This window comes from Methylobacterium sp. J-076 (genome assembly GCF_022829405.1).
Lineage (GTDB): Bacteria > Pseudomonadota > Alphaproteobacteria > Rhizobiales > Beijerinckiaceae > Methylobacterium.
Map to the genome: position 1 here is coordinate 111,999 of NZ_JAKSXW010000115.1, position 47,837 is coordinate 159,835.

Below are 47,837 nucleotides of genomic sequence, written 5' to 3' on the forward strand. Positions count from 1 at the left end.
CTTCCCGCCGGAAGGGGGGGGCTTTCGCCCGTCACGTCCTCACCGCTGCACCAGCGCCACCATCCCGCTGCCCTGCCGCTCGATCCGCCCGTCGAGTTCGAGCTCCAGCAGGATCGTCTGTACCGTCCGCACGGCGCACTCGGCGGCGCGGGCCAGCTCGTCCGTCGCCACCGGGCCCGGGCCGAGGAGGGCCAGGATGCGCGAGCGTTCATCGAGCGCCGGGGGCTCCGGCGCGGGGGGCGCGGTCACAGCCGGGTCGGCATCCCCGTCGAGGTCGAGCTCCTCCCAGAAATCGGCCCGTTCGGACAGGTCGGGCCGCGGGCGCGCCGGGGCCGCCTCAGGCACATCGCCGCGCTCGATGATCGGCCCGATCACGTCGAGGACGTGGGCCGCCTCCGCCACCAGAGTCGCCCCCTGGCGGATCAGGTCGTTGGTCCCCTCCGCCCGCGGGTCGAGGGGCGAGCCCGGCACGGCGAACACCTCCCGGTTCTGCTCCAGGGCGAAGCGGGCGGTGATGAGCGAGCCCGAGCGCCGCGCCGCCTCCACGATCACGCTGCCGTAGCTGAGGCCGGAGATGATCCGATTGCGGCGGGGGAAGTCCTGGCTGCGGGCCTGCCAGCCCATCGGCATTTCGGCGAGCACCGCCCCGCCCGCATCGAGGATCGCCGCCACGAGGGCGGCGTGGTTCGCGGGGTAGATCCGGTCCTGTCCGCCCGCCATCACCGCCACCGTCCCGGTGGCGAGGCTCGCCTTGTGGGCGCGGGCGTCGATGCCCCGGGCGAGGCCGGAGACGATGACGAGCCCCGCCTCCCCGAGGTCCCGGGCGAGGCGTTCCGTGAAGGCGCCGCCGGCTGCCGAGCTGTTGCGCGAACCGACGATCGCCACCGCCGGCCGGGAGAGGATCGCCGCGTCGCCGCGCAGGGCGACCAGGGGGGGCGCCGCCTCCGTGGCGCGCAGCAGCGCCGGGTAGGCGGCATCGCCCCAGCTCAGGAACCGGCCGCCGAGGCGGGCGAGGGCCGCGATCTCGTCCTCCGCCGCGGTGCGGCTCGAGGGGATCGCGGTGCGCCCCCGTCGCCGGGCGAGGTCCGGCAGGGCCTCTAGGGCCGCCGCCGCGCCGCCGAAGCGGTTGATCAGTTGCCGGAAGGTGCGGGGGCCCACGCCTTCGGTGCGGATCAGCCGGAGCCAGTCGAGGCGCTGGGCGTCGGAAAGGTCCATCGCCGCCTCACCCCTTCTGGCCGATGCGTCCTTCGGTGCCTGCCGCAAGGCGCTTGATGTTGGGGCTGTGCTTCCACCACAGGAGCGCGCCGAGGAGGACGAAGAGCAGCGCCACCGCCGGCAGGCCGAGCGCCCACAGGACGATGGGCGCCACCGCCGAGGCCGCCAGGGCCGACAGGGACGAGAACCGGAACGCGAAGGCGAGGCCGAGCCACACCACGGCGAAGGCGAGCAGCGCGAGGGGGCTGAAGGCGAGCAGCACGCCGATGAGCGTCGCGACGCCCTTGCCCCCCTTGAAGCCGAGCCAGACCGGGAACAGGTGCCCGAGGAACGCCCCGAGCCCCGCCGCCAGGGCCGGCCCTTCGCCGAGCTGCGCCGCGATCAGCACCGCAGCGGTGCCCTTCAGCGCATCCCCGAGCAGGGTCGCGAAGGCGAGCCCCTTGCGGCCGGTGCGCAGAACGTTGGTCGCGCCGATATTGCCCGAGCCGATCGCCCGCACGTCGCCGAGGCCGGCGATGCGGGTGAAGATCAGGCCGAAGGGAATCGCGCCGAGGGCGTAGCCGATGCCGAGCCCGGCGAGGGAGGGCAGCGTGGCGAGGTCGGCGGGGCTCATGCGGCGGCGGCCCAGGCATCGACCGCATGGACGATCCGGCCGCCGACCAACGTCAGCACCGCCGCGCCCTGAAGGCGCGCCTCGTCGAAGGGCGAGTTCTTGGAGCGGGACTTCAGCCGCCGCTTGTCGAGGAGGTAGGGCAAGTCCGGATCGATCAGCACGAGGTCGGCCGGGGCGCCGATCGACAGCCGGCCCGAGGGCTTGCCGAGGAGGGCGGCCGGTTTGACGGTGAGCGCCGCGAGGAGGCGCGCGAGGGTGATGTCGCCGGTGTGGACGAGGCGCATGGAGGCGCCGAGCAGCGTCTCGATGCCCAGAGCCCCGTCCGCCGCCTCGGCGAAGGGCAGGCGCTTGGTGTCGGCATCCTGCGGGTTGTGATCGGAGACGACCACGTCGATCACCCCCGCCGCCAGGGCCGCCACCACGGCCTGCCGGTCGGCCTCGTCGCGCAGCGGCGGCGAGAGGCGGCAGAAGGTGCGGTAATGGCCGATGTCGTTCTCGTTGAGCACGAGGTTGTTCACCGAGACGCCGCAGGTGACGGGAAGCCCGTCCTCCTTCGCCCGCCGGACGATCTCCACCGAATCGGCACAGGAGATCATCGCCGCGTGGTAGCGGGCGCCGGTCAGCCGCACGAGGCGGATGTCGCGCTCCAGCATCACCGTCTCGGCCTCCCGGGGCACGCCCATCAGGCCGAGGCGCGAGGCGAGCTCGCCCTCGTTCATCACCCCCTCGGCGGCGAGGCTCGGCTCCTCCACGTGCTGCATGATGAGGGCGCCGAAATCGCGGGCGTAGGTCAGGGCCCGGCGCATCACCTGCGCGTCGGCCACCGCCCGCAGGCCATCGGTGAAGGCCACCGCGCCGGCCTCCTGCAGCAGGCCGAACTCGGTCATCTCCCGGCCGCCGAGGCCCTTGGTGATCGCGGCGGCGGGCAGGACGTTGACGCAGGCCGTATCCCGCGCCCGGCGCAGGACGAAGTCCACGATGGCCGGGCCGTCCATGATCGGGTTGGTGTCCGGCATGCACACCAGGGTGGTCACCCCCCCGGCGGCGGCGGCGGCGCTGGCCGAGGCCAGGGTTTCCCGGTGCTCGGCGCCCGGCTCGCCCACGAAGGCGCGCAGGTCGATGAGCCCCGGCGCCAGCACATGCCCGGCACAGTCGATCCGCGTCGCCCCCGCAGGGGCGCCGGGCGCCGCGCCCTCGGCGATGCCGGCGATCAGGCCATCGCGCACCAGGATCGCGCCGGGCCGTTCCGCGCCGCTCGACGGGTCGAGCAACGTCGCGTTGGCGAGGAGGAGGTCGGTCACAGGCGCGGCTCCGCGGGGGCATCGAGGCGCATGGCGAGGCCGGCGGCGGCCATATGCGCCTTGGCCTCGCCGATGGTGGCTTGGCCGAAATGGAAGATCGAGGCGGCGAGCACGGCGCTCGCCCCGCCCTCGGCGACACCCGCCACGAGATCATCGAGCCCGCCGACGCCGCCGGAGGCGATCACCGGCACGCCCACCGCGTCCGAGATCGCCCGCGTCAGCGCGAGGTCGTAGCCGGAGCGGGTGCCGTCCCGGTCCATCGAGGTCACGAGCAGCTCTCCCGCGCCCTTCTCCGCCACGAGACGGGCGAAGGCGATGGCGTCGATCCCGGTCGGATCCCGCCCGCCATGGGTGAAGATCTCCCACCGGGCCGCCTCGCCGGGCGCCGACACCCGCTTCGCATCGATGGCGACCACGATGCACTGCGCGCCGAACTTCTCCGCCGCGCGGGCCACGAGGTCCGGGTCCTTCACGGCGGCGGTGTTGATCGCGACCTTGTCCGCCCCCGCGAGGAGGAGCGCCCGCACGTCCTCGACGGCGCGCACCCCGCCGCCGACGGTGAGCGGCATGAAGCAGGCCTCCGCGGTGCGGCTCACCACATCCAGCAGCGTGCCCCGGGCCTCCCGGCTCGCGGTGATGTCGAGGAAGCAGAGTTCGTCCGCGCCGGCCGCGTCGTAGGCCTTGGCCGCCTCCACCGGGTCCCCGGCATCGCGCAGGCCCTCGAAGCGCACGCCCTTCACGACGCGCCCGTCCTTCACGTCGAGGCAGGGGATGATGCGGGTCTTGAGCACGGCGTGGTCCGATCGTCGTTCAGGCGTCGGCGTCGATCGCGAACGGGCGGTTCATGATCTCATCCAGGGAGTAGGGGCAGGTTTCCGGAAAGACATGGAGTGGGAGCCCCGTCTCACCATAGGCCTCCAGTCGAGCTCGGCGGTAAGCCTTCGTGAGCGCCTCGTCCAGGCGCCCCTTCAGGCCCGGGCTCTCCTCCCACTCGTCCGTGACATGCTCGCGATGTGTCGCGATGGAGACGACCCAGCTTCGGCTGCGCAGTGCCGGCTGGTGATCGAACTTCAGCATGTGCAGCAGCACGACCCGCAACGCGCTCACCAGACTGGCGAACTGGCTTCTGCCCAAGCTCTCGATCTCCTCGGCCAGATTCCCCAGGTCGAGGCCGTCGAGCTTGCCCGCCCGCAGGCGCGCGCCCTGCTCCTGGGTCCAGGTGTAGAAATCCTCGTCGTACCCGGCCGCCTTGGCCTGCGGCCGGGCCGCCGCCTTCCCTGCGCTCATCGCAACCTCCCGGAGCGATCCCTGCGCGGACAACCTATCACGACGCCGCGGGTCGCGCCGCCGCGATCGCCGCCAGCGCCGCGATCGGGTCGATCCGCCCGTCGTACAGGGCACGGCCGGTGATGGCCCCGGCGATCAGGGCGCAATCGGGTTCGAGCAGGCGGTGGACGTCGTCGATGGAGGCGAGGCCGCCCGAGGCGATCACCGGCACGGCGACGGCCTCGGCGAGCGCCAGGGTCATCTCGACGTTGAGGCCCTTGAGGATGCCGTCGCGGGCGATGTCCGTGTAGACGATGGCCGCCACCCCGGCATCCTCGAACCGGCGCCCGAGCTCCTCGGCGGTCATGCTCGAGGTCTGCGCCCAGCCCTCGACGGCGACCCGGCCGTCTTTGGCGTCGATGCCCACGGCGACCTTGCCGGGATGGAGACGGGCCGCCTCCCGCACGAATTCCGGATCGCGCACCGCGGCCGTGCCGATGATGACCCGGGCGACGCCCTTGGCGAGCCAGCCCTCCAGGGTCTTCATGTCCCGGATGCCGCCGCCGAGCTGGAGCGGCACGTCCACCGTGGCGAGGATCGAATCCACCGCCGCGGCGTTGCGCGGCGCGCCGGCGAACGCGCCGTCGAGGTCGACCACGTGCAGCCAGGAGAAGCCCTGGCCGGCGAAGATCGCCGCCTGGGCCGCGGGGTCGTCGCCGAAGACGGTCGCCCGGTCCATGTCCCCCTGGACGAGGCGGACGCAGCGCCCGCCCTTCAGGTCGATTGCGGGATACAGGATCACCCGGTTGTCTTTCTGCTGTGTCCTTCGGCGCCGCTCAGGGGCGCCAGCGGAGGAAGTTGGCGATGAGGGCGAGGCCGAGCTGCTGGCTCTTCTCGGGGTGGAACTGCGTGCCGGCGACGTTGTCGCGCGCCACCGCCGCCGTGACCGGCCCGCCATACTCGGCGCGCATCACGGTGTCCCCGGGCCGCTCCGGCACCAGGGCGAAGCTGTGCACGAAATAGGCGTGCAGGCCGCCCTCCCCGGTCGGGATGCCCTCGAACAGGGCATGGGGGCGGGCGGCGCGCAGGGTGTTCCAGCCCATATGCGGCACCTTCAGCGCCGGATCGGACGGGCGGATCGGCTCGACATCGCCGGGGATCCAGCCGAGCCCCGGCGTCTCGGCATATTCGAGCCCGCGGCTCGCCAGGAGCTGCATGCCGACGCAGATCCCGAGGAACGGCCTGCCGTCGCGCTTCACCGCGCCGATCATCGCCTCCACCATGCCGGGGACGGCATCGAGCCCGGCCCGGCAATCCGCGTAGGCGCCGACGCCGGGCAGGACGATCCGGTCCGCCGCGGCGACGGTGTCCGGATCGGCGGTGAGGGTGATGCGGGTGCCGTCGAGCCCGGCCTCGCGGGCCGCCCGCTCGAAGGCCTTGACCGCCGAATGCAGGTTGCCCGAACCGTAATCGATGATGGCGACGCTCTGTCCGGTCATGCCCGATCCCACGCCGTCACCGGCCGCCCCCCTGGGCCGGGAACAGCCCGATCACCGGTTCGCCCCGCCGCACGGCCCCGCCCGGGAAGGGCGGCCGCGGCGGCGGCGGAAGGGTCGAGGTGTCCAGCCACCGGGCCAGCGCCTTCGCCTCGGCCTCGGCGGCGTCGCGGGCCACCACCGCGTCGCGGGCCGGCCAGCCCCGTCGGGTGAGGGTCCAGCGCTGCAGGCTCCCGGCCTCGAGGCCCACCAGCACGCAGGCCAGCAGGGCGATGGCCGCCCCCGCCGCCCGCGGCAGGCCGAGGGCGTAGCCGGAGAACGCCACCAGCAGGAGGCCGGCGAGCACGATCAGCGCCGCGGCCCAGAGCCGGTGGAACAGGAACCACAGGACGCTGAAGGCGAAGGCCGGCCAGGAGAAGCCGTCCGGAACGAGCTTGGCCCGGTCCAGGGCATCGGCCTCGCCGGGGCGGGCCTCCGGCGGCAGGTGGAGGGTGTAGCTGCGCAGGCGCATGGGGCTTCCCTTACAGCGTGCCCTTCGTGGACGGCACCCGGCCGTCCTCCCGGGGATCGACCGCGACGGCATTCCGCAAGGCGCGGGCCAGCCCCTTGAAGCAGCTCTCGGCGATGTGGTGGGCGTTCTCGCCGTAGAGGGTCTCGACGTGCAGGGTCAGCCCGGCATTCATGGCGAAGGCCTGGAACCACTCCCGCACCAGCTCGGTGTCGAACTGGCCGATCTTCTCGACGCGGAACTGCGTGCGGAACACGAGGAACGGCCGGCCGGAAATATCGACGCAGACCCGCGTCAGGGCCTCGTCCATCGGCAGGTGGATGTCGGCGTAGCGCGTCACCCCGCGCTTGTCGCCGAGCGCCCTGGCGAAGGCCTGCCCCAGGGCGATGCCGCAATCCTCGGCGGAATGGTGCTGATCGACGTGTAGGTCGCCCGCCACCTTGACCTCGATATCGAACAGGGCGTGCCGGGCGAGGAGCTCCAGCATGTGGTCGAGGAAGCCGATGCCGGTGGCGATGCTGGCCCGGCCGGTGCCGTCGAGGGCGACGCTCACCGAGACGTCGGTCTCCGCGGTCTTCCGGCTGATGCTCGCGCTGCGCATGTCTTCTGGGTTTTCGTGTTGTCGGCGGAACGGCCGCCGGTGGCTTCTAGAGCACGATGCGCGAAAGGGGAACGAGCGGCCTCAACCGGCCAGCACCCGCCCGGCCACGGCGTCGAGCTTGGCGAGGAGGGACGGGTCCCGGACGGCGGGCGCCGTCATGATCGCCCCGTCGAGGGCCCGGTGCGAGCCCACCGGACATTCCTCCCGCTCCGCCGGGAAGTCGCGGGCGAGCCGTGAGACCAGCCGGGCGGCCTTGTCCGCGTTGGCCCGGGCCACCGCGATCACCGCCGCGACATCCACCGCGTCGTGGCCGGGGTGCCAGCAATCGTAGTCGGTTACCATGGCGATGGTGGCGTAGGTGATCTCCGCCTCCCGGGCGAGCTTGGCCTCGGGCATGTTGGTCATGCCGATCACGTCGAAGCCCTGGGCCTTGTAGGCGCGGGATTCCGCCAGCGACGAGAATTGCGGCCCTTCCATGCAGACGTAGGTGCCGCCCCGGTGGACGTGGATCTCCTCGGCCTTGGCCGCCGCGGCGATGCGCGCCTGCAGGTTCGGGCCGACCGGGTGGGCCAGGGAGACATGGGCGACGCAGCCGTCGCCGAAGAAGGACGAGGCGCGCCCGTGGGTCCGGTCCACGAATTGGTCGACGAGGGCGAACAGGCCGGGGTGAAGCTCATCGCGGAACGAGCCGCAGGCCGAGAGCGACACGATGTCGGTGACGCCGAGGCGCTTCATCGCGTCGATATTCGCGCGGTAGTTGATGCCGGAGGGCGAGAAGCGATGGCCGCGCCCGTGACGGGCGAGGAACACCACCTTGGTGGTGCCGATCCGCCCGACCCGGAGGGCGTCGGAGGGCTCGCCCCAGGGGGAGGCGACGCGCTCCTCGCGCACATCCTCCAGGCCCGGCAGGTCGTAGACCCCGGATCCGCCCATCACCCCGAGTACCGCTGCGGTCATGCCGGATGCCCTGTCCCCTCGACAGTGCTGCGGTAGCACGCCCCTGCCGGCCAAAAAAGACGGGCCTCCCCGAGGGGAGGCCCGCTGCGCTGTGCATCGTCCCGGCGGCGTCGCACGCGCGACGCGGACGGCTCACCAGGTCTTGTGCAGTTCCGGCTGGAGGCCGTGGACCTCGCCGCCGACATCGGCCCAGATCTTCTTCTTCACATAGTAGAGCAGGCCGGACAGGATGATGAGGAACAGGATCACCCGGAAACCCAGGGCCTTGCGGTCCATCATGTGCGGCTCGGCGGCCCACATCAGGAAGGCCGAGACGTCCTTGCCGTACTGGTCCACCGTCTCCGGTGCCACCGGCTGGCCCTTGTCGTCCTTCGCGTAGGTCACCTGCCCGTCCGAGAGGGGCGGCGGCATCGCGATGATGTGGCCAGGATAGTACAGGTTGTAATATCCCCCCTCAGGCATCTGGAAGTCCTTGGGCGCATCCCTGTAGCCGTTCAGGAGGCCGTGGATGTAGTCGGGCCCCTGCTCCGAGTAGCCGACGAAGGGCAGCCAATCGTAGAGGAAGGTCAGGTTGCCGCGGGAGAAGGTCCGCGCCTTGGCGATCACCGAGAAGTCCGGCGGGGCCTTGCCGCCGTTGGCCGCCGCCGCGGCCTGGTCGTTCGGGAAGGGCGCGGGGAAGGCGTCCGCCGGGCGGCCGGGCCGCTCAAACATGTCGCCCGAATCGTTGGGGCCGTCCTTGACCTGATAGGTGGCAGCCAGGGCCTTCACCTGTGAGGCGGAGAAGTCCGGCCCCCCCTCCTGCGCGAGGTTGCGGAAGGAGACGAGCTTCATCGAATGGCAGTTGGAGCAGACTTCCTTGTAGACTTGGAAGCCGCGCTGGAGCTGCGCCGTGTCGAACCGGCCGAACATGCCGGCGAAGCTCCAGTGGACCCGCGGCGGGATCGGCCCGCCATGGGCATCCTCGGCCCGCGCGGGCGCGCCGAGGAGAAGGGCCGCGACCGCGGCGGCGAGGGTGGTGGAGAGAACGCGCGTCATGGCCATCTGAGTCAGTCGTCCCTCAGCCCTTGACCTGCGGGGCGGCGGCGACGCCGGCCGGCATGCCCGCCCCGGAGACCTGCTTGCCCGGCCCGGTCACGCTCTCGAGGATCGATCCGGGAAGGGGCTTGGGAGTCTCGAACAGGCCGCAGAGCGGCATCACGATCAGGAAGTGCGCGAAGTAGTAGGCGGTGCAGACCTGCGCGGCCAGGACGTAGCCTCCCTCGGGGGGCTGCGAGCCGAGCCAGCCGAGGACGAGGGCCACGCCCAGGAACACCCACATGAACTGCCGGTAGATCGGCCGGTAGTTGCAGGAGCGGATCCGCGACGTGTCGAGCCAGGGCGCGAAGGCCAGGATGATCACCGCCGAGAACATCAGGATGACGCCGCCGAGCTTGCTCGGGACCGCCCGGAGGATCGCGTAGAACGGCAGGAAATACCATTCCGGAACGATGTGGGCGGGCGTCACCGCCGGGTTCGCCTGGATGTAGTTGTCCGCATGGCCGAGGTAGTTCGGCATGAAGAACAGGAACCAGGAGAACAGGATCATGAACACGATCGTCGCGAACGCGTCCTTCACCGTGGCGTAGGGGGTGAAGGGCACCGCGTCCTTGCCCGACTTGATCGGGATGCCGGCCGGGTTGTTCTGCCCCGTGACGTGCAGCGCCCAGACGTGCAGGACGACGACGCCCGCGATCATCCAGGGCAGGAGGTAGTGCAGGGAGAAGAACCGGTTCACGGTGGGGTTGCCCACCGAGTAGCCGCCCCAGAGCAGGCTCTGGATCGTGTCGCCCACCACCGGGATCGCCGCCAGGATGTTGGTGATGACGGTGGCGCCCCAGAAGCTCATCTGGCCCCACGGCAGCGTGTAGCCGAGGAAGGCGGTGGCCATCATCAGCAGGTAGATCACCACGCCGAGGATGTAGAGCACCTCACGCGGCGCCTTGTACGACCCGTAATACAGCGCCCGGAACATGTGGACGTAGACCGCCACGAAGAACATCGAGGCGCCGTTGGCGTGCGCGTAGCGCAGGAGCCACCCGTAGTTCACGTCGCGCATGATCTTCTCGACGGAGGTGAAGGCCCCCGTCGCGGACGGCTCGTAATGCATCGCCAGCCAGACGCCGGTGATGATCTGGATGCCGAGGAAGGCGGCGAGGATCGCGCCGAAGGTCCAGAAGTAGTTCAGGTTCCGGGGAACCGGATACGCGATGAACGACGAATGGACGAGGCCGACGATCGGCAGCCGCGATTCGAACCACTTCGCGACGCGGCTCTTCGGGACGTAGGTGCTGGCGGTTCCGCTCATCTCTGGCTCTTCCCTCAGGCCTCGCCCTTGCCGCCGGCCGGTTCGCCGATGCGGATCTTCGTGTCCGACTGAAAGGCGTAGGGCGGGATCGGCAGGTTGATCGGCGCGGGCCCATGGCGGACACGGCCGACGGCATCGAACTGGGACCCGTGACACGGGCAGGCCCAGCCCTCGAAATTGCCCTGGTGGCCGATCGGCACGCAGCCCAGATGGGTGCAGTTGCCGTAGACCACGAGCCACTGGTCGTGGCCGTCCTTCACCCGCGTGCCGAAGGCGGCGGGATCGATCATCTCCGGAAGAGGCACCGCGCGCATGTCGCCGACCTCCTTCGCGGTCAGCTTGCGCACGAAGATCAGCTTGCCGCGCCAGAAGACGTTGACGATCTGTCCGTCCTGGATCGGCGAGAGATCGACCTCGATCGGTGCGCCCGCGGCGATCACCTCCGCGTCGGGGGCCATCGAGGAGACGAACGGCCACGCCACGGCGCCCACGCCGACCGCGAGGCCGGCCCCGGTGGCCAGGAACAGGAAGTCACGACGGTTGCCGTCGTGGGACGCGTCGGCGGGAGCGGCGGTCGAGTTCGCCAAGGGCTCAGCACTCCGAGGGCGCGGGTCGCGGGGACGGGTCCGCCAGGGGGCGGCCGCCGCGACCACAGCATTATGGTTCTAAACTGAGCAATGCGACCGGCCGTCGCTTCGAGTCAAGCCGGTCGGACGAATGGCCAAGCTGTTCCCGTGAGAGAGTGAGCGATCTGTGACAGCGCCGCCCGGCGGAACCCCTGCAAAGCTGGCTATCCGCTCATGAATGAAGACATATCGCCCTTGATGGCCGAAGCGGGGAAACGGAAGACAAATGTTAGTCGGACGTTAAGCGCAACACTCGCATGATAATTCAAAATCCGGGCAAGCGAAGCTGAGGTGTCTGCGTGTCGATCTTTGGGAACAGCCTTCGGTCCATCGGCGCGAAATTAACTATAGCCATGCTGGGCATCTCGCTGGGATCGGCGGCGGTGGTGGGCGCGGTGAGTTACCGCGCCCAGACGTCGGCGAGCGACGCCGCGATCGGCGAGAGCCTTCTCACGCGCTACAACGTGGTCTCGGAGGCCATGGCCGAGCAGGGCCAGCGCGCGATGGCGACCGCCATCGCCATCGCCAACGACGACCGGGTGGCCGAGGCCTTCGGGCGGGGCGACCGGGCGGAACTGCTCGCGCGGATGGCCCCGATCGTCCCGGCTCTGAAGAAGCTCGATCTCGGCCTCATCAGCTTCCAGGGCGCCGACGGGCGCAACGTCGCCCGGTCCCACACCCCGACAAGTTCGGCGACGACGTACTGGGCCGCCGGGCGATGATTCGCGAGGTGATCCAGACGCGCGCCCCGCTGGTGGGCATCGAGCCCGGCCGGGCGAGCATCAGCATCTTCGCGGCCGTGCCGACCATGGTGGAGGGCCGCTTCGTGGGCGTGACCGATGTGGGCGCCGCGCTGGGGGAGGAGTTCCTCGCCGCGCTCAAACACCGGACGGGGGTGGACATCGCCATGCACCTCGTCGGCGACGCGGGGCTGGAGACCCTCGGCGCCACCTTCACGCAGCGGACCCTGCTGTCGCCGGAGGAGATGCGCGCCGCCCTCACCGGGCCGAGCGCTCTGCGGTGGGGCGAGATCGACGGGCGCCCCTTCGCCGTCCTCGCCGCCCCCCTGCGGAACTATTCCGGCCGGGCCATCGGCACGGTGGAGATCGCCCTCGACGTCACGGATCTCCTGGCCGCCCGCAACCACTCGCTCCTCGTCCTCCTCGCCGGGCTGCTCGCGGTGGGCACCGGCAGCGTCGCGGCGGCCTACGCCCTGTCCCGGCACATCGGACGGCCGGTGGCGGCCCTGAACGCGGCGATGGGCGAGATCGCCGCCGGCACCCTCGACAAGGTGGTCCCCTCCCTCGGCCGGGCCGACGCCATCGGCGACATGGCCCGCTCCGTGGCCTACTTCCGCGACGGCCTCGCCCGGCAGCGCCTGATGGAGGCGGAGAAGGAGGCCGATTCCCTCGGCAAGATGCGGCAGGCCGAGCGGATGAGCACCCTCATCCACGGGTTCGAGGGCACGGTGGGGGCGATCGTCGGCATCGTCTCCTCCGCCGCCACCGAGCTTCAGGCGACCGCGCAGCAGCTCTCCCACTCCGCCGACGAGACGGCGGCCCAGGCCGAGGCGGTGGCCACCGCCGCCAAGCAGGCGGGGGCCAACGTCACCTCCGTGGCGGGGGCCGCCGAGGAACTCGGCGCGTCGGTTCAGGAGATCGCCCGGCAGGTGGACCACTCCCTCACCCAGTCCACCAACGCGGTCGCGGAGACGCGGGCCTCGGCGGCGACGGTGACGGAACTGAAGGAGGCGGTCGGCCGGATCGACGAGATCGTCGCCCTCATCGCCGGCATCGCCTCGCAGACGAACCTCCTCGCCCTCAACGCCACCATCGAGGCGGCCCGGGCGGGCGAAGCCGGGCGCGGCTTCGCGGTGGTCGCCTCGGAGGTGAAGGCCCTCGCCAGCCAGACGAGCCGGGCCACCGCCGAGATCTCGGCGCAGATCGCGGGCATCCAGTCCACCACGGCGCGGGCCGCCACCGGCATCGGCGGCGTCGTGGCTACGATCAACGAGATCAACCGGGCGGCCTCGGCCATCGCCTCGGCGGTGGACCAGCAGGGCGCCGCCACCCGCGAGATCGTCTCGGCAGTGAGCCAAGCCTCGGAGGGCACCTCGGAGGTCGGGGCCAGCATCGCCGTGGTCTCCCACGCCGTCGCCGGCACGGGGGCGGCGGCGGGGCAGGTCTTCGCCGCCTCGGAGGAGCTCGCCCGGCAGGCCGAAGCCCTGCGCGCCGAGGTCGAGGGCTTCCTGCACGGGGTCCGGGCGGCCTGAACCGCTACTCGGCGGCGTCCTCGAAGGGCGTGGTCCGGTCCGGGAGGAAGCCGCCCGACTGACGGGCCCAGAGCCCGGCATAGACACCGCCCCGGGCCACGAGCTGGGCGTGGGTCCCCTCCTCCACGATCCGCCCCGCCTCGATCACCACGAGGCGGTCCATGGCGGCGATGGTGGACAGGCGGTGGGCGATGGCGAGCACGGTCTTGCCCGCCATCAGCGAGTCCAGGGATTCCTGGATCGCCGCCTCCACCTGGCTGTCGAGGGCCGAGGTCGCCTCGTCGAGGATCAGGATCGGGGCGTCCTTCAGGAGCACCCGGGCGATGGCGATGCGCTGGCGCTGCCCGCCCGAGAGCTTCACCCCACGCTCGCCCACATGGGCGTCGAGGCCCCGCCGCCTCTTGTGGTCCACCAGATCGGCGATGAACCCGTCCGCGTGGGCGAGGCGGGCGGCGTGGCGCACCTCGTCGTCCGTGGCCTCGGGGCGGCCGTAGGCGATGTTGTCGCGGATCGAGCGATGCAGCAGGGACGTGTCCTGGCTCACCATCGCCACCGCCTCGCGCAGCGACGCCTGCGTGACCTGCGCGATGTCCTGCCCGTCGATCAGGATCCGGCCGCTCTCCACGTCGTAGAGGCGCAGCAGCAGGGCCGCGAGGGTCGACTTGCCGGCGCCGCTGACGCCCACCAGCCCGACCCGCTCCCCGGCCCGGATCGTCAGGGAAAAATCCTTGATGATCGAGGCGTCGCCGCGGCCGTAATGGAAGCCCACCTGCTCGTAGCGGATCTCACCGCCGGTGACGGCGAGGGTCCGCGCCTGAGGCGCGTCCACGAGCCCGTGGGACCGGCTGATCGTCTGCATGCTCTCCTGGATCACGCCGACATTCTCGAACACGCCGCGCACGGTCTGCATCACCCAGCCCGACATGGCGATGAGGCGCAGCACCAGGGCGAGCCCGGCCGACGCCTCGCCGGTGGACAGGCCGCCGCGCTGCCACAGGAGCAGGCAGGCCCAGGCCGTCGCCACCAGCAGGGCGCTGTTGAGCAGCCCGAGGAGGCTGGTCGTCAGCGTCACCAGCCGGAACTGGTACAGGTAGGTGTCGGTGTTGAGCTGCACCGCATCGCGCACGGCGGCGCGCTCCTCCCGGTCCCGGGCGAAGAGCTTGACGGTGAGGATGTTGGTGTAGCTGTCGACCACACGGCCGATCAAGGCCGAGCGCGTCTCGGCGGTGGCGTGGGAGCGCGCCCTCGCCCGGGGCACGAACCACGCCGTCAACCACGCATACCCCGCGATCCAGACGACGACCGGCAGGGCGAGCCAGGGCGAGATCGAGCCGAACAGGCCCAGGGCCGTCACGGCGTAGATCGCCACGTAGAGCAGCGTGTCGATGAACACGACCGCGAGTTCGCGCACCGCCGGGCCGACCTGCACGATGCGGTTGGACAGTCGACCGGCGAAGTCCCCCTGGAAGTACGAGAGCGAGTGGCCGAGGGTGTAGAGATGCGCCCGCCAGCGCACGAGGTTGGTGGTCTGCGGCACGACGAGTTGGTTCGAGAGCGCCTCGTGCGCCCAGATCGAGGCGGGCCGGATCACGGCCACGAGCACCAGGGCGAGGCCGATGCCCCAGGCATGGTCGGTGAGCACGGTGGTCCGGTCGGCGCTGCCGAGGAGGTCGATGAACCAGCGCAGGACGAGGTAGAGGGAGGCCTCCACCGTCCCGGCGATCACCGCGATGGCGAACAGCGCCAGGAGCGCCCCGCGGACGGGGCGGAGATAGAACCACGCGAACCCACCGACCGTCTTGGGCGGCATCCGCGTCTCATCGAACGGCGCGAAGGGGTCGATCCGGCGTTCGAGCCAATCGAGAAACATGCGGTACGGGTGCTCCGGCAGGGACCCATCATGTAAGGGTCCACCGCCGCGAGCCAAGCGACCGCGACGCTGCGGCCTTCCCCCGGCCGGGCGGCCCCGTCCCCTACCGGTTCAGGGCGAGCGACGCGCCGGACTTGGTGAGCGCCCCGTCGAGGCCCGCGCCGCCCTGGCGCAGACGGGCGGCGACGGTGCCGCCGGGCTGGTAGAGGTACACTTCCCCGTCCCGGTAGTCCCAGGCCGAGACCCGGCCGAGTTCCTTGTTCTGGCACCCGGCGGTGGAGGCCTTGTACAGGTCGAGGGAGGGCGAGCTCGACAGGGTGACCCTGCACGACGCCCCGGTGGCGTCACGGGCATCCCAGCCCCCGACCACGGCGGCCCGGCCGGTGGTGACGACCGGCGGCGGAGGGGGCGGGGGCGTGACCGGCTCGGCCACGACGGTCGGCGCCGGGGCGCTCGGGTTCAGGCCGGCGACCGGGCCGGGCGGGGGTGCGTCGGGGCTCGCCGTGGCCCCCGGCGGCGGGGCCAGCGGGGCGGCCGTGACGGTGCCGGAGGGAATCGCCGTGACCGGTGCCTCGTAGTCGGCGCGGGGCGAGGGGGCGCGGGTTCTCGGCCCCTCGAAACGGTCCGACGCGCAGGCGCCGAGGCCGGCGCTCAGGCAGAGAACGGCGATCGTCGAAGGGATCGGGCGCGGCATCGGTCCACTTGGCTCGGGCGGATTGGGCACGGGCGGGCGCCGGACGGCGCCCGGGTGCCTGCCTCTGCGGGAAATGCGCTCGCCACAAGGCGGGCTCCGCCCGGATCCCGGCTTCCTGCGCGGAAACCGGCCTTTTCACCCGGGTGTTGCCCCGGCGCCGCAGGCGCGCCGGGGGGCGACCCGACGCCGCCTCAGATCACGCGCTCGACCATCATCTTCTTGATCTCGGCGATGGCCTTCGCCGGGTTCAGGCTCTTCGGGCAGGTGTTGGCGCAGTTCATGATGGTGTGGCAGCGATAGAGCCGGAAAGGGTCGTGCAGGCTGTCGAGCCGCGCACCCGTGTTCTCGTCCCGGGAATCGATCAACCAGCGGTAGGCCTGGAGCAGGGCCGCCGGCCCTAAGAACTTCTCGCCGTTCCACCAGTAGCTCGGGCACGAGGTCGAGCAGCAGGCGCAGAGGATGCACTCGTAGAGGCCGTCGAGGCGGGCGCGGTCCTCCGGCGTCTGGCGCCACTCCTTCTCGGGGGACGGCGTGTCGGTCTGGAGCCAGGGCTCGATCGCCGCGTGCTGGGCGTAGAAGTTCGTCAGGTCGGGGACCAGATCCTTCAGCACCGGCATGTGCGGCAGCGGATAGATCCGGATGGCGCCGTCCTTGTCCTTGCGGGTGAGGATCGGCAGGGCGTTGTCGGGGCTCTTGCACTCGTCGATGCCCATGGTGCAGGCGAGCGCGTTCTGCCCTTCGATGTTCATGGCGCAGGAGCCGCAGATGCCCTCGCGGCAGGAGCGGCGGAACACCAGGGTCGAATCGACCTTGTTCTTGATCCACAGCAGGGCGTCGAGCACCATCGGCCCGCAATCGTCCCGGTCGACCAGGAACGTGTCGACGCGCGGGGTCTGCCCGTCATCCGGGTTCCAGCGGTAGATCCGGAAGGTCTGCAGGTTCTTCGCCCCCGCGGGCGCCGGCCAGGACTTGCCCGGCGTGATCTGCGAGTTCTTCGGAAGGTTGAACTGGGCCATGGGTTATGGTGTCCGGCAGTCTCGGTCAGATGGGAACGTGGGAATCGAGGGCACGCACGCGGACGCGTTCGTTCTCGACCGTGACGATCGCACCCGCGTCGAGCGGTTCGCGATGGTCCTTGAGCACGCGGTTCACGAGCGACACATGGCGTTCGAGCTCGATCCGTCCGCAGCGGATCTGGATCACGCTGGGTGCCTTCCGCGCCTGTCGCATCAGCGCGATGCCGAAGTCGAGATCGCGCGTCAAAACGATGGCGCCGTTCGCGCGAGCCCAGTCCATGATCGCCTCGTCGGGCGCGTCCTGCGGGCCGACGACACTCCAATGCACGGCGTCCGTGCCGCCACTCCGTAAGGCTTCGACCCAGGCGACCGACAGGTTCATGTCGATGACCAGTCTCATTCCGCGGCAGCCAGCGGGATATCCTTGAACCCGGCGAGGGAGGCGCCGAAGCGGAGGGCTTCGAGGACGTCGTCCCGCTCGAGATAAGGATACCCCGCGAGCAATTCGTCGATCGTCGTGCCGCCGCCGAGTTCGCCGAGGATCATCCCGACCGTCACGCGCAGGCCGCGGATGCACGGCTTGCCCGCCATGACGGCCGGATCCACCGAGATCCGTGGGAATCCCTGGAAGGTATGCATCACGACAGACCTCCTCTCGCCCTGGGCGACCGACGACCGGTCCTGAAGCGTCGCACGGGCCTGTATCCCGCCCGCGCGACGCGGCCTCGTTTTCAGTACACCCGCGCCTTCGGCTCGATGTACTGGATCTCGTTCGACATCGTGTAGGTGTGCACCGGGCGGTAATCGATCGTGACCCCGCCCCCTTCGCCGATCCAGGCCAGGGTGTGCTTCATCCACTCCTTGTCGTTGCGGTCCGCGAAGTCTTCGCGGGCGTGGGCACCGCGGGATTCGGTGCGGTTGGCGGCCGATTCCATCGTCACCACCGCCTGGCCGATCAGGTTGTCGAACTCCAGCGTCTCCAGCAGGTCGGTGTTCCACACGAGCGACCGGTCGGTGATCTTCACGTCGGCGGCGGCGTCCCACACCTTGTGGATCAGGCCCTTGCCCTCCTCCAGCACCTCGCCGGTGCGGAAGACGGCGCAGTTGTTCTGCATGGTCTTCTGCATCTCGGCGCGCAGCTCCGCCGTGGCGGTGCTGCCGTTGGCATAGCGGAAACGGTCGAGGCGCTCGAGGGCCTTGTCGGTGGCGCCCTTCGGCAGTTCCTGGGCGCGGCCGTTCGGCTCGACGATCTCGGCGCAGCGCTTGCCGGCCGCCCGGCCGAACACCACGAGGTCGATCAGCGAGTTGGAGCCGAGGCGGTTCGCCCCGTGGACCGAGACGCAGGCCGCCTCGCCGATGGCCATCAGGCCCGGCACCACCGTATCGGGGTTGCCGTTCTTCAGGGTCAGCACCTCGCCGTGATAGTTCGTGGGGATGCCGCCCATGTTGTAGTGCACGGTCGGGATGACCGGGATCGGCTCCTTGGTGACATCGACGCCCGCGAAGATCTTCGCGCTCTCCGAGATGCCGGGCAGACGCTCGTGCAGGATCTTGGGGTCGAGGTGGTCGAGGTGCAGGTAGATGTGGTCCTTGTTCTTGCCGACGCCGCGGCCGTCGCGGATCTCCATGGTCATGGAGCGCGAGACGACGTCGCGCGAGGCGAGGTCCTTCGCCGACGGGGCGTAGCGCTCCATGAAGCGCTCGCCCTCGGAGTTGGTGAGGTAGCCGCCCTCGCCACGCGACCCCTCGGTGATGAGGCAGCCCGCGCCGTAGATGCCGGTGGGGTGGAACTGCACGAACTCCATGTCCTGCAGGGGCAGGCCGGCGCGCAGCACCATGGCGTTGCCGTCGCCGGTGCAGGTGTGGGCCGAGGTGGCCGAGAAGTAGGCCCGGCCGTAGCCGCCGGTGGCCAGGATCGTCGTCTGGGCGCGGAAGCGGTGGATCTCGCCGGTGGCCTGATCGAGGGCGATGACGCCCCGGCAGCGCCCCTCCTCGTCCATGATGAGGTCGAGGGCGAAGTACTCGATGAAGAAGTCGGTCTTGTTCTTCACCGCCTGCCCGTAGAGGGTGTGCAGCATGGCGTGGCCGGTGCGGTCGGCCGCGGCGCAGGTGCGCTGGGCGGTGCCCTTGCCGTAATCGGTGGTCATGCCGCCGAAGGGCCGCTGGTAGATCTTGCCCTCCTCCGTACGGGAGAACGGCACGCCCCAGTGCTCCAGCTCGTAGACCGCCGCCGGGGCGTTGCGCACGAGGTACTCGATGGCGTCCTGGTCGCCGAGCCAGTCCGACCCCTTCACGGTGTCGTACATGTGCCAGCGCCAGTCGTCCGGCCCCATGTTGCCGAGGGAGGCCGAGATGCCGCCCTGTGCCGCCACCGTGTGGGAGCGGGTGGGGAACACCTTGGTGATGCAGGCGGTGCGCAGGCCCGCCTCTGAGCAGCCCACCGTGGCGCGCAAGCCCGCGCCCCCGGCGCCGACGATCACCACGTCGAAGGCGTGGTCATGGATGGTGTAGGCGGGTGCGCCGCCGTTCGTTCCGTTCACGGCCATGGTCGGCTCCGGGGCTATCGGGTCAGACGGGGGGCTGGCCGAAGCCCACGCGCAGGATCGCGTACAGGCAGGCCACGGCCACCACGACCGCATAGAAATTGTTGGCGAAGACGGCCGCGATCTTCGTCGCGGGCGCGTGGACGTAATCCTCGATGACGACCTGCATCCCGAGACGCATGTGGATGGTCACGGACAGGACCGCCAGGATCAGAACGAGGGAGACGAAGGGGCTGCCCACGAGGCGGATCGCCTCAGGATAGGGGCGGCCCGCCATCCGGGCGATGATCACCACGAAGGCCAGCATCAGCACCACGTTGGCGACGGCGGTGAGCCGCTGCAGCCACCAGTGGCCGGCGCCGTGATGGGAGACGCCGAGGCCCCGGATCCGCGCCCGGGGGGTGCGGATCGAGACGGCGGGGTTCTGGCGGATCGCTTCCTTGGCCATGTCCGTACCTCTCAGCGGGCCAGCAGGCCGACGGCCCAGACGACCACGGTCAGCACCGTGGAGCCGATCAGCGTGCCGCGGGCGAGGCCGAGGCGCTGCGTCCTGTCGAAGCCGATCCCCGCATCCCACACGAAGTGCCGGATGCCGCCGAGCATGTGGTGCAGCAGGATCCAGGTGTAGACGAACAGGATCAGCCGCCCGAAGACCGAGCCGAAGAACCCGGCCACCCACCCGTAGGCCGCCGGGCCGGAGGCGAGGGCCACGAGCCAGATCGCCACCAGGGCGGTGCCGCCGTAGAGCGCGGTGCCGGTGATACGGTGGAACACCGACATCGCCATCGTCCAGGTCCAGCGATAGATCTGGAGGTGCGGCGAGAGGGGCTGGGCCACTGTCGGGCGGGCTGTTGGAGCCATCGGCGGGGGAACCTCGCGGTTGCGAACTGGACCGTCTCTAATGTGGTACCGCTAGTGTCTGGGCGGGCAAGCCGCAAGGCACGATGGTGCGGCGCAATGCACCGAAGCCTCTGACAGAACGACACTTCTGTCATTCGAGCCACCCGAGCAGACGCCACCAGCCGTAGTCGAGGGGCGCCGCCACCAGGAGCGAGACGACACCGAAGGGCACCGTCAGGCGGGCGACCCGCCGCAGGGGCACGCGGCCGAGCTCGCTCGCGAAGACGATGGGCGGGGCCTGATACGGAAAGAACAGGGTCGAGTAGCCGATCACCTGGAGGGAGACGACCGCCAGAGCGGAGAGGCCGCTCGCCCGGGCCATCTCCGGGGCGAGGGCCGTGTAGAGCGCGGGCGCCCCGTTGGCGGTGACGAGGAGGGCCGCCGCCGTGCTGATGCCGGTCAGCACGGCGAAGTTCTGGGCGTCGGCGCCCGGTGTGAGCGGCGCCACCGCCAACAACGCATGGCCGAGGCGCTCCCCGAGCCCGGTGGCGTTGACCAGGGCGACGAGGCCGAGCAGGGCCGCGATGTAGAAGCAGGTCCGCAGGCTCACCTGCCCGAAGGCGTCCGCCGGCATCACCCCGATTCCCGGCAGGAGGCACAGGACGGCCGCGGCGAGGCCGACCCAGGCCGGCGGCAGACCGTGCAGGCTGTCGGTCATCCACAGGGCAAGGGTGCCGACGAGGATCGCCGCCAGCCGGAACTCGGCCCCCGAGAGGGGCGGCGGCGGGGCGCGGTCCGCAGGCGCGGCCGTCAGCCGATCCGGGAACAGGCGCACGATCAGGGCCACGAGCATGATGCCCTTGGCGAAGGCCAGCACGGGTGCGTGCAGCACGAAATACGAGAGGTAGGACAGGTGGATGCCGAGCAGCCGCTCGGCCGAGCCGGCCATCACGAGGTTCGGCACGTTGGCCGGCAGGATCGCCGCGGACAGGATCGGCGTCGCCACCCCCACGGCCAGCACCGCGCCGTCCCGCCCCGGCCGCCCGGCCCCGAGACCGAACCCGTCGCAGAGGGCGAGCGTCACCGGGATCATCAGGGCGATGCGCCCGAGATTGGAGGGCATCACCAGGGCGAGGAGGAAGCTCAGGACGACGAGCCCGGCGATGAAGCGCGTGTAGGACCCGGAGAGCCGCAGGGCGAGCACCCGAGCCATCCGCGCCCCGAGGCCGGTGCGCGTCATCCCCTGGCCGACGATCATCCCCGACAGGACCAGCCAGAACGCCTGCGACCCGAAGCCGGAGAAGACGGTCTCCGCCGGGGCGAGCTTGAACAGCATCGCCAGCGCGAAGAAGGCCAGCACGGTGACGATCTCGGGCAGCAGCGCACTGGCCCAGAGCCCCATGCAAAGCACGAGGAGCAGCGCCGTCCCTACGATCGCTCCCTGCCCGCCCAACCCGACGCCCCCCGGTCTCTCCCGACCTCGGACGTCGTCCAGTTCAGAACGCTTCGCAATACGGCGCTCGTGGATGGAGCCTTCGCCGGCCGCGAAGGCTCTCGCCACAGGGCGGGAGGGTCAGCACCTCGCCGGCCCCGGCCGGTGCGAAGGGGGGGCTCCGTTGGGGGTGGATGAGACCCGAGCCGCGCGACACGCCCCGGCATCGACCCGCGCCGCCATGGCGAGGGGCGCGAAGCGGTCCGGGCCGGGAGGACGGGCCCGGAAGGGCGCCGCCCCGGCGGGCTCCGCTTGCGACCCGGGATGCCGGTGCTACCGGAACGGCGGCTCGTCGAAGCTCCGCAGCTTGCGGGAATGAAGCCCCGCCCGGTCGGCGCGCAGCACGTCCAGGGCGGCGAGGCCCACCTTCAGGTGCTCCGAGACCGCCCGGTCATAGAAGACGTTGGCCGCGCCGGGCAGCTTGATCTCCCCGTGCAGCGGCTTGTCCGACACGCAGAGCAGGGCGCCGTAGGGCACCCGCAGGCGGTAGCCCTGGGCGGCCACCGTGCCGCTCTCCATGTCGACGGCGATGGCGCGGGACTGGTTGATCCGCCGCCGCTCCTGGGTGAAGCGCAACTCCCAGTTTCGGTCGTCGTAGGTGACGACGGTCCCGGTGCGCAGGCGCTGCTTGAGGGCGTCGTCGCGCTCCCCGGTCACCTGCGCGGCGGCCGATTGCAGGGCGAGCTGCACCTCGGCCAGGGCCGGCACCGGCACATCCGGGGGGACCAGCTCGTCGAGGATGCGGTCGCGCCGGAAATAGGCGTGGGCCAGCACGTAGTCGCCGATGGTCTGCGACTGCCGCAGGCCGCCGCAATGGCCGACCATCAGCCAGCAATCCGGGCGCAGCACGGCGAGGTGGTCGGTGATCGTCTTGGCGTTGGAGGGGCCGACGCCGATGTTGACCAACGTCGTGCCCTGCAGGCTCCCGTCGGCCACGCGGGCGACGAGGTGGTAGGCCGGCATCTGGTGCCGGTGCCAGGGCGAGGCCGCCAGCACCGCCGCAGGGTCGGCGCCCGCCGCCTCCTCCCGCCGCACCACGACGCCGCCGGGCAGGACGAGCCGCTCGAACCCCTCCTCCCCCGAGGCCAGGCGTTCGAGGCCGTGGCGGACGAACTGATCGACGTAGCGGTGGTAGTTCGTCAGCAGGATCCAGGGCTGGACCTCGCGCCAGTCGCAGCCCGTGTAGTGGACGAGGCGGCGGAGCGAATAATCGACCCGCACCCCGTCGAACAGGGCGAGCGGCCGCGGCTCGCCCTCGATCATGTCGAAGGTGCCGTCGGCGATCTCGTCGCCCACGACGGAGAGGAGCGGCACCGGGAAGTAGGTGGCGAGTTCGGCCGCCTCCACCGCCCGGGCGCCGGGATCGAGCCCGGCCTCCAGCACGTAGGGATAGGGGATCTCCTGCGCGCTGAGGCCGACTTCGAGGGCGACGCCGTAATCGGCCACGAGGGGTTCGAGCTGGCGCAACAGGTAGTCCCGGAAGAAGGCCGGGTGGGTGACCGTCGTGGCGTAGGTGCCCCCCGCCTGCAGCTTGGCCGTGGCCCGGCGCAGGCGCGGCAGGGGTCCCTCCGGACGGTAGGTCACCCGCAGCTCGGGGTAGCGGAAGGCCAGACGCTCCGAGGCGTCCGGGGGCGGCCCGCCGCCGAGGTAGCGTTCGAGGGCGTCCCGCAGGGCGGTGGTCGCCCCCTCGTACAGGGCGATCAGTTCGGCCACCGCCCCGGCGGCATCCTGCACGGCCCGCATCGGCCGCAATTCGCGTTCGATCATCTGTCCTCCGGCCCCCGGGATTACACCGGAGGCGCGGCGGGCGCGAGACGGGCCTTGCGGAGAAGCGCCGCCTGACCGACACCGCGACGGGGGATGGGAGACGCGCGATGGACGCCGGGGATTTCGGGGTGCGCCCCGGCGAGGTGATGGCGGACCTGCCGGAGGGGTTCGATGCCGGCCTCCACTTCATCGGCCGCCTGCGCACCCCCTGGACCGAGCGCGCGGCCTGCCCGAAGAACGGCCTGCAGTCCGATGCGGTCTGCACCGTCGAGGTCGATCCGGCCTACGCCCCCGGCCTCGCCAGCGTCACCGGCTGCACCCACCTGATCCTGCTCTACTGGATGGACCGGGCGACGCGGGGCCTCCTCGTGCAGCAGCCGCGCCATGCGGATGGGCCGCGCGGCACCTTCTCCCTGCGCTCCCCCGCCCGGCCGAACCCCATCGCCCTGTCGGTGGTGGAGTTGATCGGCTGCGAGGGGGACGCGCTGCGCGTGCGCGGCCTCGATTGCCTCGACGGCACGCCCCTCCTCGACATCAAACCCTATTACGCCTCGACGGATTCCCGGCCCGGCGCGCGGGTGGACCGGGCGGGGGCCACCCGATGAGGCGGTGGATCGCCCCGGCCGTGGCGGCGCTGCTGATGCTCGGCGCCGGGGGCGTCCTCGGCTGGAACCTGCGCAAGCCCGCCGCAGACGCCCGCGCCTATGCCGGGATGCGCCTCGTCGCGGTCCAGGTGGCCCTGGACGAGGCGCCGGCCGCCTACATCTTCCTCGCGGGGGATTCGCAATCGGAGTTGCAGCCCGCCGACCAGCGGCCCTGCGGCCTGCCCCTCGTCAACGGCGGCGTCAGCGGCGCCACGGCCGCCGCCTATGCGGAGCACTTGTCCCGGCTCGCCTTCCCGGTCCACCCGCAGGCGGCCTCGCTCACCATCGGCACCAACGACATCCTGCTGAAGAACCGCCCCCGCGGGGTCGATGCGGCGGCGCGCTTCGAGGCGGCGGCGGAGCGCATCGTGCGCGGTCTCCAGGGGGTGACGGGCCGCGTCGTCGTCACCGCCCTGCCCCCGGTGGGGCGGGAGATCGCCGCCCTGGTCGATGCCGGGGCGGTCGGGGACTACTCGGATCGGCTGAAGGCCCTCTGCGGCCGGCTCGGCTGCGCCTTCACCGACCCCTATGCCGACCTGCGCGACGGCGACACCGGCTTCGCCAAGCCGGGCGCCCTGCGGGACGGGCTCCACCTCGCGCGGTTCCGGCCGGCGATGCAGGCCCTGACGCCGGCCCTCTGCGGAGGGTAGGCGGACCGGCCGTTCAGGATCCCGGCCCGGCCCCGCCGGGGGTCACTCCCACTCGATGGTGCCGGGCGGCTTCGAGGTGATGTCGTAGGTCACCCGGTTGATGCCCTTGACCTCGTTGATGATCCGCGTCGCCACCCGGCCGAGGAAGGCCATGTCGAAGGGGTAGAAGTCGGCGGTCATGCCGTCCACCGAGGTGACGGCGCGCAGGGCGCAGACGTGGTCGTAGGTGCGGCCGTCGCCCATCACGCCCACGGTCTTCACCGGCAGGATCACCGCGAAGGCCTGCCAGATCGTGTCGTACAGGCCCGCCTGCCGGATCTCGTCGAGGTAGATCGCGTCGGCCTTGCGCAGGGCGTCGAGCTTCTCTCCGGTGATCGTGCCCGGGCAGCGGATCGCCAGCCCCGGCCCCGGGAACGGGTGGCGGCCGACGAAACCCTCCGGCAGGCCGAGCTCCTTGCCGAGCACCCGGACCTCGTCCTTGAACAGCTCGCGCAGCGGCTCCACGAGCTTCATGTTCATGCGCTCGGGGAGGCCGCCGACGTTGTGGTGGCTCTTGATCGTCACCGAGGGGCCGCCGGTGAAGGACACGCTCTCGATCACGTCCGGATAGAGCGTGCCCTGCGCCAGGAACGCCGCCCCGCCGATCTTGCGCGATTCCGCCTCGAACACGTCGATGAACAGGCGGCCGATCGTCTTGCGCTTGACCTCCGGGTCCGAGACCCCCTCCAGCGCCGAGAGGAACATCCCGCTGGCTTCCACGTGGACCAGCGGGATGTTGTAGTGGTCCCGGAACAGGGCCACGACCTGCTCGGCCTCGCCGAGGCGCAGGAGCCCGTGGTCCACGAACACGCAGGTCAGCTGGTCGCCGATGGCCTCGTGGATCAGCACCGCCGCCACCGCCGAATCGACGCCGCCGGACAGGCCGCAGATCACCTTCTCGGTGCCGACCTGCTCGCGGATCTTGGCGATCGCCTCCTCGCGGTAGGCGCCCATGGTCCAGTCGCCGGAGCAGCCGGCGATGTCGCGGACGAAGTTTCGGATCAGCAGGGCGCCGTGGGGGGTGTGCGCCACCTCCGGGTGGAACTGCACCGCGTAGTAGTTCCGCGCCTCGTCCGCCACGGCGGCGAAGGGGGCGTTGCGGGAGATCGCCACGGTGGTGAACCCGTCGGGGAGCTTCGTCACCCGGTCGCCGTGGCTCATCCAGACCGGGTAGGTCTCGCCCTTGTGCCAGACGCCCTTGAACAGCGGGCAATCGGCCAGGATCTCGACCTCGGCCCGGCCGAATTCGGCGTGGTGCCCCCCTTCGACGGCGCCGCCGAGCTGGGCCGCCATCGTCTGCTGGCCGTAGCAGATGCCGAAGACCGGCACGCCGGACTCGAACACCGCCTGCGGCGCCCGGGGCGAAGCCGCGACGGTCACCGATTCGGGGCCGCCGGAGAGGATCACGCCCTTCGGCCGCTGCTCGCGGAACGCGGCCTCGGCCTTGGTGAAGGGCACGATCTCGCAATAGACGCCCTCCTCCCGCACCCGGCGGGCGATGAGCTGCGTCACCTGAGAGCCGAAGTCGACGATCAGGATCTTGTCGTGGTCGGTATTCATCGGGCGCTTTGTGAACGAGGCGCGCCGGGCACGCAACGCGCGTGCCCGGATGGTCTGGTGACCTTCCCACGCATTGTCGCCCGCCGGGCCGCCTCCTCAGTCGAAGTTGCGGATCTTGGCCGAGCCGCCGAGGCTGATGGCGGGCTTGGCCGGCGCGCCGGCGAGGCTCACCTTCTTCTGACCCGGCAGGGGCTTGTGCTTGGTGAGCGCCGCCGTCGGGTCCGGGGCCGGGCGGGACGGCTTCAGATGGGCCTGCCCGTGGATCACGCCGCCGATCTCGCCGGCCACGCGGATCAGGTCCTCGCGGTCGCAGGCCCGGGCCACCTTCAGGCCGAGCTGGTGCATGTGGCTCTTGCCGTAGAGGTAGGCGGCGAGCTGGGCCCGCTTGATCGCCGGGATCTGCTCCAGGATCATGGGCAGATCGTACTCGTCGGCGCGGTAGACGGCGCCGAGGGTCTCCAGGGTCACGGGGCAGTCGATCTCGGGTTCGGCGCCGCTGGTCGGGTGCGATTGCGTCATGGTCGCCTCTCGGGGATCGATGGGTCGGGGGTCGCGTCGGATGCCTTAGGGGACCGGTCGGTTTCAAGCCCCCGGCCGGCAGGAATTTCGGAAAGGGCCGCCGTGGCGACGGGCCGCATGGGTTCCGGCGCCCAGGGCGCGAGGCATCCGGTGCAGACCGTTTCGATGATCGTGCGGGCCCTGGCGTTGCTCCGCTCGAACGCCGCCATGCGGGCGGCGAGCGGCGCACCGCCCCCGCCGAGGCCCGCGGCGTCGGGTTGCGGACGGATGCGCAGGAACAGCACCTCCTGTGCCTCGGCCGCACGGCCCGGCACGGGCAGCGCCGTCAGGGCGAGCACCGTCGCCACGATACCCCGGCGGACATGCGAATGTCCCACGCCCGCCCTCCCCCATCCGGATGCCGAAGCCGCATGGGTGGGGCGACAGGGTAAACGCTTCGTTAAATCGCCCTCCACCCTGGCGTTAACGTTTCGTTAACCATGGCGGCCCAGCCTGTCCCATTCCGTTCGGAGGTGTCGCCATGACGATCCTGAACAGCGCCCTGCCCGGCCTCGTCGTCGGCGCCCTGGGCGCGTCGCTCGCCGCCCTCCTCGCCGCCGCCCTGCTCGCCGCGCGCCGGACCCCGCAGCCGCGGACGGTGAAGGTGCCCGCCCGCCGCCGGTAGGGGCCGGATCGGCCGGTCACCCCGCCGGGGCGCTGTCCTCGCGGATCCGGTAGCAGCCGACATAGAGCGCCGGCAGGAACAGCAGCGTCAGGAAGGTCGCGGCCAGGATGCCGCCGATCATCGCGAAGGCCATCGGCCCCCAGAACACCTCCCGGGCGATGGGGACGAGGCCGAGGCTGGCCGCAGCCGCCGTGAGCAGGATCGGCCGCATGCGGTGGTGGGTCGCCTCGTAGACCGCGTCCCAGGGCGCCTTGCCCTCCTGCCGGAACTCCTCGATCTGGCTCACCAGGATCACCGCGTTGCGCATGATGATGCCGACGAGGGCCAGGATGCCGAGGATCGCCACGAAGCCCATCGGCTTGTCGAACAGCAGCAGGGCGGGCACCACGCCGATCAGGCCGAGGGGGGCGACGGTGAAGACGAGGAACATCCGCCCGAAGCTCTGAAGCTGGATCATCAGCAGCGTGGCCATGGTCAGCAGCATCACCGGTATGACGCTGGCGATCGGACCCTGACCCTTGGCCGATTCCTCGACGGAACCGCCGGTGGCCAGGGTGAAGTCGGCGGGCAGCGCCTTCGCGAAGGCGTCGATGTCGGGTTTGAGGGCGTCGACGATGGTGGCGGGCTGGGTGGCGTCGCGGATCGTGGCCCGCACCGTCACCGTGGGCAGCCGGTCCCGCCGCCAGACGATGGGCTGTTCGAGCTCGTAGCCGATCCGGGCGAAGGCCAGCAGCGGCACGACCGAGCCGTTGGCGAGGCCGACCTGAAGGCTCTGCAGCGTATCCAGGGAGTTGCGCTCCGACGTCTGCGCCCGGCCGACCACGTCCACGAGGTAGATCGAATCGCGGACCTGGGTGATCGTCTGGCCGCCCTCGATCCCGTTCAGGATGCCGGCGATGTCCTGGCTGGTGACGCCGAGCTGGCGCGCCTTGTCCTGCAGGATGTGGACGCGCAGGACCTTGCCGGGCTCGTTCCAGTCGAAGGTCGGCACGTTGAGGCGCGGGTCCTTGCCGACCACGTTGGCGAGGTCCAGGGCGCGGCGGCGCACGTCCTGCACGTCCGGGCCGCTCAGCCGGTACTGCACCGGCCGGCCGACCGGCGGGCCGAGGTTGAGGGGCTGGACGAGGACGTCGGTGCCCACGAAGTCGCGCCGGCTGCGCTCCTGGAGCCGGGCGATCACGCGGTCCCGCACCTCGAGGGACTTCGTGATCATCACGATCTGCCCGAAGAAGGCGTTACTCAACTGCTGGTCGAGGGGAAGGTAGAAGCGCACCGCGCCCTGCCCGACATAGGACGACCAGCTCACCACGTCCGGGTCGTCCTTCAGCCCCGCCTCGAACCGGTCCATCTGGGCCTTCGTCTCGGCGATGGTGGCGTTCTGCGGCAGGGTCAGGTCGACCAGCACCTCCGGCCGGTCGGAGGACGGGAAGAACTGCTGCTGGACATGGCCCATGCCGACGACGGCCAGCGCCATCAGGCCGATGCACGCGGCCACCGTCGTCCAGCGCCAGCGCATGGCCACGCGCAGGCTCGCCAGGAAGGCCCGGGTGAACAGGCCGCGCTTGTCGGCGTGGTGCTTCACGGATTTCGGCAGCAGGGTCACACCGATGAGCGGCGCGAACAGCACGGCCACGACCCACGACACGAGGAGCGAGGCCGCGATCACCACGAACAGCGAATAGGTGTATTCGCCGGCCCCCGAGCCGTTGAAGCCGATGGGCAGGAAGCCCGCCACCGTCACCAGCGTGCCGGTGAGCATCGGGAAGGCCGTCGAAGTATAGGCGTAGGTCGCGGCCTTCTTCAGGCTGTCCCCGAGTTCGAGACGCGCCACCATCATCTCGACGGTGATCATCGCGTCGTCCACCAGCAGGCCGAGGGCGATGATGAGCGCGCCCAGCGAGATGCGCTGGAGCGTCACGTCCATCACCTGCATCACCACGAAGACGATGGCGAGCACCAGGGGAATCGAGACCGACACCACCAGACCGGCGCGGATGCCGAGGCTGACGAAGCTCACCGCCAGGACGATCACCACCGCCTCGACCAGCGCCTCGGTGAAGCCGCCGACCGCCTCCTCCACGATGCGCGGCTGGTCGGAGACGAGGTGCACCTCGACGCCCAGCGGCAGCCCGGCCTCGATGCCGCGGATGCGCGCCTTCAGGGCCTCGCCGAAATGCAGGAGGTTGGCCCCCGGCCGCATGGCGATGGCGAGCCCCAGCGCCGGCTTGCCGTTCACCCGGAACATCGGCGCGGGCGGGTCCTCGTAGCCGCGGGTGATCTGCGCGATGTCGGCGAGGCGGAAGAAGCGGTCGTTGACGCGCAGGTTGACGTCCTGCAGCGACGCCTCCGACGCGAAGGAGCCGCTGACCCGCAGGGAGATCCGCTCGGGCCCGGCCTGGACGACGCCGGAGGCCGAGACGGCGTTCTGCGCCTGCAGCGCCTTCACCAGGGCCTGGAGGTCGATGCCGTAGCCGGCGAGCTTGCGGGGGGAGAAGTCGAGGAAGATCGTCTCGTTCTGCACGCCGAGGATCTGCGTCTTGCCGATGTCGGGCACCTTCAGGATCTCGGTGCGCACCGTCTCGACGTAGTCGCGCAGCTGCCGGTAGCTCATCCCGTCGGCGGAGAAGGCGTAGACGTTGCCGTAGACGTCGCCGAACTCGTCGTTGAAGAACGGCCCCAGCACGCCGGACGGGAAATCGCCCTTGATGTCGCCGAGGCGCTTGCGCGTCTGGTAGAAGGCCGGCTGCACCTCGGACGGCTTCATCGTGTCGCGGAACTGCACGAACACCGTGGTCTGGCCGGGCGTCGTGTAACTGCGGACGAAGTCGAGCCCGTTGAGCTGCTGCAGCTCCTTCTCGATCCGGTCGGTGACCTGATCGAGGGTGTCGGTGAGGGTGGCGCCGGGCCAGCTCGCCTGCACGACCATCGTCTTGATGGTGAAGGGCGGGTCCTCCTCGCGGCCGAGGCGGCCATAGGCCATCACCCCCGCGATCAGGCAGACACCCATCAGGAACCAGACCAAGGAGCGGTGCCGGAGCGCCCAGTCCGAAAGATTGAAGTCCTTCACGATTCTACCGATCCCGAACCGTCACTCGGCGGCGGAGGCGAGGCGCACGGCCTGCCCGTCGCGGATGGAATGGACGCCCGCCACCACGACGCGCTCGCCCGGGCGGAGCCCGTCCGACACGGCGATCTCCCCCTCGTTCTCCGGGGCCGGGCCGAGGGTCACGTCCCGGCGGGAGACGGAACGCCCGTCCGCCGCCACGACCCAGACCGAGCGCCGCTCCCCCTCGGCCAGGAGCGCGGAGGACGGGAGCAGGAAACGGCGGGGCACGCTCCGGCTGAGGGAGACGTTGATCATCGCGCCGAGGCGGAAGGCCGGGCCGGGCTGTTCGAGGGTCATGCGGATGCGCCGCGTCCGGGTGCCGGCTTCGGCGAAGGGCGCGGTCTCGCGCACCCGCCCGCGGACGCGCAGCTCCGGTGCGCTCTGCAGCGAGACCGTGAAGACGCCGTCGGCGGGCATGGCGCCGACGAGGGCTTCCGGGATGTCCACCACCGCGTCCCGGGCATCGGGCCGGGCCACGGTGACAACGCCCTGGCCGGCGGTGAGCACCTGCCCGATTTCGGCGAGGCGCTGGGTCACCACCCCGTCGAACTCCGCCTTCAGGGCGGTGTAGCCCATCTGGTCCCGGGCCTTCTGGAGGCTCGCCTCGGCCTGGATGAGGCGGGCGCGGGCGGTATCCCGGCGGGACACCGCCTGATCGAGGGAGGACTGGCTGACGGCGTTGCCGGCCACGAGCCGCCGGGTGCGCGCCTCGGCGGAAGTGGCGTTCTCGGCCTGCCCGCGGGCGTCGGCGAGGTCGGCCTCGGCGCGGGTGAGGTCGAACCGCGTCACCACCGGATCGAGGGCGGCGAGGCGCTGGCCCTGCTTCACGAGATCGCCGATGGTGACGTCCCGCGCGACCATGCGGCCGGGGATCTGGAAGCCGAGCTGCGACTGGTAGCGCGGCTCGACGGTGCCGGTGAAGGGACCGAAGATGACGGCGTCGCTCGGCTGGGCGACCCGCGTCAGCACCGGCCGGATCGGCGCCGCCTCCTGGTCCTGCTCCTGCGGCTTGCAGGCGCCGAGGGCGAGGGCGAGGGCGCCGAGGGCCAGGGCCCGGTGAGAGGGGCTGGTCATCGGCGCTGACCCGCCGCGGCGGCTCCCTGGAAGGCGGCCCCGTCGAGCGCGATGGCCGCGACGGGCTGGCCGGGCCGCAGGAACTGGATGCCCGCCACCACCACGTGCTCGCCGGGCTCGACGCCGGATTTCAGCGTGATGACGTTCGGCCCGTACTGGGCGATGACGACCTTGCGGACGTCCACCGTCCCCGTGCCCGGGTCGTAGACCCAGACCGCCGGCTCGTCGGCGTAGCGGTAGAGGGCGGACCAGGGGAGCACCACGACGTCCTGCGGCAGGGAGTGCCCGCGCCCGACCACCACCGCCCCGAGGGCCATGGCGGGCGGGGTCGATTCGAGACCGATCTTGACGCGGACGGTGCCGCTCGACGCGTCCACCGTGGGCGAGATCTCCCGAATCGTCCCCCTGATCGCCACCTGTGGATCGGCCTGGAGCGAGACATCGACGGTCTTGTCGCCCAGCGGCCGGGCCGTCAGGGCCTCGTAGACGTTGAAGACCGCGTCCCGGGGGCCGTCCTGGGCGAGGACGAGGACGGTCTGGCCCGATTGGACCACCTGCCCCACCTCGAAATCGCGGCGGGTGACGATTCCCGGAATGCCCGCGCGCAGCTCCGTGTAGCTGAACTGCTCCTGCGCCGTGCCGAGGGCCGCCTTCGCCGAATCGAGGGTGGCCTGGGCCGTGCGCAGCTCCTGCTCCGCGTTGTCGTAGCTCGGACGCGTCGTGAAGCCCCCGCCGAGGAGTTCCTTCTGCCGGTCGAAGGTGAGCTTGGCCTGCGTCAGCTGCGCCTCGGCGGAGGACACGGCGGCGCGGGCGTTGTCGAGGTTGGCGCGCTGGGTCAGCGGCTCCAGCTCGGCCAGGACCTGATCGGCGGCCACGTGGTCTCCGACTTCGACGACCCGCTTGGCGACCTTGCCGTTGGTCCGGAACGAGACGTTCACCAGCGCCTGGGCCTGGATATCGCCGCTGAAGACGACATCCTCCGCGAGCGCGGTGCGGTGAGCCTCGACGACGCGCACCCGGAGCCGGCCCGCCTCGTCCGGCGCGGCCGAGGCCGCGGTGAGCAGCGGGGCCAGGAGACAGGCGGCGATGGCGACACGGGGGCGGTGGCGAAGGGGCATGGCATCTGCGGCGGCGCGGCGGGCACCGGTCGGACCGGCACCGTGGCGCTTCTCTAATCCAATCGCTACATACCGTCCAGTCGGTAGCTAAGGATCGTCATGCCGGAGAAGCGGAAGCGGCTCGTCGAACGACCGGAGATCATCCTCGACGCGGCGGACGCCGTGCTCCTCAGCCGGGGGGCGCGGGGCCTGACGATCGATGCGGTGGCGGCCGAGGCTAAGCTCAGCAAGGGCGGCGTGCTGCACCACTTCGCCTCCAAGGACGCGCTGGTGGTCGCCCTGGTGGCCCGCAAGCTCGCCACCCTGCGGGCGGGCATCGCCGCATGCGAGGAGGCGCAGCCGCCGGAGGGCAAGAGCCCGTCGCGGGCGATGGTCACGCATTTCCGGCAATCCCTGTGCGAGGAAGACGAGATCTCCCGCGCCCTGCTCCTCGCCTCGGTGGAGAATCGCGCGGCCCTGGCGGACTATCAGGACTTCGCCCGGGAGCGGCTCGCCCGCCTCGCCGCGGCGGAGGGCGGGTTCGGGCCGGGATCTGTGCTGTTCTTCGCCATCGTCGGGATCTCCATGGGGCGGGCGCTGGGCTTCCACCACTTCGCCCCGGAGGAGTTGGACGACGTGTTCGCGGCCCTGGACGGGATCGCGCAAACGGCCCCATCGCCCGCGGCGGATTGACGGGGGCGGGTTGCGGGCTCCCTCTGGCCTTCCGCGCCAGTTGCGCGCAAAGGCTTCCGGCGAGAATCCCGTCTGTCCGGAGCCCCCGATGGATATCGCCACCCTCGCCCCCTACGCCCGGCAGGTTCTGGAGGAGGCCACGCTCCCCGAACTGCCGAACCACTACCGGGGCAAGGTTCGGGACAACTACGACCTGCCGGACGGGCGCCGCATCCTCATCACCTCGGACCGGATCAGCGCCTTCGACGTCGCCCTGGCGGCGATCCCCTTCAAGGGGCAGGTGCTGACCCAGACGGCCCGGTTCTGGTTCGAGCGCACGGGGGACATCTGCCCGAACCACGTCCTCGCCTATCCCGACCCCAACGTGGTGGTGGGGCGGCGGCTCGCGATCCTGCCGGTGGAGATCGTGGTGCGGGGCTACCTCGCGGGCACGACCTCGACCTCGATCCTCACCCGCTACAGGGCGGGCGAGCGCGAGATGTACGGTCACCGCCTGCCGGACGGGATGGCGCCGCACCAGAAGCTCGACCGGCCGCTGATCACACCCACCACCAAGGCCGGGCACGGGGACCACGACGAGCCCCTGACCGAGGCCGAGATCCTCGGGCGCGGCCTGCTGACGCCCGAGCAATGGCGCACCGTGAGCGAGGCCGCCCTGGGCCTGTTCGCCCGCGGGCAGGACATCGCGGCGGAGCGCGGGCTGATCCTCGCCGACACCAAGTACGAGTTCGGCCTCGACGGCGACGGGCGCATCGTCCTGGCCGACGAGATCCACACCCCCGACAGCAGCCGCTACTGGTTCGCCCAGAGCTATCCGGACCGCTTCGCCGCCGGTGCGAGCCCGGAGAGCTTCGACAAGGACTTCATGCGCAACTGGGTCGTGGCCCGCTGCGACCCCTACAAGGACCCGATCCCGGAGATTCCCGCCGAGGTGATCCTGGAGACAGCGGCGGTCTACATCCGCGCCTTCGAGACCATCACCGGCCAGCCCTTCGCCCTGCCCGATCCGGCGGAGATCCCCCTGGACCGCATCCGCCGGAACATCGCGGCGTATCTCGCCGGGGGACGAGAGTGAGGCGACCGACGGCTGCGGGACGGCCCCGGACCTAGCCGGCTGGCGCCGTCGGGGGGCGCCGCCCTGCACCGGGCCGGTGCCGACGGAGGGAGGCTCGACGGCCCTCAGCGCAAAGCGTGACGGAACCGGAAGCCGGCTGTGCGATTGTGCCGCCAGGCTTGTCGCTCCCGCGGCGGGCCGCCATGCCCTCCGACCCGGTGGCGCCTCCGGCCATGTCCTCCGCTTCCGCCGTCGTGAGACCCGGACACTTCGCCCTGGCCCTCGCCGTGGCGTGGGTGACCCTGTTCGCGTTCTACCTCATGTTCGCTGGCTCGGTCAGCCTGAACGAGGCGGGGACGGGTGCGGCGGCGGCCACCCTCGCCTGCATCTGGTGGGCGTTCGGCGGACGGCGCGGCGGCATGCGCTTCTCCGGCTGGCCCAGCGCCCTCGGGCCCCTGTGGCGGGCGACCGTCGGCCTGCCCGCCGCGACGGCGAAAGTCGCCGGGCAACTCGCCCGCGCCGCGATCCGGGGGGCGCCCCCCGGCACCGTGGACTACGAGCGCGACGCCGACAGCGCCTGGGCCACCGCCGAGGCCCCGGCCGAGCGGGCCCTCGGCCTGATCGCGGCCTCCCTGGCGCCGGACAGCTACGTGCTGCGGGAGAAGGGCGGCGACGCCGGCATCGTCACCCATTCCCTGGCGCCGCAGGAGGCCCGCCCGTGAGCGTGTGGACGATCGCCCTCCTCGCCCTGATGCCGCCCCTGGTGCTGGCGGTGGCCCTGACGTGGCGCGGGCGGCCGGGGCAGCGCCTCGCCGCCTACCAGCTCGCCGGGACGATCGGCGTCACCGTGCTGACGCTCCTCACCTTCGCCACCGACCAGGCGTCGGTCACCGACCTCGCCCTGACGCTCGTCCTCCTCACCCTGCCCGGCACCCTGCTGCTGTCCGTCTTCCTGGAGCGGTGGATATGAGCACCCTCGTCGGCGCCCTCCTGGCCCTCACCGTCGGCGTGACGTGGCTGTCGGCCCTCGCGATCCTGCGCATGCCCCGGGCCCTAGACCGCTTCCACGCCACCTCGTTCCTGAACGTCGCCACCGGCGTCTGCGTCACCGCCGTGAGCTTCGCCGCGGACGGGGTGTCCGACCGCTCGCTGAAAGTCCTGCTGATGATGGTGCTGCTCGTCGCCTTCGGCGCGGTGCTGTCCCACGCCGCCGGCCGGGCGGTGCTGCTGCGGGAAGGGCGCTCGGCGTGAGCGTCCTCATCCCCCTCCTGTTCCTCATCACCGCCGTCTCCGGCACGGCGATCGTGCTGATCCGCGACCCGAGCCGGCAGATCTTCGCCATCGCCGCCAACGGCATCGTGCTGACGATCCTGTTCACCGCCCTCCAGGCCCCCGACGTCGCCCTGTCCGAACTCGCCGTGGGCGGGGCCGCGGTGCCGCTCCTGTTCCTCGTCGCCCTGATGGCCGTGCGGGCCGGCACCGCAGACCAGGAATCCGGGGGCGACGGACGATGAGCCCCCGCCTGCGCCTCACCCTCCTCGGGGCGGCCCTGGCCGGCCTGCTCCCCGGCGCCGTCGCGGTGATCGGCCGCCTGCCGGAATTCGGCGCGACCATCGCGGCCTACGGCGAGCGGATCAACGCCATCGTGCCCGCCGAGCGGCACGTCGCCAACATGGTCAGCGCCATCAACTTCGACCTGCGCGGCCTCGATACCCTGGGCGAGGAGTTCATGCTGCTTGCCGCCATCACCGGCACGGTGGTGCTGTTGCGCGGCCGGCGCGGCGAGGAGACCACCGACCGGGCCATGCGCCTGCCGGGCCGGGCGATCCTGCCCCGCTCGGAGGCGGTGGTGCTCACCTGCCGCCTCGTCGGCCCCCTGCTCATGCTGTTCGGCCTCTACATCGTCGTCCACGCGACGGTGACGCCGGGCGGCGGTTTCCAGGGCGGCGTGATCCTCGCCTCCGGCACCCTGCTCGCCTATCTCGGCGAGGGCTATGCGGGCTGGCGGGACGTGGTGCGCAGCCACTGGCTCGACGCCATGGAGGGCGGGGGCGCCTTCCTGTTCGTGCTGTGCGGCCTCGCGCCGATGCTGACCGGCGCGGCCTTCATGCAGAACGTGCTGCCCCTCGGGACCTTCCGCGACCTGTATTCCGGCGGCCTGATGCTCATCGAGAATGCCGGCGTGGCGCTCGCCGTCTGTGGCGGGTTCACGCAGCTCTTCCTGGAGTTCTTGGAGGAGACGCGGGAATCCGCGGGCCCGGAAGAATCGGGAGAGGACTCCGCGTGACTTGGCTGCCCTACGCCGTCGCCGCCTGGCTGTTCGCCGCCGGGCTCTACGGTCTCGCCTCGAGCCGGAACCTGATCCACCTCGTGGGCTGCCTGTCGGTGTGCCAGTCCGCGACCTACGTCCTGCTGCTCGGCCTCGGCTACCGCTGGGGCAGCATCGCGCCGATCTTCTACGACCACCCGCCCGGGACCCCCGCCGTGGACCCGGTGATGCAGGCTCTCGTCCTCACCGACATCGTCGTCGGCGCCACGCTGACCGCCCTGCTCCTCGTCCTCACCGTGCAGATCTTCAAGCGCAGCGGCACCCTCGACCCCGAGCACCTGCGGCCGATCCGCCGCCGGGGTGCCAAGTGAGCGCCGCCCTGCTCCCGGGCTGGCCGGCCGCCGCCCTCGTGCCCCTGCCGGTCGCCATCCCCCTGGCGGTCTGCGCGGGGCTGCTGGCCACCGCCCATTTCCTGCCCAAGCGCCTGCCCGACATCCTCGCCGCCGTCACCGCCCTCGTGGTGAGCGGCCTCTGCGCGTGGCTCGCCGTCCGGGCCGGCGACGGCACGGTGGATTACTGGTTCGGCGGCTGGGAGCCCCGCCAGGGCGTCGCCCTCGGCATCGGCTTCTCGGTCGATGCGGCGAGCGGCTGGATCGCCGCCTTCATCGGGCTGCTCTACGCCCTGGCCTTCGTCTTCGCCTGGGGGTTCTTCGCCCACACCCACGGGCATTTCCAGATCCTGATGCTGCTGTTCCTGGCGGCGATGGTGGGCTTCTGCTTCACCCGTGACCTGTTCAACCTGTTCGTCTGGTTCGAGGTGATGAGCGTGGCGGCCTTCGCCCTCACCGCCTACCATCTCGAGGAATCCGCGCTGACGGGCGCCCTGAACTTCACGGTCGTCAACAGCCTCGCGGGCTTCCTGATGCTCGGCGGGATCGGCCTGCTCTACGCCCGGGCCGAGACCCTCGACTTCGCCGGCATCGCGGCGTCCGTCGCCCATTCCGGCCGCGACCCGGTGGTGGCCGGGGGCTTCTGCCTCGTCGCCGCCGCGCTGATGATCAAGGCCGCGGCGGTGCCGTTCCAGTTCTGGCTGGCCGACGCGCACACCGTGGCGCCGAGCCCGGTTTCGGTGATCTTCTCCGGGGCCATGGTGTCGCTCGGCGTCTTCGGCCTCGCCAAGCTCTCGGCCTTCGTCTTCGCCGGCTCGGGCCAGATCCGGGACACCCTGCCCCCCCTGATGATCGGCCTCGGCGCGGTCGGCGCCGTCCTCGGCGGGTGGATGGCCCTGCTCCAGCGCCATCTCAAGCGGCTGCTGGCCTTCTCCACCATCTCCCATGCGGGGATCATGCTCACCGGAATCGGCGCCCTGTCGGCGGGCGGGACCGGGGGCCTCCTCGTCTACGTCGTCGGCCACGGGATGGTGAAGGGCGGCCTGTTCATGATCGCCGGCATCCTCCTGGCCACCCGCGCCAGCGTCGATGAGATCTCCCTGCGCGGCCTCGGCCGGGGCATCGGGCCGGCGGGCGCGGCGATGGCGGTGGCCGGGCTCCTCCTCGCCGGCCTGCCGGTGGGGCTGCTCGACCAGGGCTCGCGCCTCCTGCACGGCGCCTTGGAAGGCGCGCACCCCTACGCCCTGGCCGCCAACCTCGTCGGCGCGGCCCTGACCGGGGCGGCGGTGCTGCGCGCCGCCGGGCGGATCTTCCTCGGCCTCGGCGAGGACCCCGGCGACGAGGCCGGCGCGCCGAGCGAGGAGGAGCGGGAGAAGGCCGACCGGCCCCTCTGGCTGATGCTCGCCCCGTGCTGCGTCCTGCTCGCCGTCGACGTCGCCGTCCCGGCGGACTGGGTCCGCACCCTCGCGCCGCACGCGGTGGCGGCCTTCACCCGGCAGACGTTGACGGGCTCCCTCCACGAGGGACCGGCCTGGGCCGCGTGGGGCTCCGTCGCGGGCGCCCTCGTTCTCGCCGCCTACGCGCTGTTCCGGCAGCGCCTGCCCGGCGCCGTGGAGCGCCCCCTGAGCGTGGGCCAATCGCTGCCGGCGCGGGCCCTGGAAGGCCTGCACAGCGGGCTGATCGGCGACTACGTGGCGTGGCTCGCCGTCGGCCTCGCCCTCATCGCCGGGCTTCTGGCGCTCGCGTGACGCCCCGTCACGGGTGGGCGCCCCCGACGAGCTCGAACAGCAGGTCGTCGTAACCGACGACGAGCTGCGGATCGTCCGCCAGGAACCGGGCGATGCCCGCCCGCTGCGCCCGGGTGTAGTCCTGCCACGACCGGTCGTGGGACGTCAGGACATCGAGGAGGCGCCGTGTCCCGTCCGCGAGGTCATGGGCGTGATAGTAGTAGCCGAGGTCCTTCACGATCTCGGCGTTGTGCACCAGCGGATAGCCCTGCCAGCAGCATTCGAGGTAGAGATAGTTCAACGGCAGGCCCCATTGGTGGGACACTACCACGTCGGTGTATTCGGCCAGGAAGGTCGGCGTGGTCACCCGGCCGATGAAGCACGCCTTGTTGGCGTGGATCAGATCCAGATGATGCATCAGTGCCGCGAATTCGCGGTTGTCGTGGACGAATCGGTCCGAATTGGCGACGTACAGGAACCGGATCAGCTCGGGGTCCTCGCGGAAGGCCCGCTCGGCGATGAAGATCGGATAGAGACAGAACTTCAGGACGTCGATGTTCGGCTCCAGCACCGAGATGCGCTTGCCGCCGCTCGACGGCCTGTACTCGCCGGCATTGGGCAGGGCCTTCGTCGCGGCCTGGAGGGCCATCGGATCCCAGACGAAGGGCACCTCCCGGACGGGGCAGCGGCGCAGCGTCTCGAAGAAGCCGCGGTTCAGATCCCAGACCTGCGGGATCGCCCAGATGCAATCGTAATCCCGGTTGACATAGATCGAATCGTACAACTTCCTCTGGAAGATCATCGCCTCGATGTTTTGGACGTATTCCGGGCCGCAGCAATAGCTGACGATCTTCGTGCCCTGCTGCTTCAGGGCCGCGGTATGCTCCCAGTGGATCTGGCCGCCGAGCTCGATGAGCACGTCGAGGCCGGTCCAGCCCGCCTCGAACGGCATGGTGGGGAACCGGGTCCGATCCCAGGGCAGCGTGTCGGTGATCGGCACGGGGGTGGTGTTGAGGAGCCTGACCTCGTGCCGGTACCGCGAATTCAGGAACAGCTTGGCGAGATACAGGGCGTTCTGCTTGATGCCGTTGAGCCACAGGCTTTCGTCGGCCTCCCTGAGGCCGATCGTGATGCCGATTGTGAGGGAACGCCGCTTCACCGTCCGTCTCCCCCTCACAGGGCCTGCGCGAGGGGCCGGACCGGCTCCGGAGATTGGGCGGGCCGGTCCCCGTCGAAGAGGCCCGCGATCGCCTCGCTGTAGAGGCGGACATTGGCGTCCGACGTGGGATCGAGCCTCGCGAGGAGGTTGCGCCCGTCGGCGAGGTAGGTCTCGAGGTTGAGGTCGTGCTGCATGAAAGCCTGCAGCATCGCCCGCCCCCCGTCCTCGGGGTCGAAATCCGTGTAGCGATACCCGCAGCCGTCGATCAGCGCCGAATTGTGGATCAGGGGAAACCCGCCGTAGAGCGCCTCGTAGTACAGGTAGTTCTGCCCGTTCTCCCAGTGATGCGAGACGATGGCGTCGGCGAACGGGCCCATGATGTCGATGATCGGCAAACGCCCCTCGAAGCTGGCCATGCCGTTGTCGATGAGGTCGAGCGCCCGGGCGAACCGCACGAAGACGGCGTTCTCCCGCATGGCGTCGGTGTTGAAGACGCGCACCGTCTCCAGCAGGCTCGGCCGCATGCGGTAGGCCGCCTCGCAGGCGAGCAGGGGGATATGCGAGGTCTTCACCGAGCACAGGTTCGGCTCGAGGATCGCCACCCGCCAGCGCGCCCGCCCCGGCTGGTACCGGAAGGACAGTCCGCCGCCCCGCGCCGCCGCCGCACGCTCCAGCAGGAGTGGCGACCAGAGGTGCTGCATGATCCGGACCGGGGCGCGGTACCCCACTTCGTAATAGGTGGCGCAGGTGCGCGCGAAGGCGGGCAGCGTCCAGACCTCGTGGTAGGGCACACCCGAGAACAGCAGGCCGGGCGGCAGTTTGAACGCCATCCGCTCCGCATCGATGATGAAATCGTTCGCCACCCGCATGGCCACGATCCGGCCGCCCCGGGCGACGAAGGCCCTGCCCCACTCCCCATCGAACTGCGCCGACAGCTCGATGACCACGTCGAGCGTCTCCATCGCATCCGCCATCGTGATGACGTCGGTCTCGGCGCTCGCGAGGAACTGCGTGGCCTTTGCAGGGTCGCCGGGGCCCGCCGCGACGACGCAGCACCATTCGATCAGCGGGGATGCCTTCAGGGTCTGCAGCAGGAAAAAGCAGTTCTGGAAGATGCCGTTCTCCCAGATCGTCTGGCGCTCGTCCCTCAGGAAGAGCGTGACGCCGACCCGGAGGCGCGAATGACCACGCCCCTTCTTCCCCGCGGAGGCTTTCACCGCCTTCGTCACGCCGACCTCCGCCTATCCGCCGTGTTCACCAGCGACAGCAAACGCCGGGCATAATGGTCGACGTTCGACCGCGCCGTGGGGGAGAGACTGTCGATCACGCCTTTCGCACGACGGGTATAGTGGTCGAGATCGCGATCATGCGTCTCGACGGCCGTCACGATGGCCTGCGCTCCGGCGGCGATGTCCGATGCTTAGTAGTAGTATCCGACATCCCTGAAGATCGTCGAGTTGTGCACCAGCGGGTACGCCCCGTGCAGCGCATCGAGGTACACATAGTTCTGCGGGCAATTGATCTGATGGCTGACCACGAGGTTATTCCCCCGCCCCATCACGTGGGCGAAGTAATCGCGCCCGGTGATATGCGCCTTGCCGGCCTGATACGTCGCCAAGCCCTGCACGAGATGGACGAAGGACGGGTGACCCGTCAGCGCGTCGCCGTTCAGGAAGGTCACCCCCTCGATGGCCCCCGGCGATGCCCGCTCCACCGCATCGCAAATCATCAGGGGGATGAGCCCCATCTTGATGGGCGAGATGTTCGGCTCGAAGATCGCGGGGCGGATGGCACCGGTCTTCAGCGAGCCCCGGCGGTATCCGAACAGGGACGCCCCCTCGGGATCCCGCGGCACCGTCTGCTCCAGGAACCGCGGCGACCAGAGATAGGGGACCTCGTGGACCGGGCAGCGGTGCACCATCCGCAGCATCGGCGCGAAGACCATGTCCTTCGCCAGGAGCCAGATTTCCTCGCACCTCTGGGCGTCGATGAAGAATCCCTCGCGGTCGAAGACCGTCGGCTCGATCAGCGCGACATAGGGCTGCCCGCACTGATGGATGACGAATTTGCCGCCCCGGAACCGGAAACGGCGGATCCATTCGACGTTGATGGCCCCGCCCATCTCGATCGCGACATCGAGGACATCGACGGCATCCGCGGCGGGGATCAGCGGAAACTGCTTGGCTTCCTCGTCGGACCCCTGCGGATGCGTCGGACGGTCACCGCAATTGAGCAGATAGACGCCTTCGACGAACGGGATTTCGTTCAGCAGCCTGGCGAAGTGATAGATGTTCTGGACGAGGCCGTTGTTCCAGACATGCTGCTTGTCGCCCGTCATGATCGAGACGCCGACGCGCATCGCGAATCCTTCGAATGGAGGTGCCGCAGGGCGGCGTAACGAGCGGTCGAGTGCCTTCGGAAAGGGCAGCGCGTGGGCCGAGTTCGTGGGAGCCGCGGAGTGCCCTGCGGACCTTCGACAGGTGCCGCCCCCCTCGCCTCCCCCGGGGCCATGCCGGCGGGCATCGCCCCGGGTCTCGGCCCTCAGCGTGTGGCGAGGAAGGCGATGGTGTTGCGGGCCTCCTGGAGGGCGTACTCCACGCGGATCTCCCCGATGCCGAGCCCCGTCCAGACGGCGAGCGCCGACGGCGCGCTGGCCATCTCCTGGGCGAAGGCATCGTCCATCTGCACCGTCGCCGTGCAGAGGGCCGGCTCGCAGCTGGCGTAATCGATATGGCGCGGGGCCGCCCGGCCGATCTGGAGCGTCACGCCCGCCTTGATGTCGACGGTCGTCGGCGTCTGCACGGCCAGGGTCGCGACGTTTCCGGTCTTGATGATGTTGAGGAACATGATCGGCCGCCGATCCTCAGCGCTCTTTAGGATCCCCATCTTCGCGATGCAGGTCCGGGGCGATCCATCCGTCGGCTGGGAAGCAGGTGACGGTCCAGCCCTGGAAATTCGTGGTCTCGCCGGGGGGCGCGGCGTTCGCCCCCTGCGCGGCGCCGGCAGGCCCGGCCGCCACGGATGTCGTCGGCACCGGAGGGGTCCGATCCTGGATCTTGGGCCGGATCCGCTCCGCCTGCGCCGGGGCCCGAAGCTGAGGAACCGCCTGCCTCGTCGGTGCCGCGACCGGCGCAGCGCCCTCGCGCCCCTGAGCCATGGCCTGGCCGGGCGCCGGCAGCGACGCAACGGACAGCGCCGCGACGGCGCACCCAAACAACATCGATCTATTCATGGCGAAAGCCTTTGTGATGACCACGTGGGATGGAGACAGGCGCCGCACTAGTGACCGTAGATCACGCGATAGCTGGCATCTTTGGCCGGATCGTTGATCTCACCCGCCTTGCTGTCGACGCGGATGCATTTGTGGGTCTTCCCCGAACTGTCGCCGCAATCGATGATGTCGTAATTCGCTTCGCTCTTATTTTTTGACATGAATGAGGAAACATTCGTGTAGCTGAGAAGGAAAATGTTGCACGACAGTACGACGAAGATCAGAAAAAGGATGTTTTGTTTCAAGCTGTTGAGCATGTTGCTCTCCTGTCCGGAGCAGGTACCGAGAGGGCCTAGGTGCGGACGATCTGCGCCGTCCGACACCGCTTTTCCGTGCCGCGCCACTGCGACCTCGGACACGACCCGACTGCCGCGGACGCTTTCTGCTCGAAACGACCGCATTCATACGGTGTCGCGACCAGTCATCGTCGATTGATGTCGATATTTGACCGTCACCGCGCCGAATCACGGCATTGCTTATCCGTATTCACAGCTCTCCTTGGGCTACCAAACCTTGGTGCTCTCGGCCAAGCTGGCTGCGAACCCGCGCCCGGATATGGTGAGTTCCCGCACTTGTGGCGGCGGCTTCGTCGGCTTCTTCTTCCCAACACCGCGGCCTACAGGCTCTTTTGGCGGCGCAAAGATGTGTACTCCTTCACCGGCGTTGAGGATGTAAACGATCTTCGGATCGAGGGGAAACATATACTTGCAGGTGTCGCTGCAAATCATGGGGTTCACGATCTGCGAAAACTCAACCTTCACAACCTTCCCGTCGACTTTGCCGAGCGAGGACGATTCGACCAAGATTGGCTTGCCGTGCCCGATCTCTTGCGGGATCGAGACCATCATCGCCGGAATACCGGCATCCGTCGTCGCGATCAGCACCGAACCAGCCGCCAACCCATTATGATCAGCGATCGTTGACAGTAGATTACACACCCGTCGCTTGATCTTGATGATCTGCTGACATTTTGCGTATCAGTCCTCGAACTTGAACTCGCGTCCCTCGACCTCCCCATCTTTGAAGATAGTCGTGTCGATGGCGGGAGTCGCGACCGCATCCTGTGCCCTGGCGAATCCTACCGGCGCGATCAGCATCGCTAGCGCCAGATATTGCAGAATTCGTCGTGCTCTCATGCCGCTGCTTAGCATGATCGATCCGGCGAGTACAGCGTCCGGGATTATATTATGTCCCTAAACGTCCTATACTACTGGTTGCATACTGATAAGAGAACGTAACTGCGCGTGTATCATCGAGGTGATCTAACAGCTCACCCGTGATGGGGGCCGGAACGAGCGTCCCGGCCCCCTCCTCGTCACCAGCTGTAGGTCAGGCCACCCGCGACGCCGAGCTTGTTGACGGTCGGCGTGTAGGACACCGACGCCGTGCCGCGCCACGCCCCGTCCTCCGACGTGAACCCGTAACCGACCGCCATCGCGCCCTGGTTGTCGTAGTAACCACCGCCGATACCGATGCTCTGGGAGCCCGGACGATCGGTGAAGCGCATCTGGCTCATGGCGAAGGCCGAGGCCACGCCGCCAGAAGCGATGCTGCGGTTTCGGGTGATCTGCGTCTGCAGGTGCGCCGTCACTTGGTTCATGTTGTTCTGGAGCGACGTGAGCCCCGTATCGAGGGCGCTGATAGCGCCACCGACACTCTCGTAGCTCGCACCCTGGACCCGGTAGGACGGAGCCGAGAATTGGCCCGTCGCGCCGTTGAAGGTCGAGCCACCCCCCAGCGCTGAGGCGAGGCTGTTCCCGAGGGCGAAAATCTGCCCCCCGTTGATCGCGTCGGTGGATTCCGCCGTGACCTTGCCCGCCGCCACGTTGTGCAGGACGACCGGACCGGTTCCCGACCCGGGCTGGAGGTAGAGTTCGTTCGGGGAGGTTTGGCCCGTGGCCGGTGCCGAGGGCGAACTTCCGTAGCGGAGCGGGCCATACTGCCCGTTCGCCAGGCTGCTCGACAGAGCCGCCACCGAACTGTTCGTACCGATCAGCCCGGTCGAGAGGGATGCCACGCCGGTCGAGAGAGTGCCGACGGTGCTGTTGGTGGTGTTCAGCCCCGTCGAGAGGGACGCGATGGAGCTGTTGCTGGACGTGACGCCGCTCGAGATCACCGCGACGGTGCTGTTCGTCGAGCTCAGGCCGGTGGAGAGGGACGCCACCGAGCTGTTGGTCCCGCTCAGGCCCGTGGACAGGGAGGCCACGCCGCCGCCGCCGGGGCCGGCGCCGCCATTCGACAGCTGGGAGACGCTCGTGGAGAGCGAGGCCACCGAGTTGGTCGTCACGAGCAGGCCGGTCGAGAGCGACGTGATCTGCGTGAGCGTCGTCGAGGCCACGGCGTAGAGCTGGCTGCCGTTCACCGCGTCGGTGGATGTCGCGGTGACCCGCCCGGCGGCGACGTTCTGGATCACCCGTTCGTTGCCGACCGAGCCCACCGAGAAGGCCCCCACGGGGCTGGTGCCCGCGAAGCCGCCGTAAGTGGTGTTCCCGAGCACGAGCGCCGAGTAGCTCACCACCGCGGATGTCGTCGCTCCGTCGCCGATGGCGACGCTGCGGGACATCGAGGCCGTGGCCCCCACGCCGATCGCGATGCCCCTCGTCGCGCTGCTCCGGACGTTGGCCTGGTCGCCGAGGGCGATCGAGCCGGTCGTCAGGGCATTGGACTTGTTGCCGAGGGACAGGCTGCCCTGTCCCACCGCGACCGCATTGTTGCCGACCGCGATGGCGCCGTCGGCATTCGCCCCGGCGGCCGTGCCGTCGGAGGAGGCAATGCTGTCCAGGCCCATCGCGACCGCGCCCTGGCCATAGGCATAGTTCGGATCGCCGATCGCGACGGCCCCTGCCCCCCTGGCGACATTGCGCGAGCCGATGGACACCGCCGAACCCGTGGAGGTGCCGCTCGCCGTCGCGCCGACGCCGATGGCCACATCGTTGCTGCTCGCGGCCACAGCCTCGCCGCCGATGGCGATGCTGTTCGTCCCCCGGGCCTGCGCGGCGGCCACGGCATTGCTGCCGATCGCCGTCGCGCCGGCGGCCGACGCGTTCGCGTTGGTGCCGAACGCCGTCGTGTAGTCCTGTGTCGCCAGCGCGTTCGCGCCCACGGCGAGACTGCTCGAGCCCTGCGCGCTCGCCCCCATGCCGAGGGCGATCGCCGTGACGCTGCCGCCCGCCGAGCTCCAGTTGGTCATCATGGCGGCGACGTCGCTTCGGACGGTGAAGAGCTGGCCGCCGGTCACCACATCCGTCGAGGTCGCACTCACCGTCCCCGCCGCCACGTTGGTGATCTTCTTCAGACCGCTGGAGCCACGGCTCGCGTCATAGGCTCCGGTTGTGGAGTCGTACTGAAGCGCGTCCTGGCTCAGTGTCGCGACGCTGGTCGAGAGCGAGGCGACCGAGCTGTTCGTGTTGCTCAACCCCGTCGAGAGGGACATCACCCCCGACACGCCACCGGTGTTGATGGCGGTCGAGAGGGACGCGACCGAGCTGTTCGTATTGTAGAGCTGGCTGCCGTTGACCGCATCCGTCGAGTTTGCGGTGAGGGCACCGGCTGCCACGTTCGTGATCCTCTGCGGCGTACCGTTGAAGCGGCCCGCATCGAACGCCTGCAGCGTCGAATTCCACTGCAGGCTATCGCGCTGAAGACCTGCCACCGAGGTGCTCACCGCGCTCACACCGGTGGACAGCGAGAGCACCCCCGTCGAGAGCGAGACGATCGAACTGTTCGCGACAAACAAGCCGGTCGACAGCGATCCGATATTTGTCGAGAGCACCGCGACCGAACTGTCCGTCGCACTCAGGCCCGTCGAGAGCGAACCGACCCCGGTCGACAGGGAACCGAACCCGGTCGAGAGGGACCCGACGCTGGTCGAGAGAGAGCCGACCGTGCTCGTCGTGCCGGATAGGCCCGTCGACAGGGAGCCGACGCCCGTCGAGAGGGACGCGATCGAGCTGCCTGTTGCACTCAGGCCGGTCGAGAGCGAGCCGACACCCGTGGAGAGGGACCCGACCATGCTCGTCGTGCCGGACAGACCCGTCGAGAGGGACCCGACCCCGGTCGAGAGGGATGCGATCGAGCTACCCGCCGCACTCAACCCAGTCGACAGCGAACCCACACCTGTGGAGAGGGACGCAATCGAGCTGCCCGCTGCGCTCAACCCAGTCGAGAGCGAACCCACACCGGTCGAAAGGGACCCGACCATGCTCGTCGTGCCCGACAGGCCCGTCGAGAGGGACCCGACCCCAGTCGACAAGGACGCGATCGAGCTGCCCGCCGCGCTCAACCCAGTCGACAGCGAACCCACACCTGTGGAGAGGGACGCAATCGAGCTGCCCGCTGCGCTCAAGCCGGTTGAGAGCGAGCCCACCCCGGTCGAGAGAGAGCCGACCATGCTCGTCGTGCCGGAAAGGCCCGTCGAGAGGGAGCCGACACCGGTCGACAGGGACGCGATCGAGCTGCCCGCCGCACTCAACCCAGTCGAGAGCGACCCAACACCCGTCGA

General features: G+C 70.3%; 49 protein-coding genes and 3 pseudogenes. 15 read left to right on the top strand and 37 right to left on the bottom strand.

Annotated features, from left to right (window positions below; all coding sequences use genetic code 11):
* Window positions 1-39: 39 nt before the first annotated feature.
* From dprA to petA, 13 genes are all read right to left on the bottom strand, one after another.
* Window positions 40-1,215, bottom strand: coding sequence for a DNA-processing protein DprA (gene dprA / locus MKK53_RS10810; protein WP_243928697.1), 1,176 nt, complete (start codon window positions 1,213-1,215; stop codon window positions 40-42).
* Window positions 1,216-1,222: 7 nt separating this feature from the next.
* A complete protein-coding gene (plsY, locus tag MKK53_RS10815) occupies window positions 1,223-1,828 on the bottom strand; it encodes a glycerol-3-phosphate 1-O-acyltransferase PlsY (RefSeq protein ID WP_243928698.1) in 606 nt (201 codons plus the stop codon).
* Window positions 1,825-3,129, bottom strand: coding sequence for a dihydroorotase (locus tag MKK53_RS10820; RefSeq protein WP_243928699.1), 1,305 nt, complete (start codon window positions 3,127-3,129; stop codon window positions 1,825-1,827). Before MKK53_RS10820 ends, plsY begins: the two co-directional genes overlap by 4 nt.
* On the bottom strand, window positions 3,126-3,920 hold the full coding sequence (gene hisF, locus MKK53_RS10825; RefSeq protein ID WP_243928700.1) for an imidazole glycerol phosphate synthase subunit HisF: 795 nt from the start codon (window positions 3,918-3,920) through the stop codon (window positions 3,126-3,128). The genes MKK53_RS10820 and hisF overlap by 4 nt, the downstream gene beginning before the upstream one ends.
* A 19-nt stretch (window positions 3,921-3,939) precedes the next feature.
* Window positions 3,940-4,416, bottom strand: a complete 477-nt coding sequence (locus MKK53_RS10830; protein WP_243928701.1) for a DUF29 domain-containing protein — start codon at window positions 4,414-4,416, stop codon at window positions 3,940-3,942.
* 37 nt (window positions 4,417-4,453) lie between these two features.
* Window positions 4,454-5,197 carry a 1-(5-phosphoribosyl)-5-[(5-phosphoribosylamino)methylideneamino]imidazole-4-carboxamide isomerase gene (hisA, locus tag MKK53_RS10835; RefSeq protein WP_243928702.1) on the bottom strand — a complete coding sequence of 248 codons (744 nt, stop codon included), beginning with the start codon at window positions 5,195-5,197 and terminating at the stop codon, window positions 4,454-4,456.
* A gap of 34 nt (window positions 5,198-5,231) precedes the next feature.
* On the bottom strand, window positions 5,232-5,894 hold the full coding sequence (hisH, locus tag MKK53_RS10840; protein ID WP_243928703.1) for an imidazole glycerol phosphate synthase subunit HisH: 663 nt from the start codon (window positions 5,892-5,894) through the stop codon (window positions 5,232-5,234).
* A gap of 16 nt (window positions 5,895-5,910) precedes the next feature.
* Entirely contained in the window at window positions 5,911-6,402 is a 492-nt protein-coding gene (locus MKK53_RS10845; RefSeq protein ID WP_243928704.1) for a DUF2628 domain-containing protein, read from the bottom strand.
* A 10-nt stretch (window positions 6,403-6,412) separates the two neighbouring features.
* Window positions 6,413-7,000, bottom strand: coding sequence for an imidazoleglycerol-phosphate dehydratase HisB (gene hisB, locus MKK53_RS10850; protein ID WP_243928705.1), 588 nt, complete (start codon window positions 6,998-7,000; stop codon window positions 6,413-6,415).
* An 81-nt stretch (window positions 7,001-7,081) separates the two neighbouring features.
* Complete coding sequence (locus MKK53_RS10855; RefSeq protein ID WP_243928706.1) at window positions 7,082-7,957, bottom strand: S-methyl-5'-thioadenosine phosphorylase; 876 nt, start codon at window positions 7,955-7,957, stop codon at window positions 7,082-7,084.
* A 132-nt stretch (window positions 7,958-8,089) separates the two neighbouring features.
* Entirely contained in the window at window positions 8,090-8,998 is a 909-nt protein-coding gene (locus MKK53_RS10860; protein ID WP_243928707.1) for a cytochrome c1, read from the bottom strand.
* Window positions 8,999-9,014: 16 nt separating this feature from the next.
* On the bottom strand, window positions 9,015-10,301 hold the full coding sequence (locus tag MKK53_RS10865) for a cytochrome b (protein ID WP_243928708.1): 1,287 nt from the start codon (window positions 10,299-10,301) through the stop codon (window positions 9,015-9,017).
* A gap of 14 nt (window positions 10,302-10,315) precedes the next feature.
* The gene (petA, locus tag MKK53_RS10870) at window positions 10,316-10,888 is read right to left on the bottom strand and encodes a ubiquinol-cytochrome c reductase iron-sulfur subunit (RefSeq protein WP_243928709.1); all 573 of its coding nucleotides are present in this window, start codon (window positions 10,886-10,888) and stop codon (window positions 10,316-10,318) included.
* A gap of 518 nt (window positions 10,889-11,406) precedes the next feature.
* Here petA and MKK53_RS10875 point away from each other — a divergent pair.
* Both MKK53_RS10875 and MKK53_RS10880 read left to right on the top strand, forming a co-directional pair.
* Window positions 11,407-11,996 (top strand): annotated as a pseudogene (locus MKK53_RS10875) (cache domain-containing protein); the annotation flags it as partial.
* 366 nt (window positions 11,997-12,362) lie between these two features.
* Window positions 12,363-13,199 carry a methyl-accepting chemotaxis protein gene (locus MKK53_RS10880; RefSeq protein ID WP_243928753.1) on the top strand — a complete coding sequence of 279 codons (837 nt, stop codon included), beginning with the start codon at window positions 12,363-12,365 and terminating at the stop codon, window positions 13,197-13,199.
* A 4-nt stretch (window positions 13,200-13,203) separates the two neighbouring features.
* Here MKK53_RS10880 and MKK53_RS10885 read toward each other — a convergent pair whose 3' ends face one another.
* From MKK53_RS10885 to MKK53_RS10930, 10 genes are all read right to left on the bottom strand, one after another.
* On the bottom strand, window positions 13,204-15,069 hold the full coding sequence (locus tag MKK53_RS10885; protein ID WP_243928710.1) for an ABC transporter ATP-binding protein: 1,866 nt from the start codon (window positions 15,067-15,069) through the stop codon (window positions 13,204-13,206).
* A gap of 103 nt (window positions 15,070-15,172) precedes the next feature.
* Window positions 15,173-15,763, bottom strand: coding sequence for an AprI/Inh family metalloprotease inhibitor (locus MKK53_RS10890; RefSeq protein ID WP_243928711.1), 591 nt, complete (start codon window positions 15,761-15,763; stop codon window positions 15,173-15,175).
* Between the two features lie 191 nt (window positions 15,764-15,954).
* Window positions 15,955-16,779 carry a succinate dehydrogenase iron-sulfur subunit gene (locus tag MKK53_RS10895; RefSeq protein ID WP_243928712.1) on the bottom strand — a complete coding sequence of 275 codons (825 nt, stop codon included), beginning with the start codon at window positions 16,777-16,779 and terminating at the stop codon, window positions 15,955-15,957.
* A gap of 25 nt (window positions 16,780-16,804) precedes the next feature.
* A complete protein-coding gene (locus MKK53_RS10900) occupies window positions 16,805-17,179 on the bottom strand; it encodes a DUF5615 family PIN-like protein (protein WP_243928713.1) in 375 nt (124 codons plus the stop codon).
* Window positions 17,176-17,418 carry a DUF433 domain-containing protein gene (locus tag MKK53_RS10905; RefSeq protein ID WP_243928714.1) on the bottom strand — a complete coding sequence of 81 codons (243 nt, stop codon included), beginning with the start codon at window positions 17,416-17,418 and terminating at the stop codon, window positions 17,176-17,178. The genes MKK53_RS10900 and MKK53_RS10905 overlap by 4 nt, the downstream gene beginning before the upstream one ends.
* Before the next feature lie 92 nt (window positions 17,419-17,510).
* Window positions 17,511-19,325, bottom strand: coding sequence for a succinate dehydrogenase flavoprotein subunit (gene sdhA, locus MKK53_RS10910; protein WP_243928715.1), 1,815 nt, complete (start codon window positions 19,323-19,325; stop codon window positions 17,511-17,513).
* A 22-nt stretch (window positions 19,326-19,347) separates the two neighbouring features.
* Complete coding sequence (sdhD, locus tag MKK53_RS10915) at window positions 19,348-19,770, bottom strand: succinate dehydrogenase, hydrophobic membrane anchor protein (RefSeq protein ID WP_243928716.1); 423 nt, start codon at window positions 19,768-19,770, stop codon at window positions 19,348-19,350.
* Window positions 19,771-19,781: 11 nt separating this feature from the next.
* The gene (sdhC, locus tag MKK53_RS10920) at window positions 19,782-20,183 is read right to left on the bottom strand and encodes a succinate dehydrogenase, cytochrome b556 subunit (RefSeq protein WP_243928717.1); all 402 of its coding nucleotides are present in this window, start codon (window positions 20,181-20,183) and stop codon (window positions 19,782-19,784) included.
* A gap of 130 nt (window positions 20,184-20,313) precedes the next feature.
* Window positions 20,314-21,564, bottom strand: coding sequence for an SLC13 family permease (locus MKK53_RS10925; protein ID WP_243928718.1), 1,251 nt, complete (start codon window positions 21,562-21,564; stop codon window positions 20,314-20,316).
* A 363-nt stretch (window positions 21,565-21,927) separates the two neighbouring features.
* Window positions 21,928-23,421, bottom strand: coding sequence for an AMP nucleosidase (locus MKK53_RS10930; RefSeq protein WP_243928719.1), 1,494 nt, complete (start codon window positions 23,419-23,421; stop codon window positions 21,928-21,930).
* A 107-nt stretch (window positions 23,422-23,528) separates the two neighbouring features.
* On the opposite strand from MKK53_RS10930, the gene tsaA reads away from it, so the two are divergent.
* On the top strand, window positions 23,529-24,026 hold the full coding sequence (gene tsaA / locus MKK53_RS10935) for a tRNA (N6-threonylcarbamoyladenosine(37)-N6)-methyltransferase TrmO (protein WP_243928720.1): 498 nt from the start codon (window positions 23,529-23,531) through the stop codon (window positions 24,024-24,026).
* Window positions 24,023-24,715 (top strand): SGNH/GDSL hydrolase family protein, encoded by a 693-nt coding sequence (locus tag MKK53_RS10940; protein ID WP_243928721.1) that lies wholly within the window; start codon window positions 24,023-24,025, stop codon window positions 24,713-24,715. The genes tsaA and MKK53_RS10940 overlap by 4 nt, the downstream gene beginning before the upstream one ends.
* A 42-nt stretch (window positions 24,716-24,757) precedes the next feature.
* Here MKK53_RS10940 and guaA read toward each other — a convergent pair whose 3' ends face one another.
* The 3 genes from guaA to MKK53_RS10955 form a co-directional block, all read right to left on the bottom strand.
* Window positions 24,758-26,314 carry a glutamine-hydrolyzing GMP synthase gene (gene guaA / locus MKK53_RS10945; RefSeq protein WP_243928722.1) on the bottom strand — a complete coding sequence of 519 codons (1,557 nt, stop codon included), beginning with the start codon at window positions 26,312-26,314 and terminating at the stop codon, window positions 24,758-24,760.
* Window positions 26,315-26,410: 96 nt separating this feature from the next.
* Window positions 26,411-26,833, bottom strand: coding sequence for a hypothetical protein (locus MKK53_RS10950; protein WP_243928723.1), 423 nt, complete (start codon window positions 26,831-26,833; stop codon window positions 26,411-26,413).
* Window positions 26,830-27,210 (bottom strand): hypothetical protein, encoded by a 381-nt coding sequence (locus MKK53_RS10955; RefSeq protein WP_243928724.1) that lies wholly within the window; start codon window positions 27,208-27,210, stop codon window positions 26,830-26,832. The genes MKK53_RS10950 and MKK53_RS10955 overlap by 4 nt, the downstream gene beginning before the upstream one ends.
* Before the next feature lie 143 nt (window positions 27,211-27,353).
* Here MKK53_RS10955 and MKK53_RS10960 point away from each other — a divergent pair, with 143 nt between their 5' ends.
* Window positions 27,354-27,497: a hypothetical protein gene (locus MKK53_RS10960; protein ID WP_243928725.1), complete on the top strand. Its 144-nt coding sequence runs from the start codon at window positions 27,354-27,356 to the stop codon at window positions 27,495-27,497.
* A gap of 16 nt (window positions 27,498-27,513) precedes the next feature.
* Here the strand turns inward: MKK53_RS10960 and MKK53_RS10965 are convergent, their stop codons facing one another.
* From MKK53_RS10965 to MKK53_RS10975, 3 genes are read right to left on the bottom strand one after another with little or no spacing between them, the layout of a single operon-like run.
* A complete protein-coding gene (locus tag MKK53_RS10965; protein ID WP_313901541.1) occupies window positions 27,514-30,564 on the bottom strand; it encodes an efflux RND transporter permease subunit in 3,051 nt (1,016 codons plus the stop codon).
* Between the two features lie 21 nt (window positions 30,565-30,585).
* The gene (locus MKK53_RS10970) at window positions 30,586-31,677 is read right to left on the bottom strand and encodes an efflux RND transporter periplasmic adaptor subunit (RefSeq protein WP_243928726.1); all 1,092 of its coding nucleotides are present in this window, start codon (window positions 31,675-31,677) and stop codon (window positions 30,586-30,588) included.
* Window positions 31,674-32,795, bottom strand: a complete 1,122-nt coding sequence (locus MKK53_RS10975) for an efflux RND transporter periplasmic adaptor subunit (protein WP_243928727.1) — start codon at window positions 32,793-32,795, stop codon at window positions 31,674-31,676. The genes MKK53_RS10970 and MKK53_RS10975 overlap by 4 nt, the downstream gene beginning before the upstream one ends.
* A gap of 99 nt (window positions 32,796-32,894) precedes the next feature.
* On the opposite strand from MKK53_RS10975, the gene MKK53_RS10980 reads away from it, so the two are divergent.
* From MKK53_RS10980 to MKK53_RS11020, 9 genes are all read left to right on the top strand, one after another.
* On the top strand, window positions 32,895-33,467 hold the full coding sequence (locus MKK53_RS10980; RefSeq protein WP_243928728.1) for a TetR/AcrR family transcriptional regulator: 573 nt from the start codon (window positions 32,895-32,897) through the stop codon (window positions 33,465-33,467).
* Between the two features lie 88 nt (window positions 33,468-33,555).
* Window positions 33,556-34,542, top strand: coding sequence for a phosphoribosylaminoimidazolesuccinocarboxamide synthase (locus MKK53_RS10985; protein WP_243928729.1), 987 nt, complete (start codon window positions 33,556-33,558; stop codon window positions 34,540-34,542).
* Between the two features lie 233 nt (window positions 34,543-34,775).
* A complete protein-coding gene (locus MKK53_RS10990) occupies window positions 34,776-35,243 on the top strand; it encodes a hypothetical protein (protein ID WP_243928730.1) in 468 nt (155 codons plus the stop codon).
* Complete coding sequence (locus MKK53_RS10995; protein ID WP_243928731.1) at window positions 35,240-35,491, top strand: monovalent cation/H+ antiporter complex subunit F; 252 nt, start codon at window positions 35,240-35,242, stop codon at window positions 35,489-35,491. The genes MKK53_RS10990 and MKK53_RS10995 overlap by 4 nt, the downstream gene beginning before the upstream one ends.
* A complete protein-coding gene (locus tag MKK53_RS11000) occupies window positions 35,488-35,772 on the top strand; it encodes a monovalent cation/H(+) antiporter subunit G (protein ID WP_243928732.1) in 285 nt (94 codons plus the stop codon). Before MKK53_RS10995 ends, MKK53_RS11000 begins: the two co-directional genes overlap by 4 nt.
* Window positions 35,769-36,035: a Na(+)/H(+) antiporter subunit B gene (locus MKK53_RS11005; RefSeq protein ID WP_243928733.1), complete on the top strand. Its 267-nt coding sequence runs from the start codon at window positions 35,769-35,771 to the stop codon at window positions 36,033-36,035. The genes MKK53_RS11000 and MKK53_RS11005 overlap by 4 nt, the downstream gene beginning before the upstream one ends.
* Window positions 36,032-36,808, top strand: a complete 777-nt coding sequence (locus MKK53_RS11010; protein ID WP_243928734.1) for an MnhB domain-containing protein — start codon at window positions 36,032-36,034, stop codon at window positions 36,806-36,808. The genes MKK53_RS11005 and MKK53_RS11010 overlap by 4 nt, the downstream gene beginning before the upstream one ends.
* Window positions 36,805-37,161, top strand: coding sequence for a sodium:proton antiporter (locus MKK53_RS11015; RefSeq protein ID WP_243928735.1), 357 nt, complete (start codon window positions 36,805-36,807; stop codon window positions 37,159-37,161). The genes MKK53_RS11010 and MKK53_RS11015 overlap by 4 nt, the downstream gene beginning before the upstream one ends.
* Window positions 37,158-38,927 carry a complex I subunit 5 family protein gene (locus tag MKK53_RS11020; protein WP_243928736.1) on the top strand — a complete coding sequence of 590 codons (1,770 nt, stop codon included), beginning with the start codon at window positions 37,158-37,160 and terminating at the stop codon, window positions 38,925-38,927. Before MKK53_RS11015 ends, MKK53_RS11020 begins: the two co-directional genes overlap by 4 nt.
* 7 nt (window positions 38,928-38,934) lie before the next feature.
* Here MKK53_RS11020 and MKK53_RS11025 read toward each other — a convergent pair whose 3' ends face one another.
* From MKK53_RS11025 to MKK53_RS11060, 8 genes and pseudogenes are all read right to left on the bottom strand, one after another.
* Window positions 38,935-40,065 (bottom strand): DUF2827 domain-containing protein, encoded by a 1,131-nt coding sequence (locus MKK53_RS11025; protein WP_243928737.1) that lies wholly within the window; start codon window positions 40,063-40,065, stop codon window positions 38,935-38,937.
* 14 nt (window positions 40,066-40,079) lie between these two features.
* Complete coding sequence (locus tag MKK53_RS11030; protein WP_243928738.1) at window positions 40,080-41,294, bottom strand: DUF2827 domain-containing protein; 1,215 nt, start codon at window positions 41,292-41,294, stop codon at window positions 40,080-40,082.
* Window positions 41,291-42,424, bottom strand: a pseudogene (locus MKK53_RS11035) (DUF2827 family protein). Before MKK53_RS11035 ends, MKK53_RS11030 begins: the two are co-directional and overlap by 4 nt.
* 182 nt (window positions 42,425-42,606) lie before the next feature.
* Complete coding sequence (locus MKK53_RS25405) at window positions 42,607-43,278, bottom strand: invasion associated locus B family protein (protein WP_313901542.1); 672 nt, start codon at window positions 43,276-43,278, stop codon at window positions 42,607-42,609.
* A 66-nt stretch (window positions 43,279-43,344) separates the two neighbouring features.
* The gene (locus MKK53_RS11045) at window positions 43,345-43,695 is read right to left on the bottom strand and encodes a hypothetical protein (RefSeq protein ID WP_243928740.1); all 351 of its coding nucleotides are present in this window, start codon (window positions 43,693-43,695) and stop codon (window positions 43,345-43,347) included.
* Window positions 43,696-43,839: 144 nt separating this feature from the next.
* Entirely contained in the window at window positions 43,840-44,220 is a 381-nt protein-coding gene (locus MKK53_RS11050) for a hypothetical protein (protein WP_243928741.1), read from the bottom strand.
* A 93-nt stretch (window positions 44,221-44,313) separates the two neighbouring features.
* Entirely contained in the window at window positions 44,314-44,487 is a 174-nt protein-coding gene (locus tag MKK53_RS11055; protein WP_243928742.1) for a hypothetical protein, read from the bottom strand.
* A gap of 164 nt (window positions 44,488-44,651) precedes the next feature.
* Window positions 44,652-46,988, bottom strand: coding sequence for a beta strand repeat-containing protein (locus tag MKK53_RS11060; protein ID WP_243928743.1), 2,337 nt, complete (start codon window positions 46,986-46,988; stop codon window positions 44,652-44,654).
* A 4-nt stretch (window positions 46,989-46,992) separates the two neighbouring features.
* Here MKK53_RS11060 and MKK53_RS25565 point away from each other — a divergent pair.
* Window positions 46,993-47,837: pseudogene (locus MKK53_RS25565) on the top strand (hypothetical protein); the annotation flags it as partial.

Coding starts and splice junctions, on each gene's coding strand:
- MKK53_RS10880 (WP_243928753.1), top strand. CDS start 12,363: ATGAGCACCCTCATCCACGGGTTCGAGGGCACGGTGGGGGCGATCGTC.
- guaA (WP_243928722.1), bottom strand. CDS start 26,314: ATGAATACCGACCACGACAAGATCCTGATCGTCGACTTCGGCTCTCAG.
- MKK53_RS10900 (WP_243928713.1), bottom strand. CDS start 17,179: ATGAGACTGGTCATCGACATGAACCTGTCGGTCGCCTGGGTCGAAGCC.
- MKK53_RS10885 (WP_243928710.1), bottom strand. CDS start 15,069: ATGTTTCTCGATTGGCTCGAACGCCGGATCGACCCCTTCGCGCCGTTC.
- dprA (WP_243928697.1), bottom strand. CDS start 1,215: ATGGACCTTTCCGACGCCCAGCGCCTCGACTGGCTCCGGCTGATCCGC.
- MKK53_RS10925 (WP_243928718.1), bottom strand. CDS start 21,564: ATGGGGCTCTGGGCCAGTGCGCTGCTGCCCGAGATCGTCACCGTGCTG.
- hisH (WP_243928703.1), bottom strand. CDS start 5,894: ATGACCGGACAGAGCGTCGCCATCATCGATTACGGTTCGGGCAACCTG.
- tsaA (WP_243928720.1), top strand. CDS start 23,529: ATGGACGCCGGGGATTTCGGGGTGCGCCCCGGCGAGGTGATGGCGGAC.
- MKK53_RS10830 (WP_243928701.1), bottom strand. CDS start 4,416: ATGAGCGCAGGGAAGGCGGCGGCCCGGCCGCAGGCCAAGGCGGCCGGG.
- MKK53_RS10860 (WP_243928707.1), bottom strand. CDS start 8,998: ATGGCCATGACGCGCGTTCTCTCCACCACCCTCGCCGCCGCGGTCGCG.
- MKK53_RS10970 (WP_243928726.1), bottom strand. CDS start 31,677: ATGACCAGCCCCTCTCACCGGGCCCTGGCCCTCGGCGCCCTCGCCCTC.
- sdhA (WP_243928715.1), bottom strand. CDS start 19,325: ATGGCCGTGAACGGAACGAACGGCGGCGCACCCGCCTACACCATCCAT.
- sdhC (WP_243928717.1), bottom strand. CDS start 20,183: ATGGCTCCAACAGCCCGCCCGACAGTGGCCCAGCCCCTCTCGCCGCAC.
- MKK53_RS11055 (WP_243928742.1), bottom strand. CDS start 44,487: ATGCTAAGCAGCGGCATGAGAGCACGACGAATTCTGCAATATCTGGCG.
- plsY (WP_243928698.1), bottom strand. CDS start 1,828: ATGAGCCCCGCCGACCTCGCCACGCTGCCCTCCCTCGCCGGGCTCGGC.
- MKK53_RS10895 (WP_243928712.1), bottom strand. CDS start 16,779: ATGGCCCAGTTCAACCTTCCGAAGAACTCGCAGATCACGCCGGGCAAG.
- MKK53_RS10905 (WP_243928714.1), bottom strand. CDS start 17,418: ATGCATACCTTCCAGGGATTCCCACGGATCTCGGTGGATCCGGCCGTC.
- hisB (WP_243928705.1), bottom strand. CDS start 7,000: ATGCGCAGCGCGAGCATCAGCCGGAAGACCGCGGAGACCGACGTCTCG.
- MKK53_RS10960 (WP_243928725.1), top strand. CDS start 27,354: ATGACGATCCTGAACAGCGCCCTGCCCGGCCTCGTCGTCGGCGCCCTG.
- MKK53_RS10930 (WP_243928719.1), bottom strand. CDS start 23,421: ATGATCGAACGCGAATTGCGGCCGATGCGGGCCGTGCAGGATGCCGCC.
- MKK53_RS10940 (WP_243928721.1), top strand. CDS start 24,023: ATGAGGCGGTGGATCGCCCCGGCCGTGGCGGCGCTGCTGATGCTCGGC.
- MKK53_RS10950 (WP_243928723.1), bottom strand. CDS start 26,833: ATGACGCAATCGCACCCGACCAGCGGCGCCGAACCCGAGATCGACTGC.
- MKK53_RS10985 (WP_243928729.1), top strand. CDS start 33,556: ATGGATATCGCCACCCTCGCCCCCTACGCCCGGCAGGTTCTGGAGGAG.
- MKK53_RS11000 (WP_243928732.1), top strand. CDS start 35,488: ATGAGCACCCTCGTCGGCGCCCTCCTGGCCCTCACCGTCGGCGTGACG.
- sdhD (WP_243928716.1), bottom strand. CDS start 19,770: ATGGCCAAGGAAGCGATCCGCCAGAACCCCGCCGTCTCGATCCGCACC.
- MKK53_RS11010 (WP_243928734.1), top strand. CDS start 36,032: ATGAGCCCCCGCCTGCGCCTCACCCTCCTCGGGGCGGCCCTGGCCGGC.
- MKK53_RS10845 (WP_243928704.1), bottom strand. CDS start 6,402: ATGCGCCTGCGCAGCTACACCCTCCACCTGCCGCCGGAGGCCCGCCCC.
- MKK53_RS10890 (WP_243928711.1), bottom strand. CDS start 15,763: ATGCCGCGCCCGATCCCTTCGACGATCGCCGTTCTCTGCCTGAGCGCC.
- MKK53_RS10975 (WP_243928727.1), bottom strand. CDS start 32,795: ATGCCCCTTCGCCACCGCCCCCGTGTCGCCATCGCCGCCTGTCTCCTG.
- MKK53_RS10865 (WP_243928708.1), bottom strand. CDS start 10,301: ATGAGCGGAACCGCCAGCACCTACGTCCCGAAGAGCCGCGTCGCGAAG.
- MKK53_RS10855 (WP_243928706.1), bottom strand. CDS start 7,957: ATGACCGCAGCGGTACTCGGGGTGATGGGCGGATCCGGGGTCTACGAC.
- MKK53_RS10980 (WP_243928728.1), top strand. CDS start 32,895: ATGCCGGAGAAGCGGAAGCGGCTCGTCGAACGACCGGAGATCATCCTC.